We start from the raw sequence: 57671 nt of genomic DNA on the forward strand, positions 1-57671 counted from the left end.
ACATCATGTCCTCCTTGCGCGGCCCAATTGCAGGAATGGACGGTATTCTCATCAGCACCGCCATTGATGAGACGGGTAATGACATGAGCGATACGCAGTCGATGCCGCATGGAGACGAACCCCGAATCCTGTTGTACCCCTTCTCCTTCTTGGGTCATGGCACATGCCGTTCCATAAGGCGTGGTTATCCCAACGGCTTCCAGTCGGTCAGATTTAGCTTGTTGAATTTAAACGTCTCAGAGACATCTCGCTGTGACCTTGGGCACAGCGAGATGATTATTTTGTGGTATGACTTCAATGCAGCCAGTACGCCTACTAGCGTCTTGCCCGATTTCGAGTTCCGAGGCCTCGTAGACGCGTGAAGTACAGAGGGCGAAGTACAGAGGGCAGAGATGCCTAGTAACGGGACCACCGCTGAAGCCGTTCTGTGGAGGACATCTTCGAGGAACGTGATCGGAGTCGTCTTTCTGATCACGGCAATCTCGATATTCGTGATCTCTACCCGTCACGGCATCGGAATACTGCCGGACTCGACCCGTTACATGCGTCTGGATGAGACCCCATTTGATGCGCCGCTATACGCTTGGTTGCTCGACATTGTCAGAGCTGCAGACGGATCTGTCGTGACTTGGGCCCGCGTGCTGGGCCTGGTCTTCGTCTGTGTCAATATCCTCCTAATCTGGCTGATGCTCTCTTCAACGACGACCTCGGCCGCTGCTTTGGGGACAGCGCTGATCGTCACGTCGCCACAATTTATATTCCTGCATGCCGTTGCGATGAGCGAGCCGTTGTTCATTGGTTTGGTGCTAACCACGGTTCTCCTGTTTTGTCGGTACTTCGAAAGCCGCAAAGGCTACTTCCTGGTTTTTACCGGTGTCACACTGGGACTTGCGATGTTGGCGCGCTTCACCGCAGCGCCGCTGGCGCTGGCGATCGCGGCTTGCTTGCTTCTCGATAGGCCGAGGCTGCTTGCGCGACGCTTTCTCGATATCGCCCTAATCGCGATCACCAGCGGCGTAATCTTTCTGACCTGGGCTATCGGAAGCCGATTGGCAGGCGGGAACGGGCTTGGCCGAGAGCTCCGGCTGAACGGCAATCCTGACGCCGAGTCGTGGCTTTCGGGTCTGAATACGTTGACCAATCTTCTCGTCCCGATGGCACTCCCGTTCCCGATTCGGCTTCTTCTGCTCATCGCCGCAGTCGCGGTATCCGGCACAGTTATGTGGATCTGTAGCCGTCGCATTCTCAAGGAATCCGTAGCAGGCCGTGTCCTGACACTTGACCGACTACCCCTGGTCCTTGGGCTTTTCGCCATCTTCTACTGCCTGTTCATGATTATTGCCGTCCATGTCGAAGCAAACCTGCCGTTGTTCGGACCCCGCAGTCGCTATGCGGTTCCTCTCTACATTGCAGTTGTCATGGCTACGACGGTCGCCTTGGGTGGCCCGTATCGAGTCCGATTGCCACGTCTTCTCCTGTGGGCGTTTTCGGTCCTTATCGCGGTCGTCCTTGCGGCTCATCTGGTCCGCAGCACAGACCGGGTTTGGCGCGCCTACGCCACCGGCATCGGATATGATGCCACCGCTTGGCATTCCTCCCCGCTCGTTCAGTTCGTCAAAGATCTTCCGGCCGACGCAATTGTATACTCCAACGGCGCCGACGCACTCGGGTATCTGACCGGTCGGTTCGTTCGATTAGTTCCGCGTCAATTCGAACGCCGGACGCAGCGAGAAGACCCGAACAATACATTGGAGGAGCAGATCTTATCGCTTCGGCGATCAATAATAAGCGGCAATGGTTACGTCGTGTTCTTCGATGCCATCACTTCGCGATTTTACAATCTGCCTGAAAATGATCTCGTCAAAGTAGTGCCTTTGAGCCTCTACAAGCAGCTCCCGGATGGGCGTGTCTACGTCTCAGATCAGACGCGGATCGAATCCGCGGAAAGGTGATGACACCAAAGCTCTTTTTCCAATTGCCCGGCAAGAACTTTTCACAGAGGACATTGTGTGATGCAGTCAGAACTGTCGAACGCCACTTGGGGAAGCTATCTTGCGCTTGCGCGTGTGGACCATTCTACGAAGCACGTCTTCATCATACCTGGCATAGTTCTGGCTCTGGTCCTGAGAGAACCTACAGATCAGCTCCTCTTGAGAATTCTGCTTGGCGGGTTCAGCGTCGTCATGATCGCGTCGAGCAATTACGTCATCAACGAATGGCTCGATCGCGAATTCGATGCGCATCACCCAACAAAATCGAAGCGCGCATCCGTACGACACGACCTTGATCCCAGACTAATCTACATCGAATACGCGGTGCTTGCCGGGCTGGGGCTCATCTGCGCGTTGGCTCTCGGACCACTCTTCTTTGCGACCACGCTGCTGTTCCTGCTTTCGGGATTACTCTACAACGTGAAGCCATTTCGCCTTAAGGATCGCACCTATGTCGACGTGATCAGCGAATCCGTCAACAATCCAATACGCCTGGTCCTCGGCTGGGCGATGATCGACCCGACCTCGCTGCCCCCGTCTAGTCTAATGTTCTGCTATTGGATGGGCGGGGCATTTCTGATGGGAGCAAAGCGCCTATCCGAATATCGGGACATTGCAGCTGGTCCCGGCCTCGGCGTTCTGCACCTCTATCGTCGCGCGTTCCGCGGCTATTCCGAAGAGCGATTGCTGATCTCATGCTTTACATATGCAAATCTGGCATCGTTTTTCCTTGCGGTCTTTCTTATCAAGTATAAGGCGGAGTATATACTTACATTTCCGTTCTTTGCCCTGCTGTTCTCTCTCTATCTATGGCTCTCCTTCCGAAAGAATAGCGTTGCGCAACGGCCAGAGAGACTCTTTCGTTCGCGGTGGTTGATGTTCACGATTGTTGCCATCATTGCGGTCTTCGGCATAACAAGTCGTGTCGACGTCCCTTTGCTTCAGAAACTTTCCCTTCCGCATTACATAGATTTCTTGAATTCTGGATGGTAGGGCATGGGAGGGCTTGCTCGAACGTTCGATTGGGCTGCAGTTGATCTTGTCATCTTCGACGTCGACGGGACCTTGTATGACCAGAGGCGGTTAAGACAACGGATGCTAATCGAACTTGGAGCGCACTGTTGTCGAACATTGAGCTTCAGGACTGCGCTGACGCTGCGAGCGTTCCGTCGCTGTCGCGAGGATCTGAGCCGTGCACAGCAGATGGAGGATATAACGGATATCCAATATCGGCTTACTGCGGCGGAGTGTTCACTGCCACCGGATGATGTACGAGCTTTGGTCAAGGAGTGGATCGAAGAACGTCCCCTCCGGTTTCTTAGGTGCTATCGCTTCAACGGTGTCGCGGACCTGTTCGATGCCTGTGCGGGTCGAGGAAAGACGATCGCGGTCTGGTCGGACTATCCTGCGTCTGCAAAACTTGTTGCCCTCGACTTGGTCGCCGATATCATCGCCAGCTCCGGGGACGACGGCGTGCGCCGGCTGAAACCCGATCCTGCCGGCCTATACTATGTTCTTGCCTGCGCAGGTGTTCCGCCTCAACGCGCCGTGCTGATCGGCGATCGCGCCGAACATGACGGGGAAGCTGCACGCCGGGCCGGAGTCCAGGTCCTTCTACGACGAGCGGTGCCGCACAAGGATTTCCCAACGTTCAGGACGTACCACGATTCCGTTTTTGAGCCTCTTCTTTCGTCGTCAGCGGTGGCCCGCGAAGACAGCAGAGGTTCTCAATGATCGAAAGGAATTCGCGGCTCGGTGTCGCTGACCAAGGGCTTCGTTATTTCGTCTCCGGTGGATTGGCTGCAATCGTCGACATCGGGGCTTTTTCTGCACTCTATCCAAAGCACGTTGGGCCGTTGTATGTCGCCGCTACGCTGAGTTTCCTGCTGGCGGCCGCTGCGCTCATGCTCCACAATGTCGGAGGCACCGCTGACATCCGTGGTGATCGGGACCACGCCGCAGCTCATGGCCTCGAGCAGGGCGTTTGACATGCCTTCCGACGCCGAGGTGGGAAAGATAGAAATCAGCCTCCCATAGAAAGGGAAAGACATCTTCGACCGCGCCGGCTTCCAGTCGGTCAGATTTGATTTAACCGTCTCAGAGACATGTCGGCTGTTACCCCGGGCACACCCGAGTGACTATTTCGTGGTATCCTACGTGAGACGGTGGTGCTGTCTGAGACACGCCAGCGTACGGTCTGTTGTCGATTGATCGCCAGTAACCGCGAGCCCTTGTTACACCTCGCCAATTTAAGTCTTTGGGTATTGCTTGACTGCGAGCAGCACAGAAGCATGAAAGATGGGCTGTGATGGGATCGTTCTTATGCGGCTTCTCTATATACATTCTGCGCACGTCCCGGCGGCGGCCGCCAATGCGGTACAAGTCGCAAAGATGTGCCATGCATTTCGGGTTGCCGGAGCGGAGGTCCTACTAGCGCTTCCACGCGCCTCCATGAATACACGGGATCATTATGAGAAGATCGCGCGCGAATACGGATTCGGTACCGAGTTCCCATTCCGCGTTCTCCCTGTGCCCTTTTGGCCTGTGCCCGGCCGGGAGCTTTTTTTTGCTGTGCTGGCGCTGCTTGCTGCGGTCTGGCTGCGGCCGCAAGTCGTCTTTACACGCTCGCCTACTGTAGCGCTTGTTTCTGCCGGACTTTTCGGGTTCACGACCGTTTTTGAGCTTCACGACCCGATTGGCAGTTTGAGCAGACGTCAGCGTCAGCGCCTTGCCAAACTGATAGGCCTAGAGACATTCCGTATGCTGGTCGTCACGTCGCAACGTCTGCGGGACGACAGCATCCGCCTCTTTCCTCAACATGCGGGAAGATTTCTCATCGCGCCCAATGGCGCGGATCCTGTTCCGCCGAATGTCGAGCCATGCAGCCTCAGCGGCACGTTCAAGGTTGGTTATGTCGGACACCTGTATAAGGGAAAAGGCATGGAGATAATAAGCGCTATTGCGCCTCGATGCGGCTGGGCGGCATTTCACATCGTCGGGGGAACACCAGGCGATATAGAGTATTGGACATCGAAGCTGGCCAAATGCCCGAACATAGTGTTTCACGGCTACGTTCCTCACGCCGCGACATGTGCCTACTTGGCCGAAATGGACGTTGTACTCGCGCCCTATCTTAGAGATGTAGAGGGCCAGGGCGGCGGTCGAAATATCGCTGAGGGAATGTCGCCGCTCAAGCTCTTCGAATATATGGCGCATGGCAAACCCATAGTGTCCTCCGACCTGTCAGTTATACGAGAAGTTTTGAGCGATAGCATCAACAGCGTTCTGGTGTCGCCAGACAACCCGTCCGACTGGGTCAAAGCTCTTCAGCGCCTGCGCGAAAACAAGGCGTTTCGGGATCAGATTGGTCAGCAGGCGAAGGCAGACTTTCTGTCCAGGTACAGCCGCATCGCACGCGCAACCAACATTCTAGAGGAAATCAAGAGCCGGATGCCGTCGAGCGGAAGCTCATAGGACTGCACAATTTCTCGTGTTGAAGTCGGCTGCGCCGCCAGCAAGCCTGCTTTCCGTTCGCCGCAATGAGCCCGTGGTCCGTCCTGAACCGTTGAATGGCAAGATCCGACTGCCCCCGGCTTTTTGCTGAGGTTCCGTCATGCGTTGCTCCGACCATCTCCCCGCCTCGCGTTGATCTTCGCTTTGAGCTAACCTGCGAGATGCGCCACTGTCCGGCGACTGAACGGGCGCGAACCCGATTGTGAGGCTTGATGTACTCGCTGGCGGCGGGATCGCCCGAAGCATCAGAATCAAAATTATCCGGTCAATTGGTCGGAAGAGGAATACATATTTGTGTTCCTGAGAAGCTGCTATACGTCAATAGACATTACGATCCGAAAACATCAGTAGAGCAGTTTTCCAAATTATCTTAATGTCGAGAAGCATGCTCCAGGATTTTATATACCAGAGGTCATGCTCAACGCGTTTTTCCATCCTCCAGAGTTCCTTCGTTTCCCCTCGAAAGCCATTGATCTGAGCCCAGCCTGTCAAACCGGGTTTTACATGATGGCGATAAGCATAGCTCGCAATGATCACACTGTAGGTATCGTCATGAGCGACGGCGTGAGGTCGGGGCCCAACCAGGGACATCTCCCCGCGAAGCACGTTGAACAATTGCGGCAGCTCGTCGATGTTTGAGCGGCGCAATATCCGGCCAAGTCGGGTAACCCGCGCATCATTACGCTGAGCCTGGCGAATTTGTGCACCGTTCTCCTGCACCGTCATAGATCGGAATTTGTAAATATTGAACGGCTTACCACCAAAACCTCGTCGCATCTGCCGGAACAGCACAGGGCGACCGTTCTCGAGCGCTATGGCACATGCGACCAAGGCCATCAACGGACAAAGGAACAGCAGTAGCAGGGATGCAACAGCAATGTCGAACAACCGCTTGAGCAGGCGTTCGGCAGGCCTCAACGGCACACGCTGGACTTCGAAGGCTCGCTGCCAGCCGGTGTGCAGCGGCCTTCCAGCCAGAATTCTATCTATGTAGGCGTCGGCGAAAAGATAAATCGGCAGCGGGAGGCGGGACATTTCCTCCAGGATGCGTTCGATCAACTTCCGCTGGTCCCAAGAGCAAAAGAGATAAACTGCCCCATACGAGCCATTACGGAACGCCGTCTGTGCAGCTGCGACGGCGGCATGCACCGACCGTGCTGCGATCGTGCCATCATCGTTCTCGATGTTCGAAACGCCACAAACCGCGATGCCCTGTTGCCCAAGCTTGTTGATTATCCCCTGTTCCTTCCCAGGAACGCCGGAGTAAAACAGATAAACTGTGCGCAACACGAGTCTCTCAGCCGCCAGAAGCCGTTTCAGCTCACGCGCTAGAACTGCGTGTCCAGGCAGCAGGATTGGGAATCCGACCGCAAACGCCAGCGTCAAGGAGCCGCGCGAGAACGTCGACGTCGTCTTCGTGAGAAAGGCGAGCCAGAGAATTGAAAAGAAAACAAACAGCCAGCCGCTAAAGAGTGTTTTGATCCTGCAGTGATCGTCCAGGATGCCACTAACCGTGTAGGCGCCCCTGGCGGTCATGAATGTGACCAGCAATATGCCGGCGGTAACACTTAGGCAGATCGAATCCCAGATATCCGGCGGCCTCACCTCGAAGGCCCTATGATAGAGCTCAATTGACGCAAGAAGTATTGTCTGTCCAAGGAGGAAATCAGCAGTTGCGAGAAACACGCAAACTGCTCCCACGGGGAGCCGTAGCGGCTCTACGCTCCGCTTCCAGAGCGCACGCGACGCCTCGGTTGGTGCATGCCGCATAAGACGACCCCCCGAATCCTGTTGCATCCCTTCTCCTCTTTGGGTCATGGCACACGCCATCCCATAAGGAGGGGGTTATCCCAACGGCCTCCAGTCGGTTAGATTTGATTTAAATGTCTCGGAGACATGTCGCTGTTACCCCGGGCACAGACGAGTCGCTATTTTATCGTATCCTAATGTGTTAATATTGCCTTAACGCGTTCGCGTGCGAACGGACTGGAGGTCGGACTCGTTCAAAACAGGTGGTCTAGGCAATGCTTTAGGGGACCGGGGGCGCTTACCCTATCAGAGAGAGGGAGCCATGGCAGAGAATGGCGCTGAGGTTCGAGTCAAACAGCTGAACAACATACGCTTATTTCGGCAATTTGGACAAGATACTCTTAATGAAATGGCGAAAGCAGCCATCCTACGGAGGGTTCCAAAGAATAAAGTCTTAACTCACCTTGGAGACATCCCGCGTTATATTTACTACATAATTCGCGGAAAAGTTCGTCTTAGTGTTCCCCTCACAGACGGCCGAGAATTCATCTTTTCAGATCTCGGTCCCGGTGACACTTTTGACTTGACTAGATTGTTCGTCGCGCGACACAGTAACATGAACGCTGCATCAGTCGTGGACAGCGACTTGCTCCAAATCGAAGCAGCTTTCATGGCTAGTGTCTTCGACAAGCACCCAGATCTCGCACTGAAGGTGATCCCGTACTTATGCCAAGCAACGCACGACGCGCAAGAGCGAGTGATCCACAGTGCGTCGAATGCCCTATCCGTTCGGTTGGCGAGCACGCTCCTGCGATTGACTGAGACCCCGCACAGCACGGCTACCGTGAATGGGGCTCAGAGAATCCACATTTCGCAGACCGACCTCGCGGCAATGATCCCGGCGTCTCGAGCGAAAGTGAATCGTTGCCTGAGGGAATGGGAACGGCGGTATCTGACCCAATACGACCACGGCTCGCTGACGATTCTCAATCGCACCGCATTAGAGTCTGTTGCTCTTGGCTACTCGCGTTTGATCATTCAATGATGCCTTTCCCGTGTGCTCGGGCATCTCCACGCCATCCTCCGGGAAGATAATGAACCGGAAGTGGTGCCGCTCGTGCTCGGATCGCTCGGTAAGTCCTTTACGTCGGCGTCGTAGGTCGCCGCACCGGACATGTGCGCTTTCCCAGGCAACGAGACACCGCTCACTGCCGTGCAGACTGCGTCGACTGCGCCCGAGATTGGACAATGGCACGCACACGAGCACCGCCTCTTTGCTGTGCGATGCGACTTTGCTGTTGGGGAATCCGGGACTATTATCGGCCGCCCATGTACCTCACGTCGGGGGAAGAATGGATCTGCAAGCCTTCAGAAATTCGATTGCGAAATCACAGCCGCCCGCCGGCGTGAGTCCTGCCCTGCAGGCGCTGTGGTGGGATGCAAAGGGCGATTGGGATAAGGCGCACGAGCGCGCACAGCTGCGCGACGATACGGCGGGTATGCGCGTGCATGCCTACCTGCATCGCAAGGAAGGCGATCAATCCAATGCGGAGTATTGGTATCGTCGCTGCGGCGCCGCGCCGTCGACCTTGACGATTGATGAGGAATGGCAAGAGTTGGCGCGGGAACTTTTGCGGCAAAGCTGACGACTTTCCCGCGTCAAGTCTGATTGCGGGCCGCGGTTGCGTCGTCGTAATGCAGGTTTTTCCCACGATACTACCGCCTATCGACGATTCTGGGCTTGCAGGCCTGGGCGAGGGCAGGGGCTACACTAGCTCCTGACTTTGATCGGCAAGCGACACCGCGAGCTCGCCATCTGCGGCTCGGCCGCCGCAGTGGCGCGAAAAGGATATTTGGGTCGCTCGCTGTGCAAATTGAAACGCGCGATGTGAGGAGTTCGCCATGTTTCGTACGATTGCGTCGGCGCTGTTCGCCGCGCTGCTCTGCTCGGTGGCCGCGCGTGCCGCCTCGGAGGAGGTCCGCTACTATCCCGTTCCGGCGGGTGCCGGCCCGCACGATGTCGCTCCGGCGCCGGATGGCTCCGTATGGTACACCGCCCAGGCACAAGGCGCGCTTGGGCGGCTCGATCCTGATACAGGCGCCGTCAGGCACATCACCCTTGGCGACGGTTCGGCGCCGCACGGCGTGATCGTCGGTCCCGACGGCGCCGCTTGGGTGACCGACGGCGGCCTCAGCGCCATCGTGCGCGTTGATGCCGAAACGGAAGCGGTGAAGGCCTTTCCGCTCCCCGAGGGGCACGGAATACGCGAACCTCAACACCGGTTCCTTCGACAAACACGGGAGGCTCTGGTTCACCGGGCAGGAGGGCATCTACCGCAGGCTCGATCCGGCGAGCGGCAAGGTCGAGGTCTGGAACGCTCCGCGCGGTCGCGGCGCCTACGGGGCGAGGCTTCGCCGATCGACCCGCCGACCGCGGATCAGGGCGCCCGCCGCGTCTGGTCGGATTCCAAAGGCCGCATCTGGGTCAGCGAATGGAACGCCGGCCAGGTTAGCGTCTTCGATCCGGCCGCAAATGACTGGCGCAGCTGGAAGCTGCCCGGAGACGAGCCCCAGGCCTATGCCGTCTATGTCGATGAACGCGACAAGGTCTGGCTCACCGATTTCAGCGCGAACGCCATCGTCCGCTTCGACCCGGCAACGCAGACCTTCGCGAGCTTCCCGTCGGACCGCGACAACGCCAACGTGCGCCAGCTCAACGGGCGCTCCGGCGAGGTATGGGGTGCGGAGTCCGGTACCGACCGCCTTGTCTTGATCGAGACCGAAACGGGCGAATAAAGCAAAAGAGGTTTAATGCATGTCGCGCAAAAGCATGCCCTTGGGCCTGACCCGAGGGTGTGCAGCGGTTTTGCGATAACGACATGCATAAAAACAACAACCTAAAGCGCGTCGCATGAGGCGGCCAAACGCGACGCGCTTTAGCCAACGACGAAGGGCAATTTACGCGAAGAGACCGCATGTCAGCGACTGTCTTTGACATAGCGTAGGGAGATGCCGCTCTACACGAAGAGAAAATCGCTGTTCGAGACGCTTGCAACGAGGACACCGTTTAGTGAAAGCATGTCACTGTCGGAGAAGACGACCAGCGTGTCGCTCCCGACCTGCCGGAGTTCGCTGTAGTTTTGGTATCCTGAAATCTCCAGGAGATCATCGCCGGAAAGGTCGAAGTCGGTTATGGTGTCGTGGCCATGGCCGGCGGCGAAGACGAAGCCGTCGTTTCCCGTTCCGCCGGTGAGGATATCGGTGCCAAGACCACCGACGAGCCGGTCCGACCCGCCCCGGCCGTCCAGCCGATCGGCGCCGCCAAGACCTTCGAGCGTGTTGGCTGCGCCGTTGCCCACCATGGTGTTGGCGAGCCCGTTGCCTTTTGCCGCCAGATTGGCAGCCGACCTCAGGAACAGGTTTTCGACGTTGTCGGCCAGGGTCCAGTTTGTATAGGCATGCGTCTCGTCGAAGCCGCCATTGGTCTCTTCGATGGTTTTGTCGCCGGCATTGTCGACATGGTAGACGTCATTACCGGCGCCGCCGACATGCGTGTCGGCGCCCGCTTTTCCGTTCAAGACGTCGCTGCCGTCCATTCCATAAATGACGTCCGCACCGGAGCCGCCGGTAAGCGTGTTGTCGCCGTCGTCGCCGACGATCGACCCCGGCGGCGGCTCGTCGAGTGAATCGTTCCAGACGAAATCCGAACTGCTCAAGGAGGCGCTGGTCACGTTTTTCAGGAGGACAGTGTCACTGTCGGAGAAGACGACCAGCATGTCGCTCCCGACCTGCCGGAGTTCGCTGTAGTTTTGGTATCCTGAAATTTCCAGCAGATCATCGCCGGAAAGATCGAAGTCGGTGACGGTGTCGTGACCATGGCCGGCGGCGAAGACGAAGCTGTCGTTTCCCGTTCCACCGATGAGGATATCGGCGCCAAGACCACCGACGAGCCGGTCCGACCCGCCCCGGCCATCCAGCCGATCGGCGCCGCCGAGGCCTTCGAGCGTGTTCGCTGCGCCGTTGCCCACCATGGTGTTGGCGAGCCCGTTGCCTTTTGCCGCCAGATTGGCAGCCGACCTCAGGAAGAGGTTTTCGACGTTTTCGGCCAGGGTCCAGTTTGTATACGCATGCGTCTCGTCGACGCCGCCATTGGTCGCCTCGATGGTTTTGTCACCGGCATTGTCGACATAGTAGACGTCATTACCCGTGCCGCCGACAAGCGTGTCGGCGCCGGCCCCGCCGATGAGTTGGTCGGAGCCGCCGCGGCCCTCCAGCAAATCATCGCCAGCCAGCCCACCCAGCACATTGGCTCCCTCGCTTCCGCCGAGTTGGTCGGCAAAGGCAGAGCCTGTAAGACTTTCAATGCTGGTGAAGGTATCGCGGTCGCTTCCGATGCCGGTCCCGTCCAGGCCGAGATGCTGTTCCAGTGCGTCGATCCAATGTGAGGCGATTTTTGCATAGCCCCCGGCAGTCGGATGCAGCCCGCTGTCAAGCGGCGGCGCCGTGATGTCATCTTGTGTCAGATCACGCATGTCGACAAAGACGATCTTACGCCCTTGAGCGGCCAGTTCGGAGATCAGGCCTGGCATTGCATCATTATACGCATCGACACGGTCTGCACGCGCTTGCGACTGTTGGCCGACGCGAACGGGAGGCACGGATCCGACGAAGACGGTCAAGGCGGGATCGCTGGAGGTCAGGCTGAGCAAAAGGCTGCGCAGATCCTGCAGCATCGTTGGCACGCTATCGGTCGAGCTGTCATTGGTTCCGGCGATCAGCAGCACGGCGTCGGGTTTCGTAGCTGCCACAACATCGTTGTCGATGCCGTTCAGTTGATTGAGCGTCCAGCCGCGGTGACCCTCGTGATCCCGATCGCCCATGCCGGCGGGTCCGTTGGACGAGGAACCAACGAAGTCGATCTTCACATTGAGTGCCGCCAACTGTTCCAGCATGAACTTCCGATATCCGCCGCTTTCGATATCGGAAGAGCTCGCGATCACTCCATATGTAATGGAATCGCCCAGAGGCAGTATTTTCAGCAACTTGTAAGCATGGCCGGAAGCCAAATCGGCGATGACTGCACGCGACGAAGCGCCGAAACTTACGGCGTCGCTGCCGGCTCCGCCGACGAAAGCGTCCGGATGGCTGCTATCGTAGAACACCGTCATGGTATTTTCTCCACCTGGCAAAGCTTCTCGCGGTTGCCGGCGTAACTGTCCTCGTCCCGGGTATTGCTGTTTGCGCCGCGTTCGAGTTGCCGATCATGCGCGTTGTGGCGCCCCCATTCGAGGACGGGAACGCGAGCTTTCCTCCGTCTGGCGAACTGCTGCTGGAAAAAGGCTGAACCGAGCCCAGCGCCGATCACGACGATACCATCGTCGGCGACCTGTTTGGCGGGGGTGTCGAGTACCATTGTCCATGGCCTCTTCAGCCACTGAGCCTGCACCTGACGCCGATGCGATCGGCTTCATGCAGGTCAGCGAGACAAACCTAGTGTTGCATCGCACTCTCGAGTATTGCAACGCAGCATTTGCTACTATTTTAGGTGGTGATGCAACACTTTTTTAACCTGCACCCTGGCGCGTCACCGGGCACTGTGACCCTGGCCGGGAGACCATCGTTGCTGTTGTGTGCCTAAATTAGCAGAAACTGCCAATTTAACGCCGACATTTATCGCCAGGGCATCTTGAACTTTCGTCGTTGCCTGTGCGTTTAGGTTGTAGTACGCGTTCTGTTGCAGTGCAGCAATATCCCGACTGCAGTGTGCGGTCGCGTGAGGGCTCATCCCGTCCCCCGGAAGGTGAGCACCGAAAACCGAACAGGTGAGGCGAAAATTCCGGAAGACGGGAGAAGCATGGGATGAGCATCGGAGCGGGCAGCGCCCGGCGTTGGCCGTCAGTCGGCATCGACCGTTCACCCGTTGAGCGTTATGTCCTTGCAGCCCTTCTTTTTTTCCCGGTCCTGTGCGGGGTCGTTCCGATCCTGTTGTACGAGAAGGCGGCATCCCGCGTGGCGTGGCACGATCCTGCCCTCGCCACGGTCAGCGCCATCGGGTTGGCTCTGCTTTGCTGCCTTTTTGCATTCGTGCGCTATCCCGCCGAGGCGCGGGCTGCGCGCATCATCGTCGTCGGACTGTCGATAACGCTGGGCCTCTTCAGCTTCGGGCTTGGAGACGAACTCGGCATTGCCGACGCAGCTCGCGCCGACGCGGTGGGCAATGTACTCGTCTATTCTCGCCTGATCGCGCTTGTGGCGGCGCTTTTTTCGATCCTGCGGCCATCCTTCGCCATTTTCCCGATGGTCTATTTCGCCTTCCACAAGAACGTCACGCGGGCAGTTTCCGATGCTGCGGAACTGGGCCGCAACGACTATGCGCCCTTGATTGAGGTCGGTCTCTTCCTGGCCTGTGGCCTGTTGGCCCTTGGCCTGCTGCAGAGTTTGAGCCGGCTGAAGCTCTTCACCAGGAACCTGCCCAGCGTTGGCGAACTCGGAACCAGGGAGTTCGCGGCCCAGGCTGCCGGCATACTGCTGCTGGCTGGGATCGGCGCCCATTTTGGCAACTACTTCATGTCCGGGATGGCCAAGGTCACGCTTGACGGAGGGCCGTTGAGCTGGATCCTCGAGAACCCGACCAGTTCCATCATGCTGGCCGGGTACGGGTTGGGCGCGGCCCCGCTGGGCTTTTCCGAATCGCTGCTCGCTCATGCTTATGAAGCGGTCAGGGCGGTCCAGGTTCCGATGAATGTCGTTATCCTTGCTGCGCAGCTTCTATGCTTTCTCGCTTTTTTGCGCAGGCGGTGGCTCATCGGGCTGACCGCGTTCTTCGATATCATGCATATCGGGATCTTCCTTCTGAGCGGCGCCCTTTTTCTGCACTGGATCATCTTGAACAGTCTGATCGTCGCGGCTCTGACGAGAATGAAGGAAAGTTCGTTTTCCACGACTGCCATCGTAACCGGGATTGTTCTCACCATATTCGGCGACGCGGTCTTTTATAACGCGCGGCTCGGCTGGTACGATTCAAGGCAAATCCGGCAAGCACATTTCGAGGCGCTGACGAAAGAAGGTGACTGGGTGCGGGTCGCACCGAGCTTTTTCCGCGACGCCTCCTATCTGCTCTATGCCCGTCACTTCGGCTATCAGGAATATCGTCGTGAATCCGGCCACGTTCCGACCTCAGCCTGGGGCCAGATCGGGATCAGGAAGGTGCAGCCAAAGTCGTCGGAAATTGCCTCGTCCAACTACGAGATCATGAAGCTTACCCAGGAGTGCGCCTATCCAGTCGAACAGCCGATCACGCCGCCTGACTACGATGCGGCCCGCCCGGCGCCGTTTATTCTTGGCCAGCACAATCGCGCCGCGAACCTGGCGAACTCGGCTGTTGCGGTCGGTTACAACTTCTATCCACACCATCATTATTCCATGCCGTTCCTGCACCGCGCTTTTGAGGCGCTGGAGCCTCGCGACATCGTGGCGTATCGATACCTGGTCGATACCGTCTGCCTCGATGTCGCGGATGGCAAGGTCGTGCGGCGGGTCATGACCCAGACATTGGGCCCCAGGATCGATGTCCGCCAGTGAATCCGGCGAGGGCGCTGCGGACGTTTCTTTGACTGAGCCTGAAAGGAGGCTGTGATGGTTGCCGCCGACCGATCTCCTCCTGCCAATTTCAAGGGTTTGCAATTAGCCACAAGCCACCACACCTTCGTCATCCCAGGGTCTGCGCCGCGTCGCTTCGCTCCTTGCTTCGCCTAGGATGACGAAGTGGAGGGGTGGTTCGGCTAATCTTAGAGGTTTGCGATTGCCACTGACGCGAATTATCGACGGTCGCTGCCGATCGGCCCAAACTGTCAAAATTACTGTCCAGAGGAACTAGTTTCCGCGCTCGCATATTTGCTCCTGACGCTGGTCCAAAATTGCCACGGAAGTCGAATTTCATTCCCTGGGCAGCCCGTCATAATGAGCCCGGCGGCGGCATTACCAGCATGTCTCGAGGAGGAGATAAAAATGCGGCTCAACAGGCCTTTGGTTTTCACGGATAAGGTTTCATCGGAGCTTTCTACCGCCGCAGGGAGGAAACGGCGTCGACGTCAGATCATCCTGATATGTGCAGCTGCGGCAGCCGGTTCCGCGATTGCAGGTTTTTCGGCACAAGGCGCCGAAAAGGCAGCCTGGATCACCACTTGGGCTGCCACACCTGCTCCGCGCTGGTCGGATGATCTTCCTGCGCCCTTCGGAGTGCCGGAGGTATTGGAGAACCAGACCGTCCGCCAGGTCGCCCGCATCAGCGTTGGCGGCAATAGCGTGCGGGTCGTGCTGTCGAATGCTTTCGGCGAAAAGCCGCTGACCATCGGTGCCGGCAGCGTCGCAATAGCAGGCAAGGGCGGCAACGTCGATCAGGCGACCTTGAAGCCTCTGACCTGGGGCGGCAATAGTTCTGTGGTCGTTCCGCCGGGAGCTCCGATCCTCAGCGACCCCATTGCTCTCTCGGCAGAAGCGCTTTCCGAAATCTCGGTCAGCATTTTCCTGCCGAAGAAGACGGCGTTGTCGTCGGTGCATTGGGATGGCGTGCAAACCGCCTACATCTCCGGCCCGGGCAATTTCACAAACGAGGCTGCGTTCAAGGCTGACAGCACACTCAAATCGCGCCTCCATCCCAACGACGCGGGATACAAGGCAATGGCAGACGCGGTCGATCTCGACGTCCTGTTGGGTTCAGCCAAGTAGTCGGCTGTCGCTGCTGACCTTGCCGTGCTGCTCAGGCATTGCGGCAAGGTCGGTTCGCGCATGGCTCAAGTGAGCCCGAGCCGGACAAGATGGCGTACGACCGGTGGGAACATCTCCTGGCCGATGTAAGCTCCGGTGTTCGTATTTTCGAAGAGTGGGCCGGCGACGGCCGCATCCTCGATCACCGGAATACCTGCCTGGCGTGCTTGAGCCGTCATCTCGTCAGCCGCTCGGCCCTGGCCCTTGCCGACGACCGTCGGCACCGGCGTTTCACCCCTGACGTAACGCAATGCCACTGAGCGGTCACCGGACACGAAAACGATGACCGCGTTTTTCACGCCCAGCTTCGCCGGTTGCATCACGGCCTCACGCCGCTGTCGCTGCTGTTCATGTCGAATCAACGGATCGCCTTCGAGGTCCTTGTTTTCGCGCTTATATTCGGTTGTCGTCATGCGCATGTCGCGCAGGAACAGCCAGCGCTGAATAGGAACATCGATCACGCCGATGACGACAAAGGCCAAGGCGGCGGCAATTCCAAGCGGTGTCAGCACCGCTTTGATAATTGGCTCCAGGCATGACGGAGCGCATCCCGGTGCATCGAAGAGCGGCTGCAGCCACGCGATCAAAAGGAATGCGAACAGGCCGGCCAGCAACACCACCTTGGCCAGGCCTTTGGTGAACTCGACGACGTTGCGCAGCGACAGGATCTTCTGAAGACCCTTCGCCGGGTTTATGTGATCGAATTGCGGCTTGAGCGGCTCAAACGAAAAGACCGGCCCGAATGTTCCCAGCATGCCGAAGACCACGGCGAGAACGACAACGATTCCGACCAGCGGCAAGGTGGCAAGCATCAGCAATGACAACGAATGGCGGATAGCCTGCAGGCTGACTTCAACGAACGAATCGCCGGGGGTGGTCACGGTCTGCACGAGTTCCGAAAGGTGCCCGAACAGCATCGGCCAGGCGAAATAAAGATAGCCTAGCGCTGCGAAAAGCGTGAAGCCGGAGGCGAGGTCGCGGCTCTGCGAAACCTGGCCTTTGCGGCGAGCGTCGCGAAGCTTCTTGTCGGACGCCGGTAGTTTCTTTTCCTCAGCTTCTTCGGCCATGTTGCAATCTTATCGCACTGTTGTGGTTCCAGTCGGCCAGGGCCGTGTGTAAGGTGCGGCGGGCTTGAATACGGAGAGGTGGATATGCGGCTGCACGTCGTGTTCTTGCCCGTCGTCGCCATGCTGGCGGTGACCGGTTGTCAGACGACCAAAACCGACACCGAGCAGGCAAAGGCACAGGGCCCGTCGTCGCAATCGGAGCGTCTGATCAAGCTTGCGGACGATATCCATGCGCAGGGAGACAGTGGCACCGCAATCGCGCTCTACCAGCGCGCGGCAGCGATGCCGGATGCCAAGCCGAGCGCCTTCGTCAAGGCGGGCGAGGCCTATATGCGAGCGGGCTATCCCGCCGAGGCGGCTAGAGCCTATCAGGCCGCGCTGGCAAAAGCGCCCAATGACGGAGGGGCAATGCTCGGGCTTGGCTCGGCGATGATGGAAACGGGCGATATCGATGCCGGCATGCGCGCGCTCGCGCAGGCCGCGCCGCTGGTCAATACCAGCAGCGCCTATATCAGGCTGGGCGTGGCGCAGACATTCGCCGGCCAGACCGCGGAGGCGCAGACCACTTTTGCTCAGGCGTTGAAACTTGCGCCGGGGGATCTCGACGTCGAGAGCAACATGGCGTTGGCCGCGGCGCTCGAAGGCAACTCCGCCACAGCACTCCCGCTGGTCCAGAAGATCTCCGCCGCACCCAATGCGCAGTTGCATCACAAGCGCAACGTCGTCGTGGTCTACGGACTTCTTGGCCAGGCCGACCAGGTCAGGGCCTCGCCGCCGATCGGCCTGGCGACCAAGGAGGTGAATACCTTGCTTGCGCGTGCCAGAACCATCCGGTCGAAGGGCAGCACACAGGCAAGGGCGAAAGCGCTCGGCTCTATCCTCGGCTAGCGCAATTCCAGGAAAAGTGTGAAACGGTTTTCCCGGGAAAAGCGCATAGCGCTTTCCCTGGGGAAATGCGCAAAAACAAGGAGATAGAGCGGTTCGGCGTTTCCGTGAAACGATGAACCGCTCTAGCGCATCGGTCCGGAAAGGGTCGAGCCCGACGCGCAAACAACCGGACAAACTAATGCATGTCGCGCAAACGCGACGCGCTTTTGCAAGGCCGCATCGGCTCACTCGACTGGCAGCGTTGTTTGCGGCGTCGGCGGCCCGCTGTTGGCTCCACCGACCGGCGCCTCTTCGCCATTGAGGTAGCGCCGCGCGGCATTTGCCGTCGGCGCCGCCGCCGCCGCCCCCATGCGCCGGCCCTCGACGAGGTCCCGCTGGCTTTCGGCCATGCGTTGAAGATTGTAGGCGTTGGCGCAGCCGGGCGGCAGGTGGGAGCCGACGCCGCGGACGATCGTCAGATCGGTCGCAGCCGCAGAACGGTCGTCATCGGCCGGTTCGTTCAGACAAGCATTGGGAGCAAGCACGGAGCCGCCGACGCCCTTCTCGGAACCGCCGGTGTCGGTCGACACATAGCTGTAGCCGGGAGAATAGTCCTGCGGCTGTTGCCGGATGTTGGCGCAGCCGACCACAAGCAGCACTGGAACAACAGAGCACAAAGCGATGCGAAATGTCATGTCCGGTTCCCCGCTACTTGATGATCAGACCCATCGCCGATGCGTCATTGGCGCGCTTCCTGTGGCGCTTGGCTGCCGGACGGTCGAGCGGCGTGGCGAGGCTGTCGCGCACCGGCTCGACCAGATAGGGCGTGATCAGGATCACCAATTCCGTCTCTTCGCGCTGGAAGCGCTGTGACTGAAAAAGCGGGCCAAGCACTGGCACATCGCCGAGAACCGGAAACTTTTCCAGATTACGCGAGGTCCGTTGCTGGAAAAGACCGGCGATCGCAAAGGTCTGGCCGCTCGCCACTTCGACCGTGGTGTCAGCCCTGCGCACGACGAAACTCGGCATGGCAAAGCCATTGGCGCTGACTGAGCCTGCTTCCGACAAGGAACTGACTTCCGGCTGAACATGGAGCGCAATGCGATCGCGGCCGATCAGCGTAGGGGTGAACCCGAGGGAAACGCCGAACGACTTGTATTGAACGGTAACGACGTCCGTTCCTTGCGGAATCGGAACCGGGATTTCGCCGCCGGCAAGAAAGCTCGCGGTCTGACCGGTCATCGCTGTCAGGTTCGGTTCGGCCAGTATCTTGACGACGCCGTTGCGTTGCAGCGCTTCGATGAGAATGTCGAAGTTGATGCCCTGCGCCTGGTCCATGCTCAAACCAAGATTGCCGGTGCCGGAGGGTACGCCATTGTCCTGGAACATGTTGAATTCAAAACCGCCGCTCCTGTACCCGACAGACCAGTCGACGCCGTACGACTGAAGCTCAGTGCGCGAGACTTCGGCGAAACGGACCCGGATATTGACCTGCTGCGACCCCTGCAAGGTCATGTTGTTCAGCGGCGGCTGTTCCGGCGGCGAGAACGTGCGGGCGATATTGTCGACATCCGTTGCCTCCTCGACGCCTTGTGCCTCGCCGGTCGCAACAATGCGGGTCCCGAAAATCGAGAGATTTGTCGCCGAGTTCGGCTGCATTGCGGCTTTCGCTTCGTTGGCAGGCGCGAGATCGGGGGTGACGCGGAACTGGGCCGTTGCCTCGACCCGCTCATCGGCCGTGATTGCAATGAGGTTGGTCAGGCCGGGCTTCAGGCCGAAGACATAGACCATCCCCGGCGACACGACCTGAAGGTCGGCGATCGTGGTGTCGGCGATCAGGACCGATTCGACGGGTTCATTGAAACGCAGCAGGCGTCCTTGCCCGACCGGCAGGTCGACCGTTGGCCGGCTCGGCAATGGCGACACATCCTGTGCCGTCGCGTCGGCATATGTGAACAAGAACGCCAGCAAGACGCCAACAGTCGCGATAGCGAGCCAGCGCATCCGCCCGGCGAAAGTGGCGGATCGAACGCCTGCTGCGGTATCGTGAATTGTCATGCCGTTCCCCTCTTGAGCATGGTGTTCCCCCAATTGTCCCAATCCGCCCGGCTGGCATCATGAGGCTGCCTCTTGTCCGGCTTTCGCCTCAGCCGATGGCAGCGACAGAGAGACGTTGCGTGCCATGCCCGAGCGGCCGGATATCGTGGCCAATGGCTGGACGTTGAATTCCTGTGCGAGTTCCCCGAAGGACAGGACCGGAAGTTCGATGGCATTGTGCGTGAGCAGGCTCCGCATATGACGGCGTACATCCATCGCCGCGAGGACGACCGGTGAGACATCGGTGGCGTTCTGCGACAAGGCTCGTTCGATTTCGGCGATCAATGCCTGTGCATCGTCATCCGAAAGGTTCAGGAACGTGCCGGTCGATGTGCTTTGCACCGCGTTTCGCAGGATATCCTCGGCCGAGCGCTGCAGAACATAGGCTGCGATGATGTTATTGCGGCCAGCGAAGCGGAAGCTGATCTGGCGTTTCAAGGACGTGCGGATATATTCCGTAAGCAGAACGACGTCCTGTTCGCGTTGACCCCATTCGATCAGCGCTTCGAGGATCAGGCGCAGGTTGCGGATCGGCACGTTTTCGCCGACAAGTCGCCGAAGCACCTCGGCGATTTTCTGCAGCGGCACGATCTCCTGCGCCTGTCTGACCAGATCCGCATAGTCCGGCTCCATGTCCGATAGCAGCCTGCGCGTTTCCTGGATCCCGACGAAATGGCCGGCATAGAGCCGAAGTGCATTTCCAGTCCATTTGGCCGCTGTTTGCGCCGGCGTGGAGAAGACGAAGCCGGCTTCCTTCAACGCCGAAAGGTGGCGATCGTCGACCCACATGAATTTGCGGTGACCGGCAATCGGAGAACCCTTTTCGTAAGTCACATCGAGCAGATCGAGATGCGTTGGGTCCGCTTCGACAAGAACGCGGCCGGCGGGGATTTCGGCATCCAGGATGGGTGCGCCCTCCAGATCGATGCGCATGCTTCTCGCTGAAAGCTTCTCGTCGACCTGCAGGCCGATAGCCGGAACGTCGACACCGAGATCGCCGAAAAGCTCGCGGCGCACGCCATCAGCGAGCGTGGCGAATTCGGGTTCCGGGACCGAGCGTCCGAGTTCGGTTCCGAAGCGCACGACGATGCGGGATGAAGAAGGCAGTGCTGCGACGGGCGTTGATGAAAGCGACGCCGGTTTTCCAGCTTGTTCGGCCACCGCGGTCTGGCCGATATCCCTAAATTCGGCTTCCCGCGCGGTGCGGCGGTTGATGGCGTAGGCGCCCGCGCCGAAGCAGGCACCAAGGATCAGGAACACAAGGGGCGGAAAGCCCGGCACCACGGCAAGGCCGACCATGATCACCGCGGCGAGTGCGAGCGCACGGGGGTCGCGCAGCAGCTGGCTGGTAATTTGCTTGCCAAGGTCGCTCGTGCCGTCCGAGCTGCCGACGCGCGTCACCATCGTGCCGGCGGCCACAGCGACAAGCAGTGCCGGTATCTGCGCGATCAGCCCGTCACCCACCGTGAGCAGTGAGTAGGTCACGGCGGCGTCGCCCAGCGACATATCGTGCTGCAGCGTTCCGATCGCGAAACCTCCGATCAGGTTGACCAGAATGATGACAATGCCGGCGATGACGTCGCCTTTGACGAATTTCATGGCGCCATCCATCGCGCCGAACAGCTGGCTCTCACGCTCAAGCTGCTGGCGCAGCCGGCGTGCCTCCGCCTGATCGATGTCTCCGTTGCGCAACTCCGCATCGATGCTCATCTGCTTGCCGGGCAGGGCATCGAGCGTGAAGCGCGCGGCAACTTCGGCAACGCGTTCGGCACCCCGCGCAACCACGATGAACTGCGCAACGGTGATGATCAGAAAGATCACCAGGCCCACGGCAATACTGCCGCCGACGACGAAGCTACCGAAGGCGGAAACGATCTCGCCTGCGTCGGCCTGGAGCAGGATCAGTCGCGTGGTCGTGATCGTGATCGCCAGCCGGAACAAGGTGGCGATGAGGATGACCGATGGCAGCGACGAGAACTGGAGCGGATGAGAAACGTAAAACGAAGCCAGCAGGATAAGCACGCTGACGGCGATATTGGCGGTGATGAGAATGTCGACGAGGAAGGTCGGCAATGGAATGAGCATCATCACCACTGCAACGAGCATCAGGATGGCAATGACCAGATCGCTGCGGCGGGACAGCTTGGCAAGGAAGTGCAGAAGGCGCTCCGATACCGTCATTCGGCGGCTCGATGCGACAGGAAGCTCCGCAAGGCATTGTGCGCCTCGGCCTTGCGGCCGGCCACAAGCAACGCGCGGCTCTTCAGCAAGGCCAGCGTCGGGTGGTCCATTCCCTCCAGCGTCTCCAGCCTTGCAATGGTGGCAAGCGCCTTGTCCGCTTCGCCATCGAGTATGAGCAGATGCGCCAGCGTGCGCAGAACGCCGGCATTTCCCGGCGACAGCTGCGCCGCGATAAGCAGATATGCCGCGCCCCGCTTTGCCTGCCCGTGACACCCATAGAGATAGCCCAGGACATGCAGCAGATGCACTGTGTCATCCGGATCAGTCAGGTTTCGATTCCTTCCTGTATCCGGCCAAGCAGATCGCGATGACGCTCGATTTCATCCTCCAACAGCGTTCTGGCAAGTGTCTTGAGTGGCTCGCCTCCCTCAAGGCCGGCAACCAGATGCGTTACAAAATGCTGGAGAATGGGTACCGAGCGACGCAGGATTGCAGGCTCGGGAATATTCGGCATGACGAAGTTGATGAGCGCCTCGTCGAGCGATTCGCCCGCCGTACCCCGAGAGGACTGGAATTCCGCGGTTCCTGGCTTTTCCATGCCAGCGGCCGATGTCGTCCCCGGGGCCCGGCTTGCGGCCTTGTCGACGCCATTCATCCGCCGACGGTTGATTGCCTGACCGCGCACGCCTTGCGCCTGCCGCACCTCGCGGCCGGTTGTGTCCATCCTTGCCGTATCGAATCGCGGCCCTTCAAGCCGGCGGTTCACGGATATTTCAGCGCGACCGTGGCGCCGCCCTTCGTCAGGAGAAGTTCCGTCTCGCCAATGCGCTTGATGGTCCAGCCGTCATTGGTGAATGCGCCTTCATGATAGCGTGCGCCGTCGGTGGCGATGACATAGGGCCGCTCGCCATACCAGATCGCCTGCAGCCTCAGGCGCGGAGCCTGCTCGGCGTTGCCGACCATGACATTGGAGGCGAGGGTGATGTGCGCGCCGAACGCCTGGTCGAACCAGGATTGCGTTTCGGTCCAGGCAGCATTCTTGTCATTGGCGATCATGCCCGAGACCACGAGCCGTCCAGGTGATTGCTGAACGGTCAATGTGCTGATGCCGGATTGCTCGAGGCGCAGCTTGAGCTGGCGTTCCGCGTCGGCGGCGCTGGGTATCGGCGATGAATCGTCCAGAACACTCTGCCCGGCCTCGCCAGCGAAGGCCACTGTGATCGGTTTATCGACCTGAGCGGATGGCTTTTTGCCAATGTCCGGCTCGGCGAAGGAGAACCCATTGGCGGCGACGGAAACAGCGAAGACAGCAAAGAGAACGCTGCCCGCAACCAGGAGGGGGCGATTGGAGACAGACCAGCGATTCGGCGGGCGTTCCGGGTTGACCAGCCGGATATGGGCATCGCCGACGCTTATCGACAGCGGCAGCTTGCAGCGGCGGCCCTGGCCTTCACGGATGATCTCGCCGGTGGCGAGCGTGACATCGCCGCCGACGGCTTCGATTTCAATCTGGCTGCCCTTGCGCCGCAACCTTGCGTGGACCGGCGCGATGCCGGCGTCCCTAAGGACTATTTCGGACTCCGTGCTGGAGCCGACCGTATACAGAGGCTCGACCAGGCTGAGTTGGGCGCCCGCGTGAAATCCGTGCGTTACGCTGAGCGCAACGGAATGTCGCGATGCCGGGGTGCGGCCGTTAGCCCAATCTTTGCCGTTAGCCCAATCCTTGCCGTTAGCCCAATCTTTGCCGTTAGAATGAGCGGTCATGCCACTTCATCTCCCGCTGATGACAATTCAGACGCAGCCTGACAACGGCATCGAAACGTTCGTGCCGTGGACGTGCGCCGCCGGATGCTTGCGGCGGCGCATGGTTCGAGTATCCCGCCTTAGGCCTTTTCAGCCGACTGGCCGAGCGTCTTGGCGGTGCTCATCAGCATGTCATGTTGGGACTTCGCGATCTCTTTTGTGATCTCGAGGCCAAACATGCGCTCCTGATGCTTGATCATCTTGTCCAGGTTCTGTTCCGGTGACCCGGCAGAGCCGGACGTAATGGGAGGGGTAGCAGCCATCAATTGTCTCCTTGAGGGATAATTCAAGTTTCAAACTCCGGAATCACGTCGACGCCGGCAGGTTGCAAAACCAGCTTAAGGCAGCATGATCGAAATTGAAAGTCCACTTGGAATATATGAACCAGTTCGGTTCCAACTGTTGCATCGCCACCATAGGAGGAGTAACCTTCCATCGGGGGAAATGGGGTATGGCAGAATGGAACAAGGTCCTTTGGCGGAGCTGTTGGTCGAACGCTTCGAGAATATGCCGCCGCAACTGCGGGTCGCGGCGCGTTTCGTGCTGGATCATCCTAAGGATGTCGCACTGATGTCGATGCGCGAGCAGGCGCACCAGGCCGGCGTTTCGCACAGCACGATGATGCGGTTGGCGCGATGGCTTGGCCTTGAAGGCTACGAGGATATGCGCAGCCTTTATGCGCGCGCGCTGCGTGAGACGGGCGCCGGTGAGCCGGCGCGAAGGGGGGCCGACCAGGGTGGCGATGCGGGATATTCGACTGCAGGGGTTGTCGCCGACACGCTCGCTGCGCAGGTTTCAAGTCTGGGTGAGTACGGCAATGCCTCGCAATTCATTGCCGCCGCCGACCTCCTTGCACGGTCACGCAATCTGTTTGGTCTCGGCTCGCGCTCCGGTTATCCGGTCGCCAGCCACTTCGTTCACATCATGTCGTTTCTGGCTGGCGGCGACCGCAAGGTGACGCTTGTCGGCGAGATCGGCGCACATGGTCTGGATGCCTTGCAGGGCGGCGGACGCGGCGACGTGCTCCTTGCTGTAGGCATGTCGCCTTATGAACGCACGACGATCGACGTGGCGCGCCAGTCGGCCAGGCAGGGTGTCGGCGTGGTGGCAATCACCGATAGCAGCGTGTCGCCGCTGGCCCGGATCGCGCGTGAGACCATCATCGTTACGGCAAATTCGCAGTCGTTCTTTCGCAGCATGGCGCCGGCATTCGCCGCCGTCGAGCTACTGGCGGCACTGACGGCTGCGCAGTCTGAAGTGAATGCTGCAGAACGAGTAAGAAAGTCGGAAGAGCAACTCGCTGCTTTCGGCATTTATTGGAAGCCGCCCCGGTAAGCTTCCGGGCCTTCCACTGTCGGGCGCGGGGGCGTTGACGGCAGGCAGACTGCCTGAAGCAGGACTGGACCGGCTCCGGAGGTTGTTTGATGATCCGCCCGATTAACACCGTCAAGCCGCCGCCGCCGCCCAGGGTCGATCCAAAGGCCAATGCCGAGCAGACTACGCGGCTGCAGGCGGAAGCCACGAAATTGCAAAACGAAATCCGCCTCGCCAACAAGATGGGCGAGGTCGACGCGGCCGCGGGCGCCCGCCAGCGGCTGACGCAGGTCAATGCGGAGCTGACGACGGCGCAGCCGGCTGCTCCGGCGCCGCAGCCGACTCCCCCGGAGCTGCCTGCCGCGGTCACCGTGGCCACCGGCAATGGCGGCATCACAGCCGCGCCGGCGCTTTTCAGCGTGCAGGATCTCGGCGGCAACGTCGCTCCGCCGGAAGTCAAGGTGTTGGAAGTCAACGCGCCGGACGTCAAGGCGTCAGAAGTCAAGGCAAACGACATCCTCAAGGCGATCGACGGTGGCAAAAGCATCGACAACATCGCCGCCGAGCAGGGCCTGGCTCCCGAGGATGTGGTGGCGGCTCTGAATGCCGGCGGCATGACGGCGGTAGCGACCGAGCACGCCAACGGCGACACCCGCACGGTGGTGATCACCGCCGGAAACCGCACGATCACCGAAAACCAGGATTATCAACACGGCGGCTACTATACCCAGGAGACCGGCCCCGACATGCAGGCGACCTCATCGCCGATCCGTGACGATCTCGGCCGCAAGGAAACCACCAGTGTCGACGCACAGACCGGCGCGATCACGACGACGCTCGTCGATGATCTCGGCGACGGCGCGGTCACCGAACGCACGTCGAACCCGCAGACCGGCATCACCACCACCACCCACACGGCTGCCGACGGCACCGTCACGGTGGAGAAGGCCCTGCCGAACGGCGCAAAGGTTGAGACGGTAACGCCCAACAACAGCGTCGCCTTGCCGGTAACCACGGTCACGGGGCCGGATGGCGACGAAGTAATCCTGGCGCAGACCCAGACCGCCGACGGCTCGGGCGCGGCGTCGATCCAGGAGCAGCTTGCCGAGGGCATGAGCATCGAGGAGATCGCCGAGGCGAGCGATCTCACGCCCGAGCAGGTGATCGCCGAGCTGAACGCCGCCGGCCTCGAGGTGACGCAGGGCGGCGACCCGGGCGAAACCCTGCAGATCGTCGTCACGGATCCGGAGACCGGCAAGACGGTCACCTACAACAACGACTACCAACACGGTTCGACTTCGGCGACGACCATCGAGGGGAATACCGAGACGACCGATGCGGTCGACGGCAATGGCAGGACCAGCCACACCGAGCGCAACACCGAGACCGGCGAGCAGACCACCACCATCGTCGACCCTAAGAACAGAACCGAAACGACGATCGTCGTCGACAAGGACGGCCGGCGCACCGAGACCATTGTCGAGACGCTGGGGGATGGCGAGCCGATCGATTACGAGGTCCAACCCGGTGACAATCTGAGCGACATCGCCGAGGCGCATGGTGTGACGCTGGAGGATCTCGCCGAAAGCAATCCGGAGCTGTTCACCTCTCCGCGCGATCCCGACCTTATTCATCCCGGGGAAACCGTGGTGATCGAGGGCGGTACCAACACCACCGTCGAGGTGACGTTCAACGGCTATACAATGACCACGTCGCCGGACGGCAAGATCACGCTGACCAACGCAACGACCGGCGCCGTCACCGATATCGCGGCCGGCACCGCGCAACAGGCGCTCGCCGAGCTGCTGCTGGACATCAACCCGAACAGCAGTGACCCGCAACAGGCCAAGGAAGACCAGATACTCAAGACGATGCTGGACGGCATATTCGGCGGAGCGACGCCAGAGCTGACCACGGAGGCGCTTGAAAAGCAGCAGGCCGTGGTCGCTGCAATGGAATTGTATGGTCCGGGACAAGACGCAACCGGCGCGACTCTCGACGGTGGCCCCACGTCGGTTGGTGCCTACGGCAACCCACCGTCACCCACGGCTCCTTCGGGCGGGAAGTGGGTGCCATTGCTGGTCGACGGGAGCTGGAAATGGTTCGACCCGGAGGTGGCCAAGGCGATCGCAGCCGAGAACGTGGCGATTGCGAACTTCGGTGAGGCAGAAGCAAAGGCTGCGCAGAGCGCGGCACAGCTCGAGGTCTATGCGCTGGACCCTGAATTCAAGAACGCCATGGACGGTGCCGAGTCAACGCTCGACGCGGCGTTGGCGCCTTATGGACTGGATTGGAAGCCGCCCGAGCCGAAGGGCACGCTGGCAGATGCGCAAAGCCGGTTGACCCTCGCCAACAACGCCCTTGAAAGCGCCAGCACCGCCCGGGTCGAATACGAGCAGGGCCAGAAGTCACTTCTCGAAGCGATCGACAAACAGGTAGACCTGCCGACGCTCAGCGATCCCAACCAGACGGCTGTCAGCAACCCGGATGGCCCCAGTGCCGAGGAAACCAACCAACATGGAAAGGCCGCGCACGCGGAGGTCGCCGAGCTCTTTACAAACGTTTCGCTACACACCGCAAACGGCAACAAGGCCACGATCGATCAAATGATCAGCTCGACCGAGCTGGAGCTGAAGCTTACCGATGCCAAGCCTGGAAGCCCAGAATACACGGCCATCGAAGAGCGGCTTGAAGGTCTGCAAACGCTCCAGGGGGCAGCGGCCCATCAGGTGACCCTGGCCGAGGCATATCAGGAGTATGGGGTTGCACAGGCAGAGGCGGCGGATCTTGCCGTAACCATGGAGCCTCTCAAGCAGCAACTGCTTGCGCAGGCGCAGGAAAGAAACCCGCACCATTTCGATTGGGAAGGCTATACCAATGGACATGGTGACTTTACCGGCAAGATAAAATCGCAGCACATCATTGAGGAGAACGGTCAGCTCTATGTCGTTACCGAATATGAGAACGCCACTTTCACCGACGAGAACGGTGATGACACCAACATACATAAATCTGCCCTGACATATGACCTCAACGACGAGGGTATCAGGGAAGATTTCCGCAACGATCCGCTCAACAAGCAGTGGCAGGAGATGCTGGCCTCGACGCAGGACCTATCGGCGCCGGTATGCACAGCCAATGCAAACGGATCGCAATCGGCGCTGGACGCTGCCAGGTCGAAGATTGTCGGCGTGCAGGTCGACCAGCTTGATGCCGGGCTGAGAGATGCGAAGACGGCGCTCGCCGATGCGACGACGGCACGCGACCAGGCGATCACCGACTACGGGCCGGGAACCGTAGAGGCGCCCGCCGGCACGCTCAAGCCGGGCGAGACGGCGGTGAAGATCACGGTGAACGGCCGCGACCTGTGGGTCGCGCCGGAGGTTGCCGCGGCCTATGAAGAGCAGGGGCCGGGCGCGATCGGCGACAGCGGCAAGTGGGTCCAGATCGAGATGGACGGCCAGAAGCTGTGGGTGCACCCCGAACTTGCGGCCGCGGAAATCGATCGAGGCCAAGCGGAGACTGAAAAGAACCAATTGGAGGACTGGGAAGAAAACGTGCGGCCGGCGATGGTGGCGGGGCGCGACTGGTACGCTTTTTCCGCAAGCCACCCCAAACTTCTCGAATACGGTTCCGCCGATCATGAGGCGAAAGTCAAGTACGAGTATTTTGAAGAACACAAGGACCAGGCGCTGGCTGGATATCAGGTCCAGTTGGAGAACCTCTACGAGGCCGGCTTCACCGGCGAATACGAGACATATACGCCGGACCAACTCAGCACTGCCGTTGGTCAGACCCTCGGGCCCGGGGCGTCGAGTGAAGACGTCCAAAAAGTCGCCGAAGAAATCACCGACCGCGGCGGCGACGACGCCGAGGTCAAGATCGTACCGATCTTCTCCCTCGACGGCGGGAAGGAATCGACGACGGCTTTGTTCGCGATCAAGAGCGGCGGCGACGAAATCGGCTATGTCGACAGCTCGGGCAAATATTACAGCAGCTTCGACGAATTCCAGCACGAGAATCGCCTGTTCAGCGACAAAGGCAACCTGGTCATGGCCAAGGGCGGCGACATGTCGCTCGGCAAGGATGGCTTTTCGCTCGACGAACTCGAAGTGGCCGACGCACGCAAAGTGGATTTCTGGGACAAGGCCAGCGACATAGGCTTAGGCCTTCTGGCGGGCGCCGCAACCATCGTCTCGTTCGTGCCGGGCGGCCAATGGGCCATTCCCATCGCCGTCGGCGCCGGTTCAATCCTTGGCGGCAAGGCTCTGATCAAAGAGGGTGATCACCTCCTGCAGGGCGGCGACTTCGACAGCCAGTCGGCCTGGAATGTCGCGACCGGCGTAACCGCATTCCTGCCCGTGGGCGCCGGCGCCCTGCGCACGTACGGCCTGGCAAAGACCGGCCTGTCAGGGCGCCAGGCTTTCGCGGGCGGCTTCGGGATGACCCACATGGAGGCCAACTGGGGCATCGGCAGATTCCAGGTGAAGGTAGAGAAGGCCTCTTACGCCGATGACGTCTCGGCGTTCATGCAAAGCGGCAACAAGCTGACCAACGCTGCGTGGGGCCTCGATGCCGGCGCCGTGGTTACCGGTGTTCCGCTGCTCGGCAAATCGGTGGAAGATCTGGCGGCGCATGGCGGCGAGATGTCCCTGCTCGAGCTCGCCAACGCAATCGTGGGCATAGGTGTCGGCACTGTCGGCACGGGGCTGGGCGGCCGTTCGCTGTTGTCCAACATGCCTGGAACGGGCGGTACTCGGAGCGGAACTTTTCCGGATTCGGGGCCGCAACCGCGGGCCGTCTACGAGATGGGCGCTGACGGTGTCTACAGGCCGACCGGCGAGCAGGTCATGCCGGACCCGGATGAGATCATCATCGACGGCGATGTGGCCGGCGAAACATCCGACCAGCAGAGAGCCGGTTTCAGCGCCCGGGACGGTTTTGACAACGCGGGTGCGGCTAACCGGCCAACCGGTCCACGGGCGCTGCCGGCGGGCGTGTCCGATGGTCCGAATCCACCGCCACCCACGGGCGGCAAGGGTGATCCATCAGGCGACGGACAATCGTCGAGGCCGATGGTCGTGCATGAGCAAGGCACTGACGGCGTCTATCGTGCTACTGATGAGCTGGTCTTCCATGATCCCAGCCACCCCGTTATCGAGGGGAGGGTTGTCAGCGCCCACGACGAGGGGCCGAGCGCCCCGGCCGACAGCGGTTCGCGGCTCATCTGGGACCCGGCGACCAAGACGTTCACCGGCACGCTGGACCCGTCCGGAGCGAAGCCGTCGGAAGGTGGCGCCGAAGGCACCCGCCCGTTGATGCGCTACACTGTTGGCAACCGCCATACCGGCGAGATGCTCGTCGATTTCAACCTGCCGGAAGGGCAGCGTGTTGTCGCCATACCCGAACCCAAGGCGATCACGGCCGCGCCGGAGTCGGTGCCGGCTGCTGTCGAGCTCGACCCTTCCTTGCCGGTGCTTTATCTCGGCGCCGATGGCCGCTGGACAGCCGATCCGAACGCCCGCACCGAGCGACCGGCCGTGACGGACACCGATCACCCCAGCCCGGTTCGCCCCGACGGCACGCCGGTCATCAACAATCGCTCGTCAAACCCCTACAGCTTCGGCCAGACGATCGCTGCAGTCAAAGCCGGCCTGCGGCGCATCGGCACGCGTTACGCGAATACCGAACCCCGCTATGACTATCCGAAGCTCGGCGAACTGGTCGACAGCATCTATCACCGGCCGGTTGCGCAGGACGGCGTCACCGCCGGACAGGACATCTATGTCGAGGCCGACGGCAAATACCGGCCGGCCAAGGTCGTCGTCGCCGGCCCGCAGGCGAGCATGACCCGCGACATCGTCCCCGAAATCGTCCCATTGGGCGAGCATGCCACGGAGGCCGGCTATTTGGGTTCCGGCAAGACCGTCGAGCGCGCCAAGCGCGGTTCGATAACCACGCCGAACGGCCAGCTCAGGGTCAACACCCCGGCACGGGAAGTCCATACGTTCAAACCTGCCGACAATCCGGAAGTCAGCCGTCGCTCGGCGCTCGGCGAAACCCTGGCCACGACCTTGCCGGCGCTTCCCGACGATGCGGCGACGCCCGCGCCGACATGGACGCCCGAGCAGCTGGAGCTCGTCGGCGACTACCTCAATTCCCTCGAACGTTCCAGCGATCCTGTCGTCCGCGATGCGGTGACCATGACCAGGGTGCAGCTCGGCGGCAGGAGCCTGCCTCAGTCCGGCACGGAGATGACGCCGGCTCAGCATCATGCGCTTGGCGAAATGCTCAACGCCGACCGCAACAGCCTGTTCACCGGCTCCAAGCCGGCCGGCCAGCTTTCGAAGAACGGCCTGACGACCCTCCAGGTGTTCAGCGCGCAGGGCAAGCTGCCGCATCTGTCGCCGGGAGAAGTGATCGACCAACTCGGCCTGTCGTCCGACGCCAGGCTGCCCGGCGGCGAGCAGTTCCTTACCGCCGGGGCGCTGCCGGGAGAAGCCGGCTGGACTGATGCCGGCCGTGGCATCGTCGGCGATTACCTCAAGGCGGCGTCACGCTCCACCGATCCGAACCTTGCCGCCGCGGCAAATGCCGCCTCGCCGTTTTTCAAGGGGCGCGCCACCAAGCCCGGCAAGGCGGTGACCGCCGCGCAGCAGGATGCGCTCATGCAGGTCCTGCAGGCCGACAGTGGCAGCACGTGGGTCTACGGTCCGAAGCTTCAGCCGGGCTCTTCGTTCAAACCCGCCGGCGACCTTTCGCCGGAGGGCCGCTATAATGAGAAGGTTCTGTCCGGCCACGACACCTGGACGCCATATCTTTGGCGAGAGATGCGCGGTTACGCCGCCAACCAGCAGAAATCCGCGGACCCTGCTGTCCGGTCGCTCGCACACGCGCTGGAGAACGCGCTGCCCCCAAGCAAGCCCAAGGCCGGGACCGAGATCAACAGCGAGGTGCCCGTCGTGCTGGAACGGTTGCTGGATGCCGACAAGGCGAGTTCTTGGCGCGCCCCGACATTCTTCACCGATGCACAGGGGGTCTGGCGGTCCGACCGCGCCACTGTTTCCTGGTTCCTGCAGGAACACGAAGCCAATGTCGTGGGTGGCCCCTTACTGAACGACGCGGCGACCAACGGCGCCTTGCTGGCTGCCGGGGCGATCCTCGGCCCCGACGGCCGCACGATCACTCTCGGCGGATCGATACTCGGCATCGGCCTCAAAGTGCCGCTGCCCAGCCGGCAGGTCTATGGCGAGCTCAGCCTGAAGAACAATGGCCCGGACGGCACCGGTTTCCTGCTCCCGGTCCACCCCAACGACGCGAACGGCCAGAAACTTTTCGTCAATGGATACCGGCCGAATTTCGCTTATGACGAGGCGGCGGCTCCCTCCGCCCAGTGGGTCGCATCGGCGCCGATGCTGTCGAAGAACACGTTCCAGAGCGAAAAAGCCACTGGCGTTTCACTGTCCATCGCTGGCTTCTCTGTGAGTGGGACCTACGTCAATCGCACGCTGCGCTATCTCGGCGGCGAAGGCGGCCGGCCGGGATATACGCACCGGGAGCCTGGCCCGCTCAGCCAACGAGCAGCCTCTTTCTGGGAGGAGGCGGCGAGAGGTGGCGCCAGCCACTATAGCTCCGGAGGCAAGGTGCCTGGTTTCGAGGATCGTCTCCTCTTCCGCAACTACAACGTCATTGCGCCCTTGGGAGGCGGCAAGGAACCCTGGCGCGGCAGCCCCGCCTTCGAGGGCGTTCCGCGCGAGACGGGCGCCGGGCCGCTCAACCGCCTGGACCGCACGGACCACGGCGCCGGTCTCGCCGTGAACTATGGGCCATTGCCGCTAACGACGGTGGAACTCGGCTCGGTGAGGAAGGATGTCGTCCCGCATGCCCGCACCGCCCGCGCGCATCCCGGATCCTCCGAAGGCGCGCAAAAGGTCTTCTCCGCGCTGGACACTTCGGGGGGGCGACTGACGCCGGACGTTCTGCAGCATCTCGACGCCTATCTCGCCGAGGTTGCGGCATCGCCGCACGGCGATTTGAGGTTCGCTGGTCAGCGCGTGCTGGATGTGTTCCCGGAACTGGGCGCGGCGCCATATCCGGACCAACTCGCCGGCGGACGGCCAGACGGCATGAGCCGGCCAGCATGGAAAGCGTTGCGGCAACAGCTGGACCAGCAGGCCCGCAGCGAACTGACGCCCACGCAGGCGCATTACCTCAACCGGCTGCTCGAACAGGATGTGCTGCACAATTCGCCGCCGACCCCGCCGGCACTGGGCTCGGGACGGCCGGATGGAACCCCGCCGCCACTGGGCCTAGGGCCGTCGGATGACACCCCTCCGGCACTGGGCCTGGGGTCGTCGGAAAAAACGGTTCGGATCGTGGACGAGAATGGCGAAACGGCCACCGTGAGGTATCTCGGGACGCCGCCCAAGAGCGCGGAGAACGTATACGTGCCGCCTGCGGATGGTCCGCAACTCCGCGGCGACGACCCGACCTTGGCTCACAAGTCGCATATTCTGCATCGCGATCCGGAAACCGGGGAGCCGGTGGTGCTGCCCTGGATACGTGGGGCTTCCGATGACCATGTGCCGGGGAGCCTTCCCGAGGAAGGCAATCTGCCCGTCGACGGCGCCGGCGACCCCGCAAGACCCTTGCGCGGCAATGTCGGCCCCTATGTTTTCCGCGCCGATACACGCGCGCCGAGCGAGATCAGGGACGCCGGCGGCTTCTCGCCGCCGCCGCCGACCGGAATCTGGGTGGACAATCCGCAAGGCATCGTCCTGAGCAACTATGTGCTGGGCAATACCCATGGCCGTTTCGTTGGCACCAGCCAGTCGATCTCGGGCGCCAAGGCTTTCGTTTCGGAAGAGTCACGGGCCGCGCGGCAGCAGGGCCATACCTATCTCTACACGCTCAATCCGAGTAGACCGCGCTTCCACGTCCCGACCGAGTTCGAGGCGATGGGCCGGCCGGTCAGCGACAGCATGGCCCGCGTCGACGAGACTGCAATCGACGGCAGCATACCATGGAACGAGGTCCATGGCTGGCGGATGATGGATCCGGACGGCAATTTCGTCGGTGAGTTCACGCGCAATGAGGATGCCGTCGCGCCTGGCGGATCGACACAAAAACGCCCGCAGGTGATCTTGCGGCCGGCCGACGAGTTCTGGGATGCGCCAGAACAGGCCGAAGCGCCGCCGCCGCCAGTGGCCGCGGTGGTCGGCCACGAAGCCCCGGCCGTGGCCGGCGAAACGCCGCCGACAGAGAATAGTGCTGCCGAAACGCCGACAGCCGCGACATGGCCGCCGGCGCCTGACCGGGGCAGGGCGGTTTTTGACCCCGTCAGCGGAAACATCATTAGCCTTGAGCTTCCGGCGAGTTTCGCCGCGGAGCCGGGATTTGCCGAACCTGTGCGGGCACCGACCGGGCCGGAGGTCAGAGCGCTTGCGGCCGATAAGATTGCCGGGCTGACCGGTCCGCAATTGCACGCCATCAAGCCGGAGAACATCGCCAAGCTGGCGCCTGAGCAGGTGGCTGCGCTGAGCCCCGAGCAGATCCGGCAGTTGACGTTCGATCAGCTTGCCGCGCTTCCACCGAAGCAGTTGCGGGCGCTGGGTGGCGAACAGCTCCAGGCGATCAGGCCAAGCAAATTGCAGGCTGTTGCCTCTGGCCGGATCACCGGCTTGCGGCCGGATCAGGTCGCGGCCTTCTCGCAAGAGCAACTCGCCGGATTGACCATCGAGCAGGTGCGCAAGCTGACGCCCGACCAGATCGCCAAGCTCAGTGACGAGCAGCGCAACGCCCTTACGCCGGAACAGGTCACCGCCATGCGGCCTGCCCAATTCAGCCATCTCAATGCCACCCAGTTTGCGGCGCTGGACCCAGCTCTCGTCGCGGCACGCAATCCTGCGACAATGGCAAAGCTGTCTCCACGCCACGTCTCGGCACTGACGCGGGAGCAGCTTGACGCTCTGACCATTCATCAGATCGAGGCGCTGACGAAACAGCAGATAGCGGCGCTGACGCCGAAGCAGCTTGGCGAGTTGAGCCCCGGCCAGTTGCGCAAGTTCACGCCCAGGCAGTTTACCTGGATGTCGACGGAGCAAACGAACGCGCTTTCGGTGCTGCAGATGACCACTTATCGGGCGACCCACAAGAAGATCATGACGCCGGATCAAACTGCGGCCGTCGATCAGGCACTGACCCTCGCCCGCATCAAGGAGAACGTGCAGTTGGTCGCGACCTTTGGTCCAATGGCCGGCTCCTCCTACACGGTATGGCAGATACTGCCACCGCATTGGGCCGCGACGGCTGCGGGCGTTGCGTTCGGCGTGCGCGGCATCGTCTTCAGCGCGCAATCGGTCTTTCCGAACGCCACGGCAAATCACAAGCCGCTGGGACGCGCCCTCAATGCCGCGAGCGGGGCGTCGTTCATCTTCTCGTCTCCAGGCTCGGCCGCCGGGCTGCTGCGCGGCGACAATGTCTGGTTGAACGGCTCCTTCTCGCTGGGCAATGTGATCTACGGCACGAAATCCGCGCTGCAGTCGATCGCCGGACGGCCGGTGTTGCGGAACGTGGCCGAGCATCTGGCCGGTCCTGGTTATGTCTTCGGCTCCCTTCTCTACACGGCACAGAACCTGCACTCGCCGCTGGCCGCGACGGCGGGCGCCTTGTTCACCGTCGGCAGCGCCGAGTTCTGGGTGTCCGCCGCGCGCACCGATCTGCTCAACCGCCGGGCCGTGCCGAGGACGCCAGAGCAGATCGACGCCCGGGCAAAGTCCGACGCGCGCTGGGGGATCGCCGATCGCATCGCGCTTGGCGTGACCTTCGGCGTCGGCATGCTGCTGTTTGCCTGGGATACGCTGGACGACCAGCCATGGAACACCGGCAAGACGCCGCCGACCGACCCGACCGCGCCGGGCGACGCACCTTCCGGCGTCGATGGCGCGCTATCGGACAAACAGACCGCGCCGGGTAACGATCCTTCCGGTGTCGAGGGCGCGCCGCCGGACGAACAAACCGAGCAGCTTGATCCCGGGACGCAAACCCCGCCTCAGGACTTCCCACAACTCGCCGTGCTGGCCGATGACGGCCTGAATTTGCGGACCCAGCCTGACGGGGATTCGACCGTGGTGACGGTTCTGCAACCTGGCAGCGTCGTCGAGCAGACCGCGAAGCCTTCGACCGATCAGTCAGGCGAGGCCTGGATACCGGTCGAAGGTTTCGGGCCGGACGGCGAAATGCATAGCGGCTGGGTTTCCGGCGACCATGTCGAGGCGCATCCCGACGGCAGCAGCAATGCTGCGGGCCGCACCAATCCAACGCTGGAGCAAGACGGCTACCAGTGGGTCGAGGTCAAGAGCGGCGACAGCATTCGCCTGATCGCCAGGACCCATTCCGCTGACGTGGCCGAGACGGTGGTGCTCAACATGGACCATATAATGAGCCCGGATGTGATCTTCTCGGGCGACCGCATCTACCTGCCGGCCACCTTGGGCGGCTGAGAAACCGCGGGCCTGAGCTTGTCGGTTCTCGCAGCATAGGCATGCGCAACGCAGCCGGCCAGCTTAGCCGCCCGCTCCGCTATCGGATTGGAGGGTTCGGAAGAGTAGGAGGCGGTAAACTGCAGGTCGGACGGGTGCCATTCGCAATCGACGATGCGCAGTTTTCCGCTTGCGAGATAGTCGTGGACGACTCCCTCGGGCAGCGAGGCTATGCCGATCCCGTTGAGTGTCATCGTGATGGAAGCGGCCAGCGAATTGGCCGGAAAGATGCGCGGCGTCTCTTCGAATTCGCCGGTGAGCTTGCGGTAGAGTTCGCTGTAGGGTCGCGTGGTGCGGGCGTAGCTGATGATCGGAAACTGCATCAGGTCGTTCAGCGTCACCTTGCGCCGGTTGGGCAATTCCAATTGCGGCGAGCAGACCCAGACAAGCGGGAAGGACGGCATCTCGATATTCTCGATGCTGTACTCCAGGACAGGGCCCATCAGCACCGCAAGATCGAGCCGGTGTGACATGAGTTCGTTGCGAAGGGTCGTCGTCGCATCGACGACGATGTCGGTATCGACAAGCGGAAAGTTTGCCTTCAGTGCCGTGAGGAAATCCGGCAGCCAGGTGTGCACGATCGTTTCGGCGACCCCAAGCCTCAGCACCCTGGTCGTCTCTGAAGTCTCTGACAGTGAACTGGCCATCAGTTGCAGCCGCTCGGCGACGCGCAGAACCCGTTGGGCAGGCGGCAGCAGCCGTTGTCCCTCGGCGGTCAGCCTGACCGTGCTGCTCTGCCGCTCGAACAGCTTGGCGCCAAGCGCTTCCTCCAGCCCGGCAATTCGGGTGGACACCGCCGGCTGTGTGGTATTCAGGCGTTCAGCCGCCCTGCGAAAGCTTCCGAAGGTCGCCACCAGGAGAAAGGTTTCGAGCTGCTTGATGTTGAAAGGTATCACGACTTGGAATCACTCATTTGCGGCTTTCGGGAACGGCCATCAATGCCGCACAATGATCTGGCTGCCGATCTTCACGCGGTCATAAAGATCGATGACGTCATCATTGGTCATGCGAATGCAACCGGAGGAGTTGGCCTGTCCGACGGTCCATGGCTGGTTGGTGCCGTGGACGCGATAAAGCGTGTTGCCGATATACAATGCGCGCGCGCCCAACGGATTGTTCGGTCCTCCCTCGACATGGGCAGGCAGGAAGCGGCCATTTGACGCTTCCCTGGATCGCATTTCGGCCGGCGGCCGCCAATCCGGCCAGGTCTTCTTGCTCGAAATCGTGTCGCGGCCGGACCACTCCAAACCCTCCTTTCCAACCCCCACCGCGTATCGCAACGCCCTGCCGTTGCCCAAAATGTAATAAAGCCGCCGCTCCGTGGTGCTGATGACGATCGATCCTTTCGGTTGAGCCTCGCTGAAATGCACGATCTCCCTCGGGATTGCCGACCAATCGCGCCGGGTTTCTGCATCGGAAGGCTGGTCGGGAGCGGAAGGGGAGACCAGCACATTTCTTGCCGGATCGTAAGTCCAGCTGCGTGGGTCATAACCGCTATTCGATTGGGCCTGCGCCGGCGCCATCGCGGCAATCGATAGGACAGCGATCAGAAATGCACGCAATCTCTGGTTAAGGCGCCGGGTGACCCGGACTTTGCGTCCCGCAACCTTGACGGGAACAGGCAAGTTCGCAAGCAGAATCATGATTGCCGCCAAGACCGATCTCTCTTCTGCATCCAGGCGTCCAGCTGACGATCACCTGATTCCAGCGCGTACCATATCGCTTTGCAGGCGGTTCGCAACATTTGGCACCAAATGCTCCTCCGCAATCCAATTGGACTTCCAATTCTGCAATGTGCACGATAGAGTGAATCGCGGGTAAACCATGAAACCAGCGACGCGAGCATCGCTCGTGCGTCCCTTTGCGATAGGACCAATTTTGACGGGACGCGACACCTGCCATGCGGATCGGTTCTCGGGAGCCAGGGCTGCTTTTGTCGCTTGCGGTCTTGCGATGATCCTGGCGTTCAGCCTTGCCTCGTCGCAGGCCAACGCCGCCGAACCGCGCTGGCCTGCCGGCCCGTACAAATACATCACCGTCGATCAGTCGGTGGCCGATGCGCTGGTCGAGCTGGGCCGCAACATGCGGGTGCCCATGCGTGTCAGCAAACTCGTAAAGGGACGTTTAAGCGCCGGCATGCCGATTGGAACGGCCCGCGAGTTCCTGCAGGAGATCTGCGATCGATACGGCTTGGTCTGGCATTTCGACGGCATCGTCATGAACGTCGCGACCGAAGCTGAGGTCCGGACGGAAATGATCGCGCTTGATGCCAACACGGCTGCCGGTGCGGAAGATCGGCTTTCGCGGCTGGGGGTCATCGACCCGAAGTTTCCGATCAAGGTGTCCAGGCGGGACGATGTTGTCTCGGTATCGGGGCCGCCGTCCTATGTCGAACTTGTCAGGAAAACACTGGGAGTTCCTGCGGCGCCGAGCGCGAAGCAGGATGTTGGCAAAGTTGTTCCGGTCCGCGTTTTCCGCGGCAGGCAGGCGGAGGCGCAGAATGTTCCCTCCGGCAAACCGAACTAAGCAAGCAGGAGGGCAGGTTCATGCAAATCGCGCCGATTGGAGCCCTGGAAGCCACACTGGCAAACTTGACCACCAGCATGGCTTCGCAGCAGCAGATCACCGCCGGCACGACAGCGCAGCCGGGTAACCGGATGGTGGGTGCCAATCAGGAAAAACATGATGCCGCGAAGGTCAGTATGCCTGAACGCGGTGATGTCGCCGCGCGGGCAGGCCAGCAGGTGGCGCAGTCGTCTTCGGGAGCCAATCCGGCGATGGCCGGACAATCGTCCAAACTGGAAAAGACCGAGCCGGTCGCCGAACACAAGTTGTTCGACTACCTGGCCGAGGTGGAGAAGGCAGGGGGCGGGGCGCTCACAGATCCGTCTGCATTGTTCGGTTCTGCGGTTCAGTCGCTGGAAGGGACCATGCAGCAGGTCCAGAAGGCCCTTGGCCAGGCAAACGCCCCTGTGAGTGCTGAAACGGCCGCCATGCAGGATGGCGCCGGCAAGACCGCCCCGTCAGGCAAGGCCCCGTCAGGCAAGGAAGACGAAAACGCCACCGCAAAAAATGCCGAGCAACTGCTCGAACGATCCATTTCGGTGATGTGGGCAGCCGCCAATCTCGAAGTGGTCACGAGCAGCGTAACGGCCGTTACGTCGTCCACCAGCACGCTGATCAAGCAACAGTAAGCCTACGGAGTGTTCGTGCACACGATAACCTTGCCGCGGCGGTCGACACTATTGAATCGATGCGGCGTCCGGTGCCGCGTCGCGCTCGTCGTGGTGAGCATGCTTGTGCTCCAGGCGTGCTCGGTTGAGCTGTATTCCGACCTCAACCAGCGGCAGGCCAACGAGATCGTGGCCACGCTGATGCGTCATGGCATCCCGGCCCAGCGCGAGGCGGCCAAGGACGGCAAAATGACGGTCTCCGTACAGAAGGACCGTTTCGCCGAAGCCATGGCGATTCTCGACGAAAGCGGGTTGCCCAAACAGGAATTCCAGACGCTCGGCGACGTGTTCAAGCGCGACGGGCTGGTATCCTCGCCGGTCGAAGAGCGTGCGACGATGATTTATGGCCTGAGCCAGGAACTGTCGCAGACGATTTCGGACATCGACGGCGTGCTTTCCGCGCGCGTTCATCTCGTCCTGCCCGAAAACGATCCGCTGAGACAGCGGCTGGTCCCATCGTCCGCCTCCGTTTTCATCCGGCATCGCGCATCCGTTCCGATGAATGAGCTGATCCCCCAGGTCAAGATGCTGGTGGCCAAAGGCATCGCCGGGCTGACTTATGACAATGTATCCGTCACGCTCATTCCGGTGACCGCGGCAGTTCCCGAGCACGCAGCCGGCGAGCCAGGTTTCACGACGTTCCTCGGCCTCTGGCTGCATCCCGACAGCGTCGCCGCCGCGATGTGGCTGTTTTACGGCATGATGGCGGCTATAGCGGCGCTGGCTGCCCGCCTGGCTTACGTCCAGTGGTATCGACGACCCGGTGTTTACACGCTCGACGCTTCGGCCATGCCGGTGAAGAAGACATGACTCAGACCGGCTCGAAGCGAACTGCCAGCCCGGAATGGCAGGCATTCATGTCCAATCCCGCATTCTATGCGGATGCGGCCCGGCTGGCGCAATGCTTTGACGGCACGATCGGCGAGGCTGCCTGCGAGCGTATGTTGCGGTCGCAGCGCCTGCATCAGCGATTGTCAGTGCTTCTGCTTGAGCGTTACGGCCTCAGCGGCGCCGTCTCCGACGAACCAGCCGATGAGACAGACCTGGCGATTGCCTTGTCGTCGGGTGAGGAGTTGGAGGAACTTGCGCTTCGCGCCGGCGCGATCTACTGGGCCGGCAGTCTGGCCGCCGTCATTGATGGACGCCAAGCCGCCGCGTTGCAGGCAGCGCTCGGCGCGGAAATCTGCGCTTTCGCAGTCGCCAACCGCGATCTGGCCGGTCCAATGCAGCCGTTGGAGCCCCTGGATGACATTGATCGTCGTGTCCATGCCGACGGCCTGCGTTGCCTTGGCGCCTGGTGTCAGGCGATGCCGGGCGAAACGAGCATGCGGGTCCGCCTCAAGCTGATGCCGCATGCGCTTGTCGACCAGCCGACAGCCGAACCATTTGCCGAAGCTGGTCCGGCGATCGTTCGACGGGCGATGGGTTAGGCGAGATGGTCGAACCGGACAAAGTGACCACTGCCGTGCCGAGGCGCCCCGTCGCCCGCATCCTGCGCGCTGCCGAGGCACGCGCCTGGCAGGATGGGCACGCTTTTCTCGACGAAGCCAGGCGTGATGCGCAGCAGTTGCGTGACGCCGCTCGGCGAGCCTATGCGGCCGAATATGCGCAGGGCTATGAAGATGGCAAGGCGCGAGGCGACGCGGATGCCGCGCGTTTGGTGAGCGAGACCGCGGTCAAGGTAGATCGCTATCTCGGTGGGCTGGAAGCCGAAATCATCACTCTGGCTCTCGATGTGGTCAGGCGCGTGCTGGGAGAATTCGACGCGAGCATGCTGGTCGCCAAGGCGGCCGCGCAGGCAGTCACTGAAATTCGCCGCGCCAAATATCTAAAAGTCCGACTTCATCCTGCTTCCGTTAACAGAGTTCGCGACGAACTGAACGCGGTCCTGCGCGAGAGTGAGTTGGGCATGACGATCGAGATCGACGCCGACGATACGTTGGCGACGGACGCCTGCATCCTCTCGACCGACATTGCCGTCATCGACGCCAGCATCGAGGCACAGCTCAACGCCATTGCCGCTGCGATTTCATCAAAGGCCGAGGCGGCGGCATGACAAGTCCCGCCACTAGGCTCGAGAGCCGCCTCGCATCGATCGTTCCGAACCTGCGTTCTGGCCTGCGTGAAGATGCCAGCCGGCCCAGGAAAGGGCGTGTACGGCGGGTCACCGGCACGGTCATTCACGCGACGGTGGAGGAGGTTCGGATCGGCGAGATCTGCGAACTCCTCGATCCCAGGACTGGCACGGCGACCAAGGCGGAAGTCGTCGGGCTCATGGACGAGATGGCGATCCTTGTGCCGCTTGGCGATCTCACCGGCCTTTCAAGTCTCACCGAGGTCATTGCGACCGGAAAGACCCAGACGGTGCCTGTCGGGCCCGGCCTGCTTGGTCGGGTGATCAGCGCGTTCGGCGAGCCGTTGGATGGCAAGCCGCTTGCGCCGGATGGCATTACCGGCAGCTATCCGGTCAATGCCTATCCGCCGTCGCCGCTGGAGCGCAGTTTGATTTCCGAGCCTATCCAGCTCGGAATCCGCGCCCTCGATGGGCTTCTCACCTGCGCGCGTGGGCAGCGCGTCGGCATCTTCGGCGAGCCTGGCGTCGGCAAGTCGATCCTGCTTTCGGATATCGTCAGCGGCACCGACGCAGATGTTGCCGTGGTTGCGCTTGTCGGCGAACGCGGACGTGAAGTGCGCGAATTCATCGAGCATCAGCTAGTCCCGGAAGGGCTGGCGCGCGCGGTCATCGTCGTCGCGACCTCCGACCGCCCGGCGATCGAGCGCGTCAAGGCCGCCTATGTGGCAACCAGCATTGCCGAATATTTTCGCGACCAGGGCAAGCATGTGCTGCTGGCAATGGACAACATCACGCGGTTTGCCCGTGCGCAGCGCGAGATTGGCCTCGCTTCAGGCGAACCGCCGACGCGTCGCGGTTTTCCGTCTTCGCTTTTTGCTGTCCTGCCCCGATTGCTCGAGCGCTCAGGGCCTGGCCGCGTCGGCTCCATTACAAGCCTCTACAGCGTTCTTCTGGAGGGCGATGGCACGCTGGATCCGGTTGCCGAAGAAATCCAGGCGCTTCTCGACGGCCACGTCTTTCTGTCGAACGAGCTTGCACAGCGCAATCATTTCCCGGCCATCGACGTGCTGCGCAGCCGCAGCCGCCTCATGGACACGGTGGTGCCGGCGGAACATCGGTCGGACGCCGGCCGCTTGCGCGAGCTGCTCGCCCGCTACGCCGACGTCGAATTGCTGCTGCGCGTCGGCGAATACGAAACGGGCAGCGATGCGGTGGCGGACGAGGCGGTGGCGAAGATAGACGCCATCAACGCCTTCCTGCGACAGCCATCCGCCACCCACGAGACAATCGAGCAGACACGCGAACGCATGCGGGGGATCGTCAATGAAAGATCGTGACACGATCGCACGATTGCGCGACCTTAGGCGCCACGGTGAACAGCGCGCAAACGAATTGGTCACAAGGCGATACGCCGCTGCGCAGCGGGCCGCCGGGGCGGTTCAGGAGGCGGCCGCCGCGGTCAGCGAACACCTGCAGCAGACAGCCGACGCTGAGGATGCAGCATTCGCTTCGCTTGTCGGGCAACCGGTGAAGGCCGCCAGCCTTTACCGGCTTCAGGGACAGTTCGAGAACGCCGCCAGGCAAACCGAAAAACTTCGGGAAAACGAGAAAATGGCCGGCGTCACCGAGCAGCGACGCAAAACAGAGCTATCGGCCGCCCGCAACGATCATCGCGCCAGCATGAAGGCGGTGACGAAGCTGGACGGGCTTTTGGAGTATCTGGCCAAACGCACTGCGCGCCGCAGCCTGGCGCTTGCCGAGCTTTCCGAGGAAGACGAGTGCAGTCCACTGCGCTTGCCCACAGAACGATAGTCCAATCCGTGATCGTGAATATGGAAGTGTGATGCCTCAGGCCTTGGCGTCGGCAAAAAAGAAAGCGCGCGCAGAACCGGTGAGACGCACACGCTCGAGCGTTGGCGAGCCGCTGGCATTGGAATCTGTTGCGGCTGGAGAGGTTGAGGCATTGAACGCCTTCTACCGTCGCCGTGCTGCCGCGCAGATCACGATTGCCGGGAAAACCATGGCGCTCGCCGCCGTCTGGCCGGCGCCGAACCCTGTGGAGCAGCCAAGATGCACGATTGCGTTCACTCTCGGAGACATGGCGGGCAAGTTGCGCCTGCCGTTATCTGTTGTCGAACGAGGTCTTGCCAAAGCTGACGAGCTGATCGACCTGAAACGACTGGCGCCCGCTCACGCCGCACTGCTGCTGGAGTCCGAATTCGAAAAGGATATCGAATGGATCGAGAACAAGCTGGGCGAGACGATCGCTATTACGTCGATCGAACAAGAAGACAGCGTTCTGGACCAAACCGCGCTGGCTTTCGTCCTGGCCGGCAAGGACGAAACCATAGGTTGCGCCTTGCACACCGACAGCGTCGATCTGGCGGTGCGGGCCGGGGGCTTTCTCGACGCGCTCGGCAAAGCGAGGCCGCCGGTCCCTGCCGAATTCCCGTTGCCGGTCTGCCTCTGGCGCCACGCGCTGACCATCAGCCACGGTGATCTTCAAAGCCTGCAACCTGGCGATGTGGTGCTCTTCGATGACGAAGAGGAAGACGCGGCATTGGTCATTGCCGAGCGGCTCTATGCCCCCGCCGTGCTGACTGCCAGCGGGCCGCAACTGCTTGCCGCGCCGACTGCAATCGCTGGATCGAAATGGGAGTGGACCATGAACCAAGACACGCCGCCGCACGCCGATCGGGTATTGGAGGAGGCAACTCTGGACGAGCTGCCGGTTGCGCTTGCCTTCGAACTCGGCCGCACGGCGATGCCTCTCGGCGAGGTAAGGCAGCTTGCGCCCGGCGCCATCGTTCCGCTCGCCAATGTGACGAAGGAGACGGTCGACATCATCGCCAATGGCAAACGCGTCGGCCGTGGCGAGATCGTGCGGATTGGGGAGAGCCTGGGCGTGCGGATCGCCCGCATGTTCGACAATGCTTGACAATTCGCCCAACCTGCTTGGGATCCTGATTGCCGTCGGCTTCGTCGGTCTGCTGCCGCTGGCAGTCGTCACCATGACCGGATTCCTGAAGATCTCGGTCGTGCTGTTCCTCATCCGCAACGCGCTCGGCGTCCAGCAGATGCCGCCCAATCTGGTCCTCTACGGCATAGCGCTTGTGCTCACGGTCTATGTCACGACGCCGTTGCTGAGCGAGATGTCGGGACGGCTTCAGGAAGGGCAGGTTCAGTTCCAGACGACCGACGACCTCGCCAGGGCGGCGCAACTGGTGAGGGAACCATTGCAGCAGCACCTGATCAAGTTCACCCAGCCGGAAGAGCGGCAGTTCTTTCTCGATGGGACGAACCGCCTGTGGCCGGAACAGGCACGACAAGATCTGAAGGACGATGATCTTTCGATACTCGTTCCTGCCTTTGTCGCGTCCGAGCTTACGCGGGCGTTTGAAATCGGCTTCCTGCTTTATCTTCCGTTCCTCATCATCGACATCGTCGTTGCCAACATCCTGATGACGCTCGGCATGATCATGGTCTCGCCGGTCCTCATTTCGGTCCCGCTGAAACTGTTCCTTTTCGTCGCCATAGATGGCTGGTCGCGGCTGATGCACGGCCTGATCCTGAGTTACGTCTGACGCCGCTGGGAGGTTTGCATGAGCAATGACTTCATCCTGGCGAAGGTCCAGGGCGCGCTCCTGACGGTGCTGTTCGCGTCAGGCCCGGCGATCATCGCGGCGCTGGCCGTTGGGATCCTGGTCGGGCTGGCCCAGGCGCTGACGCAAATTCAGGACCAGTCGCTGCCGCAGACGATCAAACTTGTCGTGATCCTGCTGGTCATCATCGTCTTCGGCCCGCTGCTTGGCCAGCAGATCGCCGAGCAGGCCTCGACGGCGCTGGACGAATTCCCCGTCGTCACGCGTTAAGGCGCGCGGATGCCGGTCGAACCCTTCTTCGCGTCGGTCAAGGAGCTACAGTTGTTTCTTTTGGCGGGAGCTTTCGCGCTCGCCCGCATGACCGGGTTCATGCTGCTGATGCCACTCTTTTCGCGCGTGCCGCTGTCGGGCCTTCTGCGCAACGGCGTTGCCCTGGCGCTGGCGGTTCCGGTCTTTCCGATGATCGTCGACAGACTGACAAACACCGACATCGCCACGACGATGATCGTCGCCTACATGCTCAAGGAGGTCGTCGTTGGGGTAACGCTCGGGCTGGCGATGGGCATTCCGTTCTGGGCGGCCGAGGCTGCCGGCGATATCCTGGACCTGCAGCGCGGCTCGACGATGGGGACGCTGATCGATCCGATGATGACCCATGAGACGAGCGCCACCGGCACCTTGCTCGCCGTCATCATGGTCACGGTCTACCTGGCCGCCGGCGGCCTCGAGCTTTCCCTGACCAGCCTCTACGACAGCTATGGCCTGTGGCCGATCGACCAGCTTCTGCCGGTGTTCAGCAAGGATGCAGCCGGCATCTTCCTCGATCTCTTGAACCGCATTCTGATGATGGCATTGACCCTGGTTTTCCCGCTCATCATCAGCATGCTGTTGTCCGACCTTGTGCTGGCCTTTTTGGCGCGCGCCTCGCCGCACCTCAATGTTTTTGCGCTTTCGCTGATCGTGAAGACGCTGGTGTTTAGCCTCGTCTTTGTCCTCTATTCTGCTTTCCTGCTCTTCTACATGGAGCGCGACCTTGGCTTCCTGCACGAGGCAGGCCGACAGATAGAAGCGATCGGCTGCCGCAGCTGTTAATGACAACCAAAAAGGTTTGCGCAGGCGTCGGTCGTAAGATGAAGCAATCGTTGGCCGACCAATAAATACAATTTATCGTTGAGGAAAGATTCTGACAATTTGACAAGCAGCCGAGCCGCCAACGATCTTACGCCCTCCCGACCTGTCTCTGAACCGGAAGCCATGGCTCGCCTGACCACTTCACCGATCTTCGAGGACCTGCGACTGGTCGATGCGGACAGGCTGCGCAGGCTTGTCAGAATGGGCGCCTATGAGGGGCATACAGGGGGGCTGGCGCACGGCAAGCTCCAGGCCAATGTTGTGATCGTGCCGCGCAGCTTTGCCTGCGATTTCCACCAGTACTGCATCCGCAACCCGAAACCCTGTCCATTGGTCGGCGTTAATCGCGCCGGCAGCCCATTGATCCCGGCGCTGGGCGACATCGACATCCGCACCGATGCCCCCCAGTACAACATCTATCATTTCGGCGAGCTGACCCGTCGCAGGACGGACATCATCGACCTGTGGCAGGATGATTTTGCCGCTTTCGCGCTCGGCAGTTCGCTGACCGTCGAAGCTGCACTTGCCGAAAAGAAACTGAGCCGCATCGGCTGCGGCAAGGCCTCGCCCAAGTTTCGAACCAGGATTCAGACGTGCCGCGTCGGACCGTTTGGTGGCGAAATGGTCGTCTCGATGCGTCCGATAAGCCGTTGCGATGTCGACAGGGTTCGCGCTCTCACCGCACGCTTCCCGCATGCCCACGGCTCTCCCATCCATGTCGGAGATCCCACGGTCATCGGAATAGCCGATTTGATGGCTCCCGACTGGGGCGATGCGGTCAAAATCATCGACGGGGAGGTCCCTGTATTCTGGGCCAGCAGCATCACCGCACAGGATGCACTTGCTCGTGCCGAGCTGGCGACCTCGATCACGGTATCGCCGGGGCACATGCTGATCACCGATGTCGATGCACGAGCCGACGCGGGCGCTTTCAAGGTCTTTTAGCAGTTCTTCATCACCGGTCAGCGGTAATGCTATTCGAGATGCGAAATGCGGTGAGGTCGGTCTCGATCTGCCTCACCACATCTTCGATCATGTTGCAGTTGGCCAACCTTATGCACTCGAGGCAGTAAAGCTCCCCGGCAAGTGCTCCCACTACGTGATAACCATTTGGTAACCTTCCGAACTCGAAAGTGAGAAAGTGCTGGCTCCTTTTTCCATCGATAGATGTTAGGGCTGCTATCGAGCGAGACAAAGGAGAAAGGACCGGGATGGCCACGGTACTGAACGCCAAAGGCGTTCCACTTCCCTACAGCGGCTCCTCCGCAAGGTGGTATTCGGCGACAAATTCCGGCTCGACCCTTTATGGCAGCACATACAACGACTCGATGTATGGCGACGCTGCCGTCACCGTCACAATGCGTGGTGGCAAGGGCGACGACATCTATTATCTGTATGCCGCGAGAAACAAGGCGGTCGAGCTGTCCGGCGAAGGGGTGGACACCATCTCGACCTGGATGAGCTACAAGCTCCCGGCCAATTTCGAGAACCTGACGGTCACCGGCGACAAACGCTATGCTTTCGGCAACGAGCTGAACAACATCGTTACCGGCGGCTCCGGCCAACAGACGCTCGACGGCTTGCAGGGCGATGACGTGCTCAAGGGCGGATCCGGGGCGGACATTTTCGTCGTCAACCCCGGCAACGGCAGTGACCTGATCCTGGACCTTGGCGCGACGGATACGGTTCGCGTCGGGAGCTACGGCTTCACCTCTTTCGAGGAGGTGCGCGCCAACATGGTCCAGTCGGGAGCCAACGTCCGCCTAAATCTGTCCGACGGCGAGTTTCTCGTCCTCGCCAACAAGACGATCGGCGATTTCACCGCAAGCCAGTTCAAGCTGGCCGTGGACAGGTCGGCCCTGGAACTGACCTTTTCGGACGAGTTCGACACGTTGGACCTGTGGAACGGCTCGAGCGGCACCTGGGATTCGAATTACTGGTGGGGGGCCGAGAACGGCAGCACGCTCACGAGCAACAATGATCTTCAATGGTACATCGATACCGACTACGCCCCGACACGCTCCGTCAATCCGTTCAGCATCGAGGACGGCGTTCTCACCATTACCGCCGCCCGGGCTCCTGAGGCGATCCGTCCCTATATAAATAACTACGAATACACGTCAGGGTTGCTGACGACCTACGAATCCTTCGCGCAGACCTACGGCTATTTTGAAATTCGCGCCGACATGCCCGAAACACAAGGGGCATGGCCGGCCTTCTGGCTTCTCCCGGCAGACGGCTCCTGGCCACCGGAACTGGACGTCATCGAGATGTTCGGTAAAGATCCAAACAAGCTCATCCTGACAGGCCACTCGAACGCGACGGGAACTCATACAACAGTAGGCACGACGGCCTATGCCTCGGATACCGAAGGGTTCCACACATATGGCGTGCTTTGGACAGAAGACGAACTCGTCTGGTATTTCGACGACGTCGAAGTCGCTCGTGCCGCAACGCCTGCCGACATGCATGACCCGATGTATATGCTGGTGAATATGGGGATCGGTGGCCAAGCGGGAGAGCCCACCGACGAGCTTGCGACGCCTGCCGAAATGCAGATCGACTACATCCATGCCTATGCGTTGCAAGACTGGGTTATCTGACATTTGACAGATGGGCTCGGCACCGACACGTTCGTCATCATTTCGGGCGCCGCCATTGCCGCCTGAGACCGAACTGGAACTGATGTGAAGGCGACGTCTCATCCCATTCCACCCGAGCCGCCGCGAACGACACTCGCGGCGGTTCTCGCTTCTTTCCGTCGTGCGTTGGCCGGAATTGCGTTGATGAGCGGCGTCGTCAATGTCCTGGCGCTGACCGGCTCGTTCTTCATGCTGCAGGTCTATGATCGCGTCATACCCGGCCGCAGCGTGCCAACGCTCGTCGGGCTCGCCGTGTTTGCCGGCACACTTTTCGTTTTTCAGGGCGTTCTCGAACTCATCCGGTCGCGTTTGCTGGTGCGCATCGGGATGGCGCTGGACGCGCGCTTGAGCGGACAGGTCTATGCCGCCCTCATGCGTTTGCCGCTGCGCACCAAGCTCGCAGGCGACGGCCTTCAATCCTTGCGCGATCTTGACCAGGTGCGATCGTTCATGTCGAGCGCCGGTCCGACCGCGCTTTTCGACCTGCCGTGGATGCCGCTCTACCTCTTGATCTGCTTCCTGTTCCACTTCTGGATCGGCATGACGGCGCTGGCCGGCGTGGTTATTCTGTTCAGCCTGGCATTGCTTGCCGAAATACGCACGCGAGAGCCCGCCAGAAAGGCAAACAGTCAAGCGGCAGCGCGCAATACACTTGCCGAAGCGACACGTCGCAATGCCGAGGTTCTGCAGGCCATGGGCTTTGGCTCGCGCATCGCCGAGCGCTGGTCAGGGATCAATGCCGGCTACCTCGACACCAATGCAACAGCCAGCGACCTTGCCGGGACGCTCGCAACGATCGCGAAGATCCTGCGCATGATGCTGCAATCGGGCATCCTGGCGATCGGCGCCTATCTGGTCATCCATCAGCAAGCGACCGGCGGCATCATGATCGCCAGTTCGATCATGATGAGCCGGGCGCTGGCGCCGATCGAACTGGCTATCGCCCACTGGAAGGGTTTTGTCACCGCCCGCCAGGCCTGGGGCCGGCTGACCCAGCTTTTGCTCCTGCTTCCCGAAACGGCGACAAGTGTCTCGCTGCCTGCTCCGAGATCTGCTCTTTCGGTCGAAAGTATCAGTGTCACACCGCCGGGTGAGCGCCGGATGGTCGTGCAGGACGCCACCTTTGCATTGGAACAGGGCGTCGGCCTCGGCATCGTCGGGCCAAGCGCTTCGGGCAAGTCATCGCTCGTTCGGGCAATTGCCGGCATATGGCTGCCAATCCGCGGCACCGTCAGGCTGGACGGCGCAACGCTCGACCAATGGTCGCCGGAAGAACTGGGCAAGCATGTCGGCTATCTGCCTCAGGATGTGCAACTGTTCGACGGCACCATTGCCGAGAACATCGCGCGCTTCGAACCGCAAGCGCCCTCCGACAAGATACTGGCGGCTGCGCGCGCGGCGGGCGTTCATGATCTCGTCATCCACCTGCCGGAAGGCTACGAGACGCGCATCGGCGAGGCCGGTACGGCGCTTTCGGCTGGCCAGAGGCAGCGGGTGGCGCTTGCCCGGGCTCTCTACGGTGACCCGTTTCTGGTTGTTCTCGACGAGCCTAACTCCAACCTCGATGCGGAAGGCGAGGCGGCGTTGACGGTGGCGATCCAAGGCGTGCGCGCGCGAGGCGGTATAGCCGTCGTGGTCGCACATCGTCCGAGCGCGCTTGCCAGCCTGGATCAGGTTCTTGTGATGGCGAACGGCCGTATTCAGGCCTTTGGCCCGAAAAATGAGATCTTGAACAAGATAACCCGCCCAGCGGGCGTTCCCTTGAAAGTCGTTTCCGGACTAGAAGAGACGGCATCCTGATGGCGCAACGCATGATATTCGCGGCCGATCGCACCATTCGACGCTATCTGCTTGGCGGTGTCGCAACCTGCATCCTGCTGGTTGGAGGGGCGGGGAGTTTGGCCGCCGTCACCGAGATTTCCGGGGCTGTGATTGCTTCCGGAAAGCTGGTTGTCGATTCCAGCGTCAAGAAAGTGCAGCATCCGACGGGTGGCGTGGTCGGGCAAATCTTCGTCCGGGAAGGCGATGCCGTAAAGGCGGGCCAAGTCTTGATCCGTCTCGATGAGACCATCACCCGGGCCAATTTGGCGATTGTCACCAAGAGCCTGGACGAATTCGAGGCGCGCCTGGCTCGCCTTGAGGCCGAGCGCGACGGCAACGGAAGCATCGTCTTTCCAACTTCGCTTGTTTCACGCCAGGATGCCCCCGAGATTGGTCGGGCGATGGCCGGCGAGCAATCGCTGTTCGAATTTCGCCGACAGGCACGCGCCGGTCAGAAGGCTCAGTTGCAGGAGCGCATTGCGCAGCTTGCCGAAGAGGTTTCCGGCTTGACCGAGCAAAGAGATGCCAAGAGCCAGGAAATCGAGTTGATCGGCTTTGAGCTCGAAGGCATGCGCAGACTTTGGCAACGCAAGCTGGTTTCGATCGATCGTATTACTGCGCTTGAACGCGATGCCGTGCGGCTTAAAGGCGAGCACGGGCAACTGACTGCGGCCATAGCGCAATCGAAGGGTCGTACCTCCGAAATCCGTTTGCAGATCATCCAGATCGACCAGGATTTGCGCAGCGAAGTGGCAAGCGAACTGCGTGACGTTCAGGCAAAGATCTCCGAGTCCGTCGAGCGCAAGGTTTCGGCCGAAGATCAGCTCAAACGCATCGATATACGCAGCCCGCAGAACGGTGTCGTTCACCAGCTCGGCGTGCACACGGTCGGTGGCGTCATATCTCCGGGCGAGCTCATCATGCTGATTGTCCCGGTGACGGACGACCTGACCGTCGAGGCGCGCGTGGCTCCGCAAGACATCGATCAGTTGACGCCAGGGCAAGGCGCGACCCTGCGGCTGTCGGCATTCAATCAGCAAACGACGCCGGAACTGAATGGTGCGGTCAGCAAGATTTCCGCCGACCTCAATGTCGATGAGAAAACAGGCACCGGCTTTTACACCGTGCATGTTGCTTTACCGCGCACAGAGCTTGGCCGGCTCAAGGGCGTGGCCCTGGCGCCAGGCATGCCTGTCGAGGTGTTCTTTTCGACCGGCAACCGCACCATGCTGTCCTATCTCGTGAAACCTTTGGCGGATCAGATCCAGCGAGCTTTCAGGGAGCAGTAGGCTCTCTCTGCGAGCCGACGAGCTGAATTCCGGAACAAGGATGCGATTTTGCCGTTTCGCCTGAAACTGGAAGCGATCCACATGTCCGTATTGACGAATGAAGAGATCGAGGGGCGGCTCAATGCCCAGCGAGAGACTCTGGCGCTGGTCGTCGCGCTGCTCGCCGGCCTCGACGCGACTTCCGAGCGAATATGGGCCGAACTGGAGGCCCGTTTTCAATTCCAGAACAATCAGGAAGACCCGGGCGCCGTGCCAAGCCGTGCTTTCGCCATTGAGAGCGCGATGATGCGGGAGTTCAAGCTGATCTTCGAGGAAGCGCGGGCACGCAAGGCGGAATGGAACGCCGAATAGGCGGTCGGAACAGATCCGTCTCTCCGGATGGATAGCAACAATTTTCCCGACCTGACGCGGAAACATTTCCGCCATGCCGGTGTTACTCACCGAGTGGGGCGCGAGGCGCTTCCTTCTCTTTGAGGCAATGATGAGCTTCGACAAGACATTGCGCCACATCCGGCTGAATGGAACTGCGGCTAACCGTGATCCGAACCGGCAGGTTGCCCGGCTGAGGTCCAGACGGCCTGGCGAACAGGCCTGAGCTGTGGCGAGCAACGGCACGACCCTTCCGACGGTTCTTGTCACCGGCAGCAGCGGCTTCCTGGGGCAGGCGATCGCGCGAGGCTTGATCGACCGCTATCGCGTCATCGGCCTCGACGTCGCAAAACCGAAGCATGCCCCCGCCGGCATGGAGACGATCGAGATCGATCTCACCTCCGATGAGGGCGTGAGCAGGGCTGTGCAGGCGGCACGGGAGCGCAGCGGCGGCCGCATCGCTTCGGTCGTCCATCTTGCCGCCTATTATGACACGACCGGCGAGGACAACCCCAAATATGACGCCGTCACGGTGCAGGGCACGCGCCGGCTGCTGAAGGCGCTGACGGCGGTCGAGAGCGAACAGTTCGTGTTCTCCAGCACGCTTCTCGTCCATGCGCCAAGCCCGGAAAAGGGCGCGAAAATCAATGAGGACTCGCCGCTTGACCCGGCCTGGGCCTACCCAAGATCGAAAGCCGAAACCGAGGCGCTGATTTCGCGGGAGCGCGGCCAGATCAAGACGGTGATCCTGCGGCTCGCCGGCGTCTATGACGAAGATTGCCGGGCGGCCTTTATTGCCCAGCAGATCGCCCGCATCTTCGAGCGCTTGCCGACCGCGTATCTGTTCGCCGGCGATATCACCGCCGGCCAGCCCTATCTGCACAAGGACGATTTCGTCGATGCGGTGGTGCGCACCGTCGACCGACGCGCCGAACTTCCGGCCGAGACCGTGCTTCTGATCGGCGAAGAAGACACACCGTCATACGAGGAGATGCAGAAGCGCATCGGCCGGCTCATCCATGGCGAGGACTGGCGCACCCTGGCGCTGTCGAAGCAGCTGACGAAGCTGGGCGCCTGGGTGCAGACGGAGGTGCTCGACCAGGACACCGACATCAAACCGTGGATGATCGAGAACTCGGACGATCATTACGAGATCGACATCTCGCGGGCCAAAACCCTGCTGGGCTGGTTGCCCAGACACAATCTGCTGGAGACACTGCCGGAGATGATCCGCCGGCTGAAACAGGACCCCACGGACTGGTATGGGGCCAACAAGCTCGATCCGCCGGTTGTCGCGGCTTCGGACCCCGAGATCGAACAGGCCGAAAGGCGCCTCAAGGGACCGCTCGAGCGAAGCAAGGAAGACGTCGAAGCGGCAATAAAGCGGCATCGGTCGAGGACGCTCTGGGCGCCGATGACCAACGCTGCGCTTGGGCTGTGGCTGATCACCTCGCCAATGACAATTGGCCTGTTCGATCCCGTCACAGCCGCAATGCCACCCGCTCTGGGGCACGCTATTGCGGAGCCGCAATTGCGCAACGCAGGCCTCGGCGTCAGCGAGATCATTTCCGGCCTGCTGGTGACGGTCTTTGCGTTGATGGGCATGTCCCGACGCTGGCGCTGGGTGCAGTGGATCACGGCGTCGCTCGGCGTTTGGGTGATGCTGGCGCCGTTGCTGTTCTGGACGACCAGCGCCGCCGCCTATGCCATCGACACGCTTGTCGGCATGCTGATCGTCGCCTTTGCGGTGATGATCCCGCCGACCCCTGGCATCAGCCGCCGCGCGCTGGCGGCCGACGACGACATTCCGCTGGGCTGGACCTATTCGCCATCGACCTTCACGCAGCGGATACCGATCGTGGCGCTGGCCTTCGTCGGCCTGTTCGTCTCGCGCTATCTCGCCGCCTTCCAGATGGGCCACGCGGATGGGCTGTGGGATCCGTTCTTCGGCCCCGGTAGCGCGCCGGTGCGCAACGGCAGCGAGGCGGTGGTGACGTCATGGGTCTCGAAGGGTTTTCCAATCGCCGATGCCGGGCTCGGCGCCTTCGCCTATTGCCTCGATATCCTCGCCGGCGCGATCGGCGACCGACGGCGCTGGCGCACCATGCCGTGGATGGTGCTCCTGTTCGGCCTACTGATCGTTCCGCTTGGCGTGGTCAGTGTGTCCTTCATCATCATCCAGCCACCGCTGATTGGCGCGCTGTGCACGCTCTGCATTCTCCAGGCCGCCGTCACGGTGGTGCTGATCCCTTACTCCGTCGACGAGGTGCTGGCGACCATCCAGTATCTCTGGGGCGCGACGAGGGCAGGCGAGCCGTTCTGGCGTACCTTCTGGATGGGCGGACCGGCGCTGTCGGAGAACCAGACGCCCGGCGCCGACCTCGACCGTCCGGTTTTCGAGGTGCTGAAAGAATTCGTCACCGGCGGCGTCAACTTCCCGTGGACGCTGGCAGCAAGCACGCTGCTCGGCGCCTTGCTGATGACCACGCCATTGATCTTCGGCACGCAGCCACCGCTTTACTTCAGCGATCACGTCGTCGGCTGTCTCATTATCATGGTCGCAGTCACGGCCATGGCCGAAGTGGTCCGGCCGCTGCGCTTCCTCAATGTCGTGCTTGGCGCATGGGTCGCGGTGTCCCCCTTCGTGCTTGCCGGCGGTGAAACCCCGGCGATCGTGGCGGACGTTGCGATCGGTCTGGCGCTGATCGTGCTCAGCCTGCCGCGCGGCACGCGCAGTGACCAGCACTATGGCGGTTGGGATCGAGCGATTGTCTGAGCAACTCGACCTCAGCGCCCGGCAAGGCGAAGCGCGCGTGACGATCTGCAGGAGCAGGTCAAGGAAGAGATCGAATGGCCTGACAAGGCTCTGCCTGACGGGGTTAGATTTGTTCGCCGAGCAGGATCCTCGCGTCCTTGGCCGCGACGATGAACGCCTGGCGTGCAACCCTTGGCGGCTTTTCGCCGCGGATAACAGCAAGGCAGGCTGCGATTGCAGCCAGTCGCGTCTTGGACGCTGGCGTCGGCCAGTCCTTCAGCAGCACTTCAGCCGCATCGGAGACAGACAAGACAACCCTGTCACGGTCGATCCGACCGGGTTGAACGACAATTGGCTTTCTGAAACGTCTCGTGCGCACGACACTCTCCAAAGCGAGGAGTATGTTAGCCGCGTCTGATCTTGTTGGCCACCTCAAATGTTAATTGCGGGAAGGCGAGGTTCGGACAACGTCCGCAAAGGTCGTGAACGACCATGATCTATTTCACGGCCGACACACATTTCAGCGATCCCCGCATTCTGCGCATCGATCGCCGCCCGTTCGGCTCGCTGGCCGAACACGATCGAGCGCTGATTTCGCTCTGGAACGAAACCGTCAGCCCGGATGACCAGATCTGGCATCTCGGCGACTTTGCCAAGGGATCGGCCGAATTCGTTGCATCGCTGCTGTCGTCTCTTCATGGCGAGAAGCATCTGATTATCGGCAACAATGATGGCGCGGCGACCATAGAGGCTGCGGGTTGGGCCAGCACACAGCATTACAAGGAACTGACGATAGACGGCAGGTTGCTGATCCTTTGCCACTATCCTTTTCGCACCTGGAATCAGATCGGCAAGAAATCGATCAATCTGCATGGCCATTCCCACGGCAGGCTGAGCCCAGTTACACGCCAGTACGACGCCGGCGTCGACAGCTGGGATTTCCGCCCGGTCACCCTTTCCGCCATCCTTGCAAGCCGACGGCGGCACCCCTCCACTTCGTCATCCCAGGGCGGAGCAAGGAGCGAAGCGACGCGCGCAGACCCTGGGATCCATTCCATGACGCCAGCCGAAGAATGCAGCGGGTCAGAATAAAAGCGCTCCGTAGCGATCCTTCGCGCCCCCCTCTGTCCTGCCGGACATCTCCCCCACGAGGGGGGAGATTGGCCTTCATCACTGATTTCGCCAACCACCAACCGTGCAAAAAAGGGACGCTGTCCGCGAAGCTGCCGATCTCCCCCCGTGTGGGGGAGATGCCAAGTTTTGGCAAAGAGGGCAGGACAGAGGGGGGCGCTGTCCGTCGGCGATCAAAGGTTCTGCACCGCAGCGCGCTCCAAGGTCACGGCTGGATACCAGCGTCTGCGCCCGCGCGGCGAGCCTGCCAATCCGGACTGAACGTTCTGCCATCTGCTGCGTTCTCCCGGGGACAGGGCGCGTAGGACCGCAACATCGGCGCCCAATGGCCATAACGAGGAAGCACCGGAACGACCGATATGACCGAGCACAGAGGCACTCAGCCGAGCCAGCCAAAAGGCACCGTGATCGCATTCTCCGCGCCGGGCTGCGAGCCTCTCTACGCTCACGAGCGGGAAGCCATAGCTGCCGTCTCCCGCACCATTGCCACCCTCAAGGGGTTTGCCTTCCGGCAGGGTCTAGGCCACAGCAGCGGCAATGGCGGGCGCTTGTACTTCGTGCCGGACGACAGCTTGCTTGCCAGCGATGCGGCACGGCTGGGTATCAACGGGCCGCAAGACCTCTTCGGCGGCGTGGTGCCTTGGCGATTCGCGACCACCAAGGCGATAACCCACGAACTGGTCGACGACCTGGCCGAGCGACCGAAGGAATGGTCAACCGGCTTCGGCAGAACTGT

At 61.2% G+C, this 57671-nt stretch carries 47 protein-coding genes (1 of these 47 running past the window's edge); 32 read left to right on the forward strand and 15 right to left on the reverse strand.

Annotation, left to right across the window (positions count from 1 at the left end):
• The 4 genes from AC0L18_RS07615 to AC0L18_RS07630 all read left to right on the forward strand — a co-directional run.
• A partial coding sequence (locus tag AC0L18_RS07615; protein ID WP_473491399.1) for a hypothetical protein occupies positions 1 to 362 on the forward strand: 362 nt, incomplete at its 5' end.
• 87 nt (positions 363 to 449) lie between these two features.
• Positions 450 to 1952: a glycosyltransferase family 39 protein gene (locus AC0L18_RS07620; protein ID WP_473491401.1), complete on the forward strand. Its 1503-nt coding sequence runs from the start codon at positions 450 to 452 to the stop codon at positions 1950 to 1952.
• 60 nt (positions 1953 to 2012) lie between these two features.
• Entirely contained in the window at positions 2013 to 2984 is a 972-nt protein-coding gene (locus AC0L18_RS07625; protein ID WP_473491402.1) for a UbiA family prenyltransferase, read from the forward strand.
• Positions 2985 to 2987: 3 nt separating this feature from the next.
• A complete protein-coding gene (locus tag AC0L18_RS07630) occupies positions 2988 to 3725 on the forward strand; it encodes an HAD family hydrolase (RefSeq protein WP_473491404.1) in 738 nt (245 codons plus the stop codon).
• On the opposite strand, the gene AC0L18_RS07635 is transcribed toward AC0L18_RS07630, so the two are convergent.
• Positions 3719 to 4042 carry a glycosyltransferase gene (locus AC0L18_RS07635; RefSeq protein WP_473491405.1) on the reverse strand — a complete coding sequence of 108 codons (324 nt, stop codon included), beginning with the start codon at positions 4040 to 4042 and terminating at the stop codon, positions 3719 to 3721. The two genes, AC0L18_RS07630 and AC0L18_RS07635, sit on opposite strands and share 7 nt — an antisense overlap.
• Positions 4043 to 4313: 271 nt before the next feature.
• Between AC0L18_RS07635 and AC0L18_RS07640 the strand changes: the two genes are divergently transcribed.
• Positions 4314 to 5465, forward strand: coding sequence for a glycosyltransferase (locus tag AC0L18_RS07640; RefSeq protein ID WP_473491407.1), 1152 nt, complete (start codon positions 4314 to 4316; stop codon positions 5463 to 5465).
• Between the two features lie 357 nt (positions 5466 to 5822).
• Here AC0L18_RS07640 and AC0L18_RS07645 read toward each other — a convergent pair whose 3' ends face one another.
• Entirely contained in the window at positions 5823 to 7190 is a 1368-nt protein-coding gene (locus AC0L18_RS07645) for an exopolysaccharide biosynthesis polyprenyl glycosylphosphotransferase (protein ID WP_473491408.1), read from the reverse strand.
• Positions 7191 to 7575: 385 nt separating this feature from the next.
• On the opposite strand from AC0L18_RS07645, the gene AC0L18_RS07650 reads away from it, so the two are divergent.
• From AC0L18_RS07650 to AC0L18_RS07660, 3 genes are all read left to right on the forward strand, one after another.
• Positions 7576 to 8298: a Crp/Fnr family transcriptional regulator gene (locus tag AC0L18_RS07650; RefSeq protein ID WP_473491409.1), complete on the forward strand. Its 723-nt coding sequence runs from the start codon at positions 7576 to 7578 to the stop codon at positions 8296 to 8298.
• Positions 8299 to 8605: 307 nt separating this feature from the next.
• A complete protein-coding gene (locus tag AC0L18_RS07655) occupies positions 8606 to 8899 on the forward strand; it encodes a hypothetical protein (protein WP_473491411.1) in 294 nt (97 codons plus the stop codon).
• A 256-nt stretch (positions 8900 to 9155) separates the two neighbouring features.
• The gene (locus AC0L18_RS07660; protein ID WP_473491413.1) at positions 9156 to 10049 is read left to right on the forward strand and encodes a Vgb family protein; all 894 of its coding nucleotides are present in this window, start codon (positions 9156 to 9158) and stop codon (positions 10047 to 10049) included.
• Between the two features lie 221 nt (positions 10050 to 10270).
• Here AC0L18_RS07660 and AC0L18_RS07665 read toward each other — a convergent pair whose 3' ends face one another.
• Positions 10271 to 12421 (reverse strand): GDSL-type esterase/lipase family protein, encoded by a 2151-nt coding sequence (locus tag AC0L18_RS07665; protein ID WP_473491415.1) that lies wholly within the window; start codon positions 12419 to 12421, stop codon positions 10271 to 10273.
• Complete coding sequence (locus tag AC0L18_RS07670; RefSeq protein WP_473491417.1) at positions 12418 to 12666, reverse strand: hypothetical protein; 249 nt, start codon at positions 12664 to 12666, stop codon at positions 12418 to 12420. Before AC0L18_RS07670 ends, AC0L18_RS07665 begins: the two co-directional genes overlap by 4 nt.
• Positions 12667 to 13112: 446 nt before the next feature.
• Here AC0L18_RS07670 and AC0L18_RS07675 point away from each other — a divergent pair, with 446 nt between their 5' ends.
• Complete coding sequence (locus tag AC0L18_RS07675) at positions 13113 to 14834, forward strand: hypothetical protein (protein ID WP_473491419.1); 1722 nt, start codon at positions 13113 to 13115, stop codon at positions 14832 to 14834.
• A 378-nt stretch (positions 14835 to 15212) separates the two neighbouring features.
• Complete coding sequence (locus AC0L18_RS07680) at positions 15213 to 15980, forward strand: hypothetical protein (RefSeq protein WP_473491420.1); 768 nt, start codon at positions 15213 to 15215, stop codon at positions 15978 to 15980.
• Between the two features lie 65 nt (positions 15981 to 16045).
• On the opposite strand, the gene AC0L18_RS07685 is transcribed toward AC0L18_RS07680, so the two are convergent.
• Positions 16046 to 17086 (reverse strand): EscU/YscU/HrcU family type III secretion system export apparatus switch protein, encoded by a 1041-nt coding sequence (locus AC0L18_RS07685; RefSeq protein ID WP_091590137.1) that lies wholly within the window; start codon positions 17084 to 17086, stop codon positions 16046 to 16048.
• A gap of 84 nt (positions 17087 to 17170) precedes the next feature.
• Between AC0L18_RS07685 and AC0L18_RS07690 the strand changes: the two genes are divergently transcribed.
• The gene (locus tag AC0L18_RS07690) at positions 17171 to 17974 is read left to right on the forward strand and encodes a tetratricopeptide repeat protein (RefSeq protein ID WP_091590139.1); all 804 of its coding nucleotides are present in this window, start codon (positions 17171 to 17173) and stop codon (positions 17972 to 17974) included.
• A 224-nt stretch (positions 17975 to 18198) separates the two neighbouring features.
• Here AC0L18_RS07690 and AC0L18_RS07695 read toward each other — a convergent pair whose 3' ends face one another.
• The 7 genes from AC0L18_RS07695 to AC0L18_RS07725 form a co-directional block, all read right to left on the reverse strand.
• Positions 18199 to 18648, reverse strand: a complete 450-nt coding sequence (locus tag AC0L18_RS07695; protein ID WP_473491421.1) for a hypothetical protein — start codon at positions 18646 to 18648, stop codon at positions 18199 to 18201.
• Positions 18649 to 18661: 13 nt separating this feature from the next.
• The gene (locus AC0L18_RS07700; RefSeq protein ID WP_473491422.1) at positions 18662 to 20011 is read right to left on the reverse strand and encodes a type II and III secretion system protein family protein; all 1350 of its coding nucleotides are present in this window, start codon (positions 20009 to 20011) and stop codon (positions 18662 to 18664) included.
• A gap of 57 nt (positions 20012 to 20068) precedes the next feature.
• A complete protein-coding gene (gene sctV, locus AC0L18_RS07705; RefSeq protein WP_473491423.1) occupies positions 20069 to 22231 on the reverse strand; it encodes a type III secretion system export apparatus subunit SctV in 2163 nt (720 codons plus the stop codon).
• On the reverse strand, positions 22228 to 22539 hold the full coding sequence (locus AC0L18_RS07710) for a tetratricopeptide repeat protein (RefSeq protein ID WP_023799520.1): 312 nt from the start codon (positions 22537 to 22539) through the stop codon (positions 22228 to 22230). The genes sctV and AC0L18_RS07710 overlap by 4 nt, the downstream gene beginning before the upstream one ends.
• A 17-nt stretch (positions 22540 to 22556) precedes the next feature.
• Positions 22557 to 22955: a hypothetical protein gene (locus AC0L18_RS07715; RefSeq protein WP_473491424.1), complete on the reverse strand. Its 399-nt coding sequence runs from the start codon at positions 22953 to 22955 to the stop codon at positions 22557 to 22559.
• Between the two features lie 38 nt (positions 22956 to 22993).
• Positions 22994 to 23995, reverse strand: a complete 1002-nt coding sequence (locus AC0L18_RS07720; protein WP_473491425.1) for a SctD/MshK family protein — start codon at positions 23993 to 23995, stop codon at positions 22994 to 22996.
• A gap of 119 nt (positions 23996 to 24114) precedes the next feature.
• A complete protein-coding gene (locus tag AC0L18_RS07725; protein WP_135901656.1) occupies positions 24115 to 24297 on the reverse strand; it encodes a hypothetical protein in 183 nt (60 codons plus the stop codon).
• Positions 24298 to 24508: 211 nt separating this feature from the next.
• On the opposite strand from AC0L18_RS07725, the gene AC0L18_RS07730 reads away from it, so the two are divergent.
• The gene (locus AC0L18_RS07730) at positions 24509 to 25369 is read left to right on the forward strand and encodes a MurR/RpiR family transcriptional regulator (RefSeq protein ID WP_473491427.1); all 861 of its coding nucleotides are present in this window, start codon (positions 24509 to 24511) and stop codon (positions 25367 to 25369) included.
• Positions 25370 to 25458: 89 nt separating this feature from the next.
• Positions 25459 to 36849, forward strand: a complete 11391-nt coding sequence (locus AC0L18_RS07735; RefSeq protein WP_473491428.1) for a LysM peptidoglycan-binding domain-containing protein — start codon at positions 25459 to 25461, stop codon at positions 36847 to 36849.
• On the opposite strand, the gene AC0L18_RS07740 is transcribed toward AC0L18_RS07735, so the two are convergent.
• The gene (locus tag AC0L18_RS07740; RefSeq protein ID WP_473491429.1) at positions 36822 to 37784 is read right to left on the reverse strand and encodes a LysR family transcriptional regulator; all 963 of its coding nucleotides are present in this window, start codon (positions 37782 to 37784) and stop codon (positions 36822 to 36824) included. The two genes, AC0L18_RS07735 and AC0L18_RS07740, sit on opposite strands and share 28 nt — an antisense overlap.
• Before the next feature lie 39 nt (positions 37785 to 37823).
• On the reverse strand, positions 37824 to 38411 hold the full coding sequence (locus AC0L18_RS07745; RefSeq protein ID WP_473491431.1) for a L,D-transpeptidase: 588 nt from the start codon (positions 38409 to 38411) through the stop codon (positions 37824 to 37826).
• A 526-nt stretch (positions 38412 to 38937) separates the two neighbouring features.
• Here AC0L18_RS07745 and AC0L18_RS07750 point away from each other — a divergent pair.
• From AC0L18_RS07750 to AC0L18_RS07830, 17 genes are all read left to right on the forward strand, one after another.
• On the forward strand, positions 38938 to 39414 hold the full coding sequence (locus AC0L18_RS07750; protein ID WP_473491432.1) for a type III secretion protein: 477 nt from the start codon (positions 38938 to 38940) through the stop codon (positions 39412 to 39414).
• 20 nt (positions 39415 to 39434) lie between these two features.
• A complete protein-coding gene (locus AC0L18_RS07755) occupies positions 39435 to 40082 on the forward strand; it encodes a hypothetical protein (protein ID WP_473491433.1) in 648 nt (215 codons plus the stop codon).
• A gap of 15 nt (positions 40083 to 40097) precedes the next feature.
• Positions 40098 to 40931, forward strand: coding sequence for a type III secretion system inner membrane ring lipoprotein SctJ (gene sctJ, locus AC0L18_RS07760; protein WP_473491434.1), 834 nt, complete (start codon positions 40098 to 40100; stop codon positions 40929 to 40931).
• A 47-nt stretch (positions 40932 to 40978) separates the two neighbouring features.
• On the forward strand, positions 40979 to 41551 hold the full coding sequence (locus tag AC0L18_RS07765; RefSeq protein ID WP_473491435.1) for a SctK family type III secretion system sorting platform protein: 573 nt from the start codon (positions 40979 to 40981) through the stop codon (positions 41549 to 41551).
• Positions 41552 to 41556: 5 nt separating this feature from the next.
• A complete protein-coding gene (sctL, locus tag AC0L18_RS07770) occupies positions 41557 to 42177 on the forward strand; it encodes a type III secretion system stator protein SctL (protein ID WP_473491437.1) in 621 nt (206 codons plus the stop codon).
• Positions 42174 to 43532 (forward strand): FliI/YscN family ATPase, encoded by a 1359-nt coding sequence (locus AC0L18_RS07775; protein WP_473491438.1) that lies wholly within the window; start codon positions 42174 to 42176, stop codon positions 43530 to 43532. The genes sctL and AC0L18_RS07775 overlap by 4 nt, the downstream gene beginning before the upstream one ends.
• Positions 43519 to 44007, forward strand: coding sequence for a hypothetical protein (locus tag AC0L18_RS07780; RefSeq protein WP_473491439.1), 489 nt, complete (start codon positions 43519 to 43521; stop codon positions 44005 to 44007). Before AC0L18_RS07775 ends, AC0L18_RS07780 begins: the two co-directional genes overlap by 14 nt.
• A gap of 208 nt (positions 44008 to 44215) precedes the next feature.
• Positions 44216 to 45133, forward strand: a complete 918-nt coding sequence (gene sctQ, locus AC0L18_RS07785; RefSeq protein WP_473491440.1) for a type III secretion system cytoplasmic ring protein SctQ — start codon at positions 44216 to 44218, stop codon at positions 45131 to 45133.
• The gene (gene sctR / locus AC0L18_RS07790; protein WP_202363682.1) at positions 45126 to 45779 is read left to right on the forward strand and encodes a type III secretion system export apparatus subunit SctR; all 654 of its coding nucleotides are present in this window, start codon (positions 45126 to 45128) and stop codon (positions 45777 to 45779) included. The genes sctQ and sctR overlap by 8 nt, the downstream gene beginning before the upstream one ends.
• 18 nt (positions 45780 to 45797) lie before the next feature.
• The gene (locus AC0L18_RS07795; protein ID WP_287205261.1) at positions 45798 to 46067 is read left to right on the forward strand and encodes an EscS/YscS/HrcS family type III secretion system export apparatus protein; all 270 of its coding nucleotides are present in this window, start codon (positions 45798 to 45800) and stop codon (positions 46065 to 46067) included.
• Positions 46068 to 46076: 9 nt separating this feature from the next.
• On the forward strand, positions 46077 to 46889 hold the full coding sequence (gene sctT / locus AC0L18_RS07800) for a type III secretion system export apparatus subunit SctT (RefSeq protein ID WP_473491441.1): 813 nt from the start codon (positions 46077 to 46079) through the stop codon (positions 46887 to 46889).
• A gap of 162 nt (positions 46890 to 47051) precedes the next feature.
• On the forward strand, positions 47052 to 47873 hold the full coding sequence (locus AC0L18_RS07805; RefSeq protein WP_287138848.1) for a D-glutamate cyclase family protein: 822 nt from the start codon (positions 47052 to 47054) through the stop codon (positions 47871 to 47873).
• 266 nt (positions 47874 to 48139) lie between these two features.
• Positions 48140 to 49531 carry an endo-1,3-1,4-beta-glycanase EglC gene (gene eglC / locus AC0L18_RS07810; RefSeq protein WP_473491443.1) on the forward strand — a complete coding sequence of 464 codons (1392 nt, stop codon included), beginning with the start codon at positions 48140 to 48142 and terminating at the stop codon, positions 49529 to 49531.
• 84 nt (positions 49532 to 49615) lie between these two features.
• Positions 49616 to 51370, forward strand: coding sequence for a type I secretion system permease/ATPase (locus AC0L18_RS07815; protein WP_473491444.1), 1755 nt, complete (start codon positions 49616 to 49618; stop codon positions 51368 to 51370).
• Positions 51370 to 52680 carry an HlyD family type I secretion periplasmic adaptor subunit gene (locus tag AC0L18_RS07820; protein ID WP_473491445.1) on the forward strand — a complete coding sequence of 437 codons (1311 nt, stop codon included), beginning with the start codon at positions 51370 to 51372 and terminating at the stop codon, positions 52678 to 52680. The genes AC0L18_RS07815 and AC0L18_RS07820 overlap by 1 nt, the downstream gene beginning before the upstream one ends.
• Positions 52681 to 52728: 48 nt before the next feature.
• The gene (locus tag AC0L18_RS07825; protein ID WP_473491447.1) at positions 52729 to 53031 is read left to right on the forward strand and encodes a hypothetical protein; all 303 of its coding nucleotides are present in this window, start codon (positions 52729 to 52731) and stop codon (positions 53029 to 53031) included.
• A 247-nt stretch (positions 53032 to 53278) separates the two neighbouring features.
• Complete coding sequence (locus AC0L18_RS07830) at positions 53279 to 55825, forward strand: NAD-dependent epimerase/dehydratase family protein (protein ID WP_473491448.1); 2547 nt, start codon at positions 53279 to 53281, stop codon at positions 55823 to 55825.
• Between the two features lie 103 nt (positions 55826 to 55928).
• Here the strand turns inward: AC0L18_RS07830 and AC0L18_RS07835 are convergent, their stop codons facing one another.
• Positions 55929 to 56183: a DUF982 domain-containing protein gene (locus AC0L18_RS07835; protein WP_091590175.1), complete on the reverse strand. Its 255-nt coding sequence runs from the start codon at positions 56181 to 56183 to the stop codon at positions 55929 to 55931.
• Positions 56184 to 56296: 113 nt separating this feature from the next.
• Between AC0L18_RS07835 and AC0L18_RS07840 the strand changes: the two genes are divergently transcribed.
• Positions 56297 to 56896: a metallophosphoesterase family protein gene (locus tag AC0L18_RS07840; RefSeq protein ID WP_473491449.1), complete on the forward strand. Its 600-nt coding sequence runs from the start codon at positions 56297 to 56299 to the stop codon at positions 56894 to 56896.
• A 398-nt stretch (positions 56897 to 57294) separates the two neighbouring features.
• A protein-coding gene (locus AC0L18_RS07845) for a DUF3182 family protein (RefSeq protein WP_473491451.1) crosses the window boundary here: on the forward strand, positions 57295 to 57671 show its 5' portion. The gene runs 778 nt beyond the window's last position; the window shows 377 of its 1155 coding nt (coding positions 1-377); it begins with the start codon at positions 57295 to 57297; its stop codon lies off the right edge, out of view.

The sequence above is a fragment of the Mesorhizobium sp. WSM4819 genome, from assembly GCF_055811215.1.

Bases quoted from the DNA above. Each gene is read 5' to 3' on its own strand.
- AC0L18_RS07695 (WP_473491421.1), bottom strand. From the start codon at position 18,648: ATGACATTTCGCATCGCTTTGTGCTCTGTTGTTCCAGTGCTGCTTGTG.
- AC0L18_RS07680 (WP_473491420.1), top strand. From the start codon at position 15,213: ATGAGCCCGGCGGCGGCATTACCAGCATGTCTCGAGGAGGAGATAAAA.
- sctV (WP_473491423.1), bottom strand. From the start codon at position 22,231: ATGACGGTATCGGAGCGCCTTCTGCACTTCCTTGCCAAGCTGTCCCGC.
- AC0L18_RS07660 (WP_473491413.1), top strand. From the start codon at position 9,156: ATGTTTCGTACGATTGCGTCGGCGCTGTTCGCCGCGCTGCTCTGCTCG.
- AC0L18_RS07725 (WP_135901656.1), bottom strand. From the start codon at position 24,297: ATGGCTGCTACCCCTCCCATTACGTCCGGCTCTGCCGGGTCACCGGAA.
- AC0L18_RS07765 (WP_473491435.1), top strand. From the start codon at position 40,979: ATGTCCAATCCCGCATTCTATGCGGATGCGGCCCGGCTGGCGCAATGC.
- AC0L18_RS07655 (WP_473491411.1), top strand. From the start codon at position 8,606: ATGGATCTGCAAGCCTTCAGAAATTCGATTGCGAAATCACAGCCGCCC.
- AC0L18_RS07795 (WP_287205261.1), top strand. From the start codon at position 45,798: ATGAGCAATGACTTCATCCTGGCGAAGGTCCAGGGCGCGCTCCTGACG.
- AC0L18_RS07820 (WP_473491445.1), top strand. From the start codon at position 51,370: ATGGCGCAACGCATGATATTCGCGGCCGATCGCACCATTCGACGCTAT.
- AC0L18_RS07840 (WP_473491449.1), top strand. From the start codon at position 56,297: ATGATCTATTTCACGGCCGACACACATTTCAGCGATCCCCGCATTCTG.
- AC0L18_RS07755 (WP_473491433.1), top strand. From the start codon at position 39,435: ATGCAAATCGCGCCGATTGGAGCCCTGGAAGCCACACTGGCAAACTTG.
- AC0L18_RS07625 (WP_473491402.1), top strand. From the start codon at position 2,013: ATGCAGTCAGAACTGTCGAACGCCACTTGGGGAAGCTATCTTGCGCTT.
- AC0L18_RS07650 (WP_473491409.1), top strand. From the start codon at position 7,576: ATGGCAGAGAATGGCGCTGAGGTTCGAGTCAAACAGCTGAACAACATA.
- AC0L18_RS07735 (WP_473491428.1), top strand. From the start codon at position 25,459: ATGATCCGCCCGATTAACACCGTCAAGCCGCCGCCGCCGCCCAGGGTC.
- AC0L18_RS07780 (WP_473491439.1), top strand. From the start codon at position 43,519: ATGAAAGATCGTGACACGATCGCACGATTGCGCGACCTTAGGCGCCAC.
- AC0L18_RS07775 (WP_473491438.1), top strand. From the start codon at position 42,174: ATGACAAGTCCCGCCACTAGGCTCGAGAGCCGCCTCGCATCGATCGTT.
- AC0L18_RS07675 (WP_473491419.1), top strand. From the start codon at position 13,113: ATGAGCATCGGAGCGGGCAGCGCCCGGCGTTGGCCGTCAGTCGGCATC.
- sctL (WP_473491437.1), top strand. From the start codon at position 41,557: ATGGTCGAACCGGACAAAGTGACCACTGCCGTGCCGAGGCGCCCCGTC.
- AC0L18_RS07715 (WP_473491424.1), bottom strand. From the start codon at position 22,955: ATGGACACAACCGGCCGCGAGGTGCGGCAGGCGCAAGGCGTGCGCGGT.
- sctQ (WP_473491440.1), top strand. From the start codon at position 44,216: ATGGCGCTCGCCGCCGTCTGGCCGGCGCCGAACCCTGTGGAGCAGCCA.
- AC0L18_RS07745 (WP_473491431.1), bottom strand. From the start codon at position 38,411: ATGGCGCCGGCGCAGGCCCAATCGAATAGCGGTTATGACCCACGCAGC.
- eglC (WP_473491443.1), top strand. From the start codon at position 48,140: ATGGCCACGGTACTGAACGCCAAAGGCGTTCCACTTCCCTACAGCGGC.
- AC0L18_RS07665 (WP_473491415.1), bottom strand. From the start codon at position 12,421: ATGACGGTGTTCTACGATAGCAGCCATCCGGACGCTTTCGTCGGCGGA.
- sctT (WP_473491441.1), top strand. From the start codon at position 46,077: ATGCCGGTCGAACCCTTCTTCGCGTCGGTCAAGGAGCTACAGTTGTTT.
- AC0L18_RS07670 (WP_473491417.1), bottom strand. From the start codon at position 12,666: ATGGTACTCGACACCCCCGCCAAACAGGTCGCCGACGATGGTATCGTC.
- AC0L18_RS07700 (WP_473491422.1), bottom strand. From the start codon at position 20,011: ATGACAATTCACGATACCGCAGCAGGCGTTCGATCCGCCACTTTCGCC.
- AC0L18_RS07690 (WP_091590139.1), top strand. From the start codon at position 17,171: ATGCGGCTGCACGTCGTGTTCTTGCCCGTCGTCGCCATGCTGGCGGTG.
- AC0L18_RS07720 (WP_473491425.1), bottom strand. From the start codon at position 23,995: ATGACCGCTCATTCTAACGGCAAAGATTGGGCTAACGGCAAGGATTGG.
- sctR (WP_202363682.1), top strand. From the start codon at position 45,126: ATGCTTGACAATTCGCCCAACCTGCTTGGGATCCTGATTGCCGTCGGC.
- AC0L18_RS07685 (WP_091590137.1), bottom strand. From the start codon at position 17,086: ATGGCCGAAGAAGCTGAGGAAAAGAAACTACCGGCGTCCGACAAGAAG.
- AC0L18_RS07630 (WP_473491404.1), top strand. From the start codon at position 2,988: ATGGGAGGGCTTGCTCGAACGTTCGATTGGGCTGCAGTTGATCTTGTC.
- AC0L18_RS07635 (WP_473491405.1), bottom strand. From the start codon at position 4,042: ATGTCTTTCCCTTTCTATGGGAGGCTGATTTCTATCTTTCCCACCTCG.
- AC0L18_RS07640 (WP_473491407.1), top strand. From the start codon at position 4,314: ATGCGGCTTCTCTATATACATTCTGCGCACGTCCCGGCGGCGGCCGCC.
- AC0L18_RS07805 (WP_287138848.1), top strand. From the start codon at position 47,052: ATGGCTCGCCTGACCACTTCACCGATCTTCGAGGACCTGCGACTGGTC.